The sequence below is a fragment of the Gammaproteobacteria bacterium genome (genome assembly GCA_016200485.1).
GTDB lineage: Bacteria > Pseudomonadota > Gammaproteobacteria > Tenderiales > Tenderiaceae > JACQEP01.
In genome coordinates this window covers 1-57671 of record JACQEP010000001.1, presented here as the reverse complement: position 1 = coordinate 57671, position 57671 = coordinate 1, and the positions used below count along the sequence as shown (strand labels likewise).

Below are 57671 nucleotides of genomic sequence, written 5' to 3'. Positions count from 1 at the left end.
GCGTGTGACTTCACCTTCGATGCTGCGGAAACTGTTGATGATTTTGCCAACTTCGCCTTGCACGCCAGTGATCATGGTGCTGACTTTTTCAGTGGCTTCATGGGTACGGATTGCAAGCTGCCGTACTTCGTCCGATACGACAGCAAATCCTCGACCATGCTCGCCGGCGCGGGCAGCTTCAATCGCGGCATTTAAAGCCAAGAGGTTGGTTTGTGAAGATATGCCTTCGATAACATCAATAATTTTCCCGATCTCTTTTGAGTGCTCGCTCAGCGCTGTAACCTGTGTTGCGGCCTGACTGACGGTATCAGCAATGCTGTGTACCGAGTTGACGGTGTCGTGGATAATGGCGGTGCCTTGATTGGCCAGGTCTTGAGTTGTTTTGGCATTGTGTTCAGTGACTTTTATCTGGTCTGCGACTTCGTTGATGCTGGCGGACATTTGTTCGATTGCAGTGGCGATTTCTGAGACGCGGGCTGCCTGATTGGTGGCGCTTGCGGACGTACGTTTGGTGATCTCGGTTTCGGCCCGCGCTGCGGCATGGGACTCGGTTGCGGCTTCGCCAATTCGGTTGAGCATACGTTCCAGATCTTTCGCCAGTTGTGCCAGGCAGTTCTGGAACATGCTCAATTCGTCGTTGCCCGTGGAGTAAGTTACATTGCCGAACTGGCCAGCGGAAAGTTCACGCGCCTGCGCGCTAAGCGCACAGACCTGGGTGCGAAGATAGTCAAGAAAGCCACACAGCAGGTAAATAATCGATGTAACTGACAGAATGATGAAGGTACCAAGATCAGTTGGCGACGGTGAAGCCAATATTCCAAGTGTCATCAAACCCAGTACTGTGATAATTGTGATGACGTAAATGCCGGTCAACGTCACGAAGTGGCGGCAACCAAGTGTCGCCATGAGCGTTGCAACTGGTTTGAGCCAAGGTTGTTGATCCTGGTGCTGCATGAATCTTGTCCTATCCCTGTGTTGTTCGTCGAACGTAGTCCGTTTTATTCAGTTTGCAACTGCTGATGATGCATCGACTTCGTTCGTGCGAGTATGAGGCACGAACGGTAATTTCTATATGTTGCGATATGTAAATTAGTGATTTCATGCTACTAAATAGGGTTTCGGAAGAACCGTTTAAAACTTTAATTCTTTGATGGATGTTTAGGATGTTGAAAAGCGGTCGATAAAAATTTGGGAAGGGGATAGAAATTGATATTTTATATCTAACTTTAAATATTCGAATTAGGAGCGTTTAATTGACCAAACCAAAGCGAGGCTGGTTTTGCGCCTGTGCATCCTGGTTGGGGATGGACGTAATTCCAAAACGTTCCATGAAGGAAATCCTGATCCCGGTGCTGGGAGCCTTTCTGGCGCAAGTGGCGGTGTTCATGGTCAGCGCTTCGGTATTGTCGGGGCAGGATGTACCAATTTTGGTAGCCTCAATGGGAGCAGCGGGGGTGCTATTGTTCGCTGCGCCTCATAGCCCTCTGGTTCAGCCCTACCCGGTATTTATGGGGCACCTGGTCTCTGTGACAGTTGGTGTGACCTGTGCCCAGTACATTCCCAATCACATGCTGGCGGGCGCTGTGGCGGTGGCGGGCGCGATTTTATTGATGTTGCTGACCCGCAGTTTGCATCCACCTGGTGGTGCGGCAGCAATTTCGGCAGTGATTGGTGGGAACAGCATTCATTCGCTAGGTTACTGGTTTGTGCTGGCGCCAGTGATGTTGAATGTGCTGATACTGCTCATATCCGCTGTTGTAATCAACAGGCTTTTGGGACAGGAATATCCGTGGCGGCGTGATGTTGAAAATAATACGGATGTAAAACAGTCAAACCTTGCGGACGATATCGACCAAGAAGCGGGTTAGGTTCAGCTTGCGCTGATCGTGAACGGATCGGCGTAGATATCCTGCATCGAGGCGCCTGCCAGAAAAGCCTCCATTTGCGTGTTTTTGACCATCTCCGGATGGCCGCACAAAAATATTCGCCAACCTTTTAATGACCCTAGTTGCGCAAGCGCAAGCTCATTGGCGCGGCCATGGGCATAGCCGTGTTGTTCGCTGCCAGAGAGGCAGGGGGTGTAGTGAACTTGGGGATAGTCGCGCGCTAATTGGCGTAATGCTTCACCCAGATAGAGTTTGTCCCGGCTGTGTGAACCATGAAACAAATGGATGTCACCTTGGTGATTGTGCGCCAAGGCATCGCGCAAAATGCCCCATAATGGCGCCAACCCAGATCCCGTACCAATCAGCAGCAGCGGTTGTTCGGGATTGCCTTCGAGATAAAAACAATTGCCGTGGGCGCCATCGATCTCAACCTCGGTATTCACAGTGACCTCATCGTGAATCCAGCCACTCATCTTGCCGTTATCAAGGCGCTCAATGTGTAGTTCGAGAAAGGGCTCGCTAGGGATGCTGGCGATAGAATAACTGCGAATCAATCCATCAGGCCGATGCAGATTCAAGAACTGACCCGCGCGATAATCGAACGATTTTTCGGGCTGCAAGCGCAGGCGCATAATGCTTGGGCTGAGCAGGGTCTTGTCAGTGATGCGTGCCTGCATCTTGTTGCGCGCGCTGTCGTCGAGGAGGGCGATCGTCAAATCAGTTTTCGGCTTGCAGCTACAGGCAAGAAAATAGCCCTGTTGTTTTTGCGTGGGGCTAAGTCCTTCCTGACATTCCGCCGGGGGTGTGCCGGCAATGGCACGCATCAGACAGGTCTGGCATATCCCTTTCTGGCACGAGGATGGAATGGTAACCCCATGCCGGGTCAGACCCTGGAGTATCGACTCATTTTCCGCGAGGAGATATTCGTGATCTCCGAGTCTGACTTTCGGCATGGGATTGGGGGGCTACATTAACGGCCTAGGACATCTTTACGAGTGCTTTCAACCAGTTTGGCGGCTTGGGCGATAAGATTATCGGGTACCTTGAGTTCTTTCAGGGTGGCGCCAAGATTCTCCAGCACGGCGTCGAAGTCTTTGTCGCTCAGGCCCTTCTTGACCAGATGGGCATGACCCTCACGCATATCTTTGCCGGAATATTTGTTGGGACCGCCCAGGGCCATGGTCAGAAAGGCTTTTTGCTTGGACGCCTGTTTGGCCATGTCGGTGTCTTTGAACCAGTGATTGATACGTTTGTCGGCCAGCACCTTGCGATAGAAGATGTCGACAGCGGCGTTAACGGCGGCGTCGCCGCCCAGTTGATCGTACAAGCTACTCATGCATAGTCTCCTTTTTGGTTTAGTGGAGCGGCCGATAAGCAAGGTCGGCCGCAAAACGATGTGATTGCCTGAAGCTATCGTCTGTTTACGGGATCAGCTTAACATGTATTAAGAATACATGTTAATTGGCTTTTTTAGGAATGTCAAACCTTGGCGGGTTGGGATGGAATTGATCGGGAAAATTCAAGCAAAAACAGGTAAAATTAGACCCCATTTAAATTTAGTAATCACTTAATCTCAAGCATGTCTAAATATCTTGAACAGGCGCAGCGGCGTCGTACCTTTGCCATCATCTCCCACCCCGATGCGGGTAAGACCACTTTGACCGAAAAGCTGTTGTTATTTGGGGGGGCCATTCAGCTTGCCGGAACCGTCAAGGGCCGTAAGGCAGCGCGGCATGCAACCTCGGACTGGATGGAGCTGGAAAAGCAACGCGGAATCTCCGTCACCACTTCGGTGATGCAGTTCCCGCATAACGGCAAGATCATCAACTTGCTCGACACGCCAGGGCATGAAGATTTCTCCGAGGATACCTACCGCACCCTGACGGCAGTGGACTCGGCGCTGATGGTGATCGACAGCGCCAAGGGTGTTGAAGAACGCACGATTAAATTGATGGAAGTTTGCCGGCTGCGCGATACGCCGATCATCACCTTCATCAACAAGCTGGATCGCGAAGGCCGCGAACCGATTGAATTGCTGGATGAGGTTGAGCGCATCCTCAAGATTCGTTGTGCGCCGATCACCTGGCCGATCGGCATGGGCAAGGGCTTCAAGGGCGTATTTCATCTGTACGACGACAGTATTCATCTGTTCAGCGCCACGCATGGTGGCAAGATTCAACAGGGTGAGGTGATTGAGGGTTTGGATAATCCACGTCTGGATGAGCTGTGGGGCAGATTTGCCGCTGAGGTGCGTGACGAGATCGAGCTGGTGCGCGGTGCCAGCAATGAATTTGATTTTGACGCCTATCGCCGTGGTGAAGTAACGCCGGTATTTTTTGGTTCCGCGATCAACAACTTCGGCATTAAAGAATTACTGGATGCCTTCGCCGAATGGGCGCCGCCGCCGCAGCCACGGCAGGCGGAATCGCGCATGGTGTTGCCGGACGAAGAGAAATTCAGCGGCTTCGTGTTCAAGATTCAGGCAAATATGGACCCGCAACATCGCGATCGTGTCGCCTTTTTGCGCGTATGTTCCGGCAGTTATCACAAGGGGATGAAAATGCGCCATGTACGTATCGGGCGTGATGTGCAGATTTCCAATGCCATCACCTTCATGGCTTCGGAGCGCGAGCATGTCGAAGAGGCCTATCCCGGTGACATCATCGGGTTACACAATCACGGTACGATTCAGATCGGCGATGCCTTCAGCGAAGGCGAAGAGTTGAAGTTTACCGGTATCCCCAATTTCGCGCCGGAACTGTTTCGTCGTGCCCAGTTGCGCGATCCAATGAAAATGAAGGCCCTGCAAAAAGGCTTGCAGCAATTGTGCGAAGAAGGCGCAACCCAATTGTTTAAACCGCTCAATCGTAACGATCTGATTTTGGGTGCGGTGGGGGTGTTGCAGTTTGATGTGGTTGCGCATCGGTTGAAAGATGAATACAAGGTTGAATGTGTATTCGAACCGGTGCAAGTGGCTACCGCCCGTTGGGTGGTCTGCGATGATCCGAAGAAGTTGGCGGAATTCAAGCTGAAGGCGGCAGATAATCTGGCGCTGGATGGGGCCGATCTGTTGGTCTACATTGCACCGACGAAAGTTAATCTTGGGCTGACGATGGAACGCTGGCCGGAGATCAAATTTCTCGCTACGCGGGAACATTAATTCTAGGGGCGATTCATGAATCGCCTCTACGGAGATTTTTTATCAAGGTATTGTAACTTGGCGGAATAAATAGTTTCGCCCAAGTCATTGATGACAGAGACCGTCCATTCTCCGGTTTGCTCGGGGAATAAGGTGGTGCCTGACCACGCGCGCCAGCGAGGGGCACCGACATCAAATTTTGTTTCACTCATGATTTTGCCACCATATTCCCAGCGATGGCTGATGGTGCGTCCGGTCATCCCCTTGAGTTCCGAGAAGAAATAGACATAGCGCTGGTCGTTGCGCAATTCGGAAATTTTGTCGATGGGTTCGCGATTGACCACGCTGCTGGTGAAGGTGGCGCGGGAGACTGAACCGCCGATGACGCCTTGCTCAACGACGGGTAGCGAAGTGGTTTCGGCGCGCGCGAGGTGACTGCCGCAAAACAGCGCGGCGATCAGGGTGGCGGTCAGGCCGAGTGTAACGATCCGATCCATGATCTTGATCTTTCTCCCCGATAAAGCGGTAAATCAGTGTAGTCGAGAAGTTGCCGTCGCTTCAAGCCGCAAGTGGATGGTTAACACCCTTTAAAAAAATCCAACGCAGAGGCGCGGAGACGCAGAGGAAATTCTTGTCGGAACCGCCGAGTTTGTCGATGTAGCAGCGACTACAGGAACAGGTATCTTATTCCATATTTAATTTTTCTTCTCTGCGCCTTTGCGTCTCCGCGTTAGATCTTTCAAACTTAAAGCGCCTGAATCCGCGCTTGTTGCTCCTGTAACTGCGTCAGCGAGGCGCGCATTTCGGCGATTTTTTGCCGCTCTTTATCAACAACCTCAACCGGGGCCTTGCCGACAAAGCTCTCGTTGCTGAGTTTGGCTTCGGTGCGTTCCAAATCTTTTTGCAGTTTCTCGATCTGTTTTGCCAGTCGTGCCAGCTCGGCGTCTTTGTCGATCAGCCCTGCCATTGGGATCAAGATTTTCATTTCGCCGACCAGGGCGATCGCGCTTTCCGGTGGTGTGGTGTCAGGTGTCAGCCAGGTGATGCTTTCGAGCCGCGCCAGGTTGTTAAGATAGGCGCGGCTGTGTTCCAGGCGTGCCGCGTCTTCGGTAGAACCGTTGTGCAATAGCACGGGCAGCAGTTTGCCGGGGGCGATGTTCATTTCGCCGCGAATGGTGCGGACGCCGAGAATAAAATCCATCACCCAGCGCATTTCGGATTCGATGTTGGCATCTGTTGTGAATTCATCGGTGCGTGGGTAGGGTTGTAGCATAATGGTGTCGCCCTGCCTGGCGGCGAGTGGTGCCACGCGTTGCCAGATCTCTTCGGTGATGAAGGGCATCAACGGATGGGCGAGACGCAGGATCGCTTCGAGTGCGTGTACCAAGGTGTGGCGCGTGCCGCGTTTGGCGGCGTCGCTGCTGTTGGGATTGTTGAGTACGACTTTTGAAAGTTCGAGATACCAGTCGCAATATTCATTCCACAGGAATTCGTAAATTGCCTGCGCAGCGTGATCGAAGCGGTAATTATCGATCGATTGCGTGACTTGGGTGGTGGTCTGGTGCAGGCGGCTCAAAATCCAGCGATCGGCAAGGCTGAGTTCGATATCGCCATTTTGCTGGCCACAATCCTGTCCTTCAGTGTTCATCAGCACATAACGCGCCGCATTCCACAACTTGTTGCAGAAGTTGCGATAACCTTCGATGCGGCCAAGATCGAATTTGATATCGCGGCCGGTGGAGGCGAGCGCGGCATAGGTGAAGCGTAGCGCATCGGTGCCATAGGGTGCGATACCTTCCGCAAATTCCTTGCGTGTCGCCTGTTCGATCTTGGGGGCGTCTTCCGGCTTCATCAGGCCAGAGGTGCGTTTTTTGACCAATGATTCGAGATCAATGCCGTCAATCAGATCGATGGGATCGAGCACATTGCCTTTTGATTTCGACATCTTGTGGCCATGTGCATCACGTACCAGGCCGTGGATGTAGACTTCATGGAACGGCACTTCGCCGGTGAATTTCAGGCCCATCATGATCATCCGCGCGACCCAGAAGAAAATGATGTCGAAACCGGTGACCAGGACATTGGTCGGATAGAAAGTTTTCAGCTCCGGTGTTTGTTCCGGCCAGCCGAGCGTGGAGAATGGCCACAACGCCGACGAGAACCAGGTATCGAGCACGTCGGTATCCTGGGTAAGCAATACATCGTCGCCATGTTTGGCGCGCGCCTGGGCACGAGCATCTTCTTCGCTACGGGCGACAAAGACATTGCCATGTTCATCATGCCAGGCCGGGATGCGATGGCCCCACCAGATCTGGCGCGAGATACACCAGTCTTCGATGTTGCGCATCCAATCGAAATAGGTGTTCTTCCAGTTATCAGGCACGAAGCGAATCCTGCCTTCTTCCACCGCTTTGATTGCGGGTTCAGCGAGTGGGCCAGCTTTGACGAACCATTGATCGGTGAGATAGGGCTCGATCACTGCGTGTGAGCGATCGCCACGCGGCACCATTAATTTGTGCGGCGCTATCTTCTCAATCAAACCGAGTGCTTCCAGGTCGGCGGCGACTCTTTTGCGCGCCTCATAACGATCCAGGCCGCGATATTGCACTGGCGGTACGTTGTTGATGCGTGCGTCATCAGTGAAGATGTTGATCATCGGCAATTGATGACGCTGGCCGATGGCGTAATCGTTAAAATCATGTGCCGGAGTAATCTTGACGCAACCACTGCCAAAGGCAGGGTCAACATAATCATCGCCGATCACCGGGATGCGACGACCGGTCAGCGGCAGCGTGATCTCACGGCCGATGAGATGTTTGTAACGTTCGTCTTCCGGATGCACGGCGACAGCGGTGTCGCCGAGCATCGTTTCGGGACGAGTAGTGGCGACGACCAGATGTTCGCTGCCACCGGCCAATGGATAACGCAGGTACCAGATCTGGCCGTCTTCTTCCTGTGAAATCACTTCCAGATCGGAGACGGCAGTGTGTAGCACCGGATCCCAATTCACCAAACGCTGGCCGCGATAAATCAGACCTTCTTCATAGAGGCGGACGAACACTTCATGCACGGCGTGAGAGAGACCGTCATCCATGGTGAAGCGCTCGCGGCTCCAGTCGAGCGAGGCGCCCATGCGCCGTAATTGGCGGGTGATGGTGCCGCCGGATTCGGCCTTCCATTTCCAGACTTGTTCGATGAAGGCGTCGCGGCCCAGATCGTGGCGTGTCTTGCCTTGGGCGTTGAGCTGGCGCTCGACCACCATTTGCGTGGCGATCCCGGCATGGTCGGTGCCCGCCTGCCACAACGTGTTGTCGCCGCGCATGCGGTGATAACGAATCAACGCATCCATGATCGTGTCCTGGAAGGCGTGGCCCATGTGCAAGCTGCCGGTGACATTCGGCGGCGGGATCATGATGCAATACGATTGCCCCTGGCCGCTCGGCTTGAAATGCCCTGCTTTTTCCCAGCGCTGATACCAGGTTTGTTCGATGGCGTGAGGGTTATAGGTCTTATCCAGGCTGTCTGATGTTGGTGCTTGCACTGCTGACACTTCCTTCGCTTTCAAAGGGCGGGATTGTAACGTATTCGGGTTCGGCGTTGGAGTTGCCGGTTCAATTGCCGCTTCAGTGGCGGCCGGCGCGTCGTGCAGATTGGCGCTGCGGATAGCGCGGGCGATCTGTTGCCCCAGTAACGGGTGCGCACTGGTACTCAATTCCGCTTCAATTTGCGCCGCGATTAGGTCCATGCGGCGACTGACCAAGGAATCCACCAGCTTTACCAACGATGGCAGGACGGTGTTCGATTCCGCTGCCGGCGGGGCCGGGCGTGGCGCGGTTTGAGGCGGTGTGGGGACAACTTCACTAAGTACCGGCAGCGGATCGTTGGCCAGGATGTCTGGCAGCCCGGATGAGTGAGGCGGTTCAGTGGGTGTCTTAGCGCTCATGTCATGCCCGGGTTGATGGTGTGATTTTCGAGGCTATACCCTCGGTCACGATAAAAGCGGTAGTGCTCGCGGCCCGCCAGTTTGCATTGTTCTTCCTGATTCACGACCTCGGCGACGCGGGCAAAAGTGCTGAAAAACAGCGGTACTTCCGGCGCCAGATTAATTAATACCTCGCGCTTGTGCGCCTCTTCCGGATTGCGTAAGGCCGGCGTGCTGCCAATCAGTACCGGGGCCTCCGGGTCTGGCGATTCGCCATCAATACCGTGCGGCACAAAACTGTTTTGGGCATAGGTCCAGAGTAGTTCATCCAGCGCCTTGGCATGCGCGGCATCCGCCGTTTGGATATAGACGCTATGGCCGAGGCGATAGGCCTTTTCCGCCAGACGGCAGGCGAAGAGATCCCGTCCCTTTGGGCTGGCGTCAGGCAGGACGTAAAAGTCTATGCGCGTCATGTTTTAAAATTTACCACAGAGACATAGAGGTCACAGAGCTTGTGAAGGACAAATCAGCCAGCCTCAGAATAGCTCTTCTCCGTGCCTCCGTGGTGAGTTGGCACTTATTTCGCCGCACAACGATCAAGCAAAAATTGCGTCAGCAAGGGTACCGGCCGGCCAGTGGCGCCTTTCTTGTCGCCCGAACGCCAGGCGCTGCCCGCGATATCCAGATGCGCCCAATGAAACTTCTTGGTAAAGCGCGACAGGAAGCAGGCCGCGGTGATCGTCCCCGCCTCTTTGCCGCCGATGTTGGCCATGTCGGCGAAGGGGCTGTTGAGCTGTTCCTGATATTCATCCCACAACGGCAGTTCCCAGGCCCGGTCGCCGCAGGTCTTGCCGGCGTCGAGCAAATCATTCACCAGCGGGCTGTGGTTGCCGAGTAGCCCCGAGGCATGCTTGCCGAGGGCGACGACGCAGGCGCCGGTCAGGGTGGCAATATCGATCACGCTTTCCGGCTCGAAACGTTCGGCGTAGGTGAGGGCGTCGCACAGGATCAGTCGCCCTTCAGCATCAGTGTTCAGCACTTCAATGGTCTGACCCGAAAGGCTGGTGACGATGTCGCCTGGTTTATTGGCGTTGCCGTCGGGCAGGTTTTCACAGGTCGGGATTAAGCCAATCACGTTTAATGGCAACTTCAATTCCGCCATCGCCCGGAAGGTGCCGATGACACTGGCCGCGCCGCACATGTCGTATTTCATTTCGTCCATGTTCGCTGCAGGTTTGATGGAGATGCCACCAGAATCGAAGGTGATCCCCTTGCCAACGAGGACGATGGGCTTTTGCTCAGCGTTGTCGCCCTGATAGCGCAAGGTGATGAATTTGGGTTCCTGGCGACTGCCCTTGGCGACCGACCAGAACGAGCCCATGCCGAAGGCCTCGATCTCCTTGCCGTGCATCACCTCACACTGGATGCCGGCGTGGTCTTTGGCCAGTTGTTGCGCCTGTTCTGCCAGATAAGTCGGCGTGCAGATATTAGCTGGCAGGTTGCCGAGATCCTTGGTTAGTTTCACGCCCTGGGCGATGGCATAGCCCTCGGCCACGGCGCGCTCACCATCGGGCAGATCGCGGCGGCTGCCCACGCTCAACACCACTTTGCGTAGTGGGCGGCGTGCCGCGTCTTTTTTCGATTTGAACTGATCAAAGGTGTAGAGCGCATCTTCAAAGGCTTCGACGGCCTGGCGGATGTTCCAGTGGCCATCGCGACCTTTGACGTGGATCTCGGTGAGGCAGCACACAGCCTCCATCGCACCGCTTTCATTCAGGGTGTTGGCCGCCGTGGCGATGATTTTGCGGTATTGGGTATCGTGTAAATCACGTTCTTTGCCACAGCCAACCAGCAATACCCGGTCACAAAGAGTGTTGGGTACATTATGCAGAAACAGAATCTGCCCCAGCTTCCCTTCCAGGTCGCCGCGACGCAGCAAATTGGAGATGAAGCCACCGCTGGCCTCGTCCAGTTTTTCGGCAGCGGGCGATAACCGCCGCGGTTCGAAGACACCTACCACCAAGCAAGCAGTGCGTTGCTTTTCTGGGTGGCCGCTTTTTGCAGTAAACTCCATGACATGTGCTCCCTGGTAACTCCGTTACCCTGATCGAAACGGGTTATTATTAAACATTGCAATCCTGCTTCCTGATGGCCGCTCAAAACTGAAACTTATGTCCTTTAATTTCAGCCAGTATGATAGTGTTAAATTTCAAAAATCGGGTATATTGGACAAGTTTACTCAAATCCCCGCATTTTTCCACTTACTTGTTACATAGTTCTGGGCGACGATGATCATTGAGCGCTATTTGTTCAAAGAACTGTTCGGCACCCTGATTGCGGTGACGACCGTGCTGTTTTTGATCTTTGTCAGCACCTGGTTTGCCCGATTGCTCGGGCAAGTGGCGGCCGGCGATGTCAATGGCAAAGTGTTATTCCTGCTCCTGGCCTTGAAATCGCTTGATGCCCTGGTGATCTTGTTACCCCTGGCGCTCTATTTGGCGGTCTTGTTGGCGCTGGGTCGTCTTTATAAAGATAACGAGATGGCTGCCATGTTCGCCTGTGGCGTGAGTCCCTTGCGCGTCGCCAAGCTGGTGTTCTGGGTTGCCCTCGGGTTTTCTTTGGTAGTCTCGTCACTGTCGTTGTTTCTCGGCCCTTGGGCGAATGCCGAGCGTTTTAGGCTAAGTAAACAGATGGAATCGACATCGGGGTTGGAAATGGTGGTGGGTGGCCAGTTCCGTGAACTCAGCAATAGCAAGCTGGTGTTTTATGCCGAACGGCTGGCGGATGATGGCATTAACATGGAAAATGTGTTTATCCAGCAGAATAATGCTGAGCGGCAGAATGTCATCGTTGCTCCACGGGCGCAACACCTGGTTGATCCAGTGCATGGCGGTAGTTATCTGGTGCTGGAAGACGGATATCGTTACGAAGGTAATCCGGGCAGCGCCGATTTTCGCGTCATCGAGTTCAAGCGCCATGGTGTGCGCGTAAAAGAGTCTGAGATTGTGAGTGACGTCAGTGGTTCTCCTGCGGCGATGAGTACGCTGCAATTGATGCAAGCGGGAGATCTTTGGGCGAAGGCGGAAGTGCAATGGCGCTGGTCGATGCCGGTCTCCACGGTGCTGCTGGCAATGCTGGCGGTGTTTCTCAGTCGTACTAACCCGAGGCAGGGCCGCTTTGCCAAATTCTTCGTCGGGATACTGGTGTATGTGATTTATAACAATACGCTCAGCGTCGCTCGCTCTTGGCTGGAAAAAGGCTCAATCCCACCGCAATACGGATTATGGATTATTCACGCGCTGGTGGCAGCGGTGATCGTTATTGTGTTGATCATGCAGGCTCAAGGGCAATTGGCGGCGGCGCGACTGCGACGTGCTGCAATCCACGAGGCGGGTTAATGCGTATTCTGGATCGTTATATTGCGCTTACTGTGTTGCAGAGTACTGCAGTGGTGACGGTAGTGCTGATGGCATTGTTCGGGTTTATCAGTTTCGTTGGTGAATTTGGCGATATCGGACGCGGCAATTACGGCGCATTGCAGGCAGGGATTTACACGTTGATGTTAATGCCGAACATCGTTTATCAGATGTTTCCGCTAATGGTATTGCTTGGCAGTATTATCGGATTGGGCATTCTCGCAGGCAATAGCGAGCTGATTGTGATTCGTGCTGCGGGTGTCTCGGTATGGCGCATTGTTTGGTCCGCCATGCAGGCTGGGTTATTGTTGACGGTAATCATGATTATTATCGGCGAGTTTGTGGCGCCAGCCAGTGAAATCAAGGCGCAAAGTTTGCGCGCCAACGCGCTTAATGAACAAGTCGGCTTTCATGGCGAGATGGGGTTATGGGCGCGTGATGGTGACGCCGTGGTTCATATCAAGGATGTATTGGCAGCGGAATCCGTTGCGAATGTATCGATCTATGAATTCGATGTGAACCATAAGATGAGCGCAATCACGCAGGCCAAACATGCGGATTTCGAGAATGGAATCTGGGTGCTCAAGGATGTGTCACGCAGCGTATTGAGCGGACAAAGCGTTCAGACTACCCATCCGGAACGGGTTGAATGGCGCTCTATGCTGGCGCCGCAGATGATTAGTGTAGTTGCGATACAACCAGAGTATTTGTCGGTGGTGGGAACCTATCACTATATTGAATATTTACAGAAGAATGGTTTGGATGCGACAAAGTATGTACTTTCCTTGTGGAAAAAAGCGATTTCTCCCCTTGTCATCGCGGTAATGGTTTTTCTGGCGGTGCCGTTTGTATTTGGACCTTTGCGTTCGGTTGGGATTGGTGCCCGGATTTTTTTTGGTGTGTTATTAGGCATCGGGTTTTATCTGGCAGATCAAACCATTGCCCAACTGGGCCTGGTATATAACTTTCCGCTACCGGTGGCGGTATCAGTGGCGCCACTGTTATTCCTGGGCATTGCGGCGTTATTGATGCGCCGGGTGCGCTGATCATGTCACGACAGATTGCCGTGTGGCGGCACGGAGTCATTGCGTTCATTGTAGTAACTCTCTCGAGTTGTGGCGGTGGCGGTGGAGGTAGCAGTAGTGCATCTATCGTGCCGGCACAATATGGTACCTTGCTCGGCAATGATCCGCTATTCGCAGATCAATGGCATTTATACAATCAAGGTCAGTTTTTCAACACAATTCCGGGTGAAGATATCAATGTGCTGCCGGTGTGGAATGCAGGTTCCGGGGGGCAGGGCGTGACAGTAGCGGTGGTCGATGATGGTCTTGAGATTAAGCATCCTGATCTCTCTGCCAATGTTTCGCTGACATCAAGCTACGATTTCAAGACGGGTGGTCACGATCCCTCGCCCACGAATCCGTCTCAAGGCCATGGTACCGCAGTCGCAGGATTGATTGGTGCCAGTGCCGGTAACAATATCGGCGGACGCGGCGCCGCGCCGCGCGTCACCTTGGCGGGTTATAACCTGTTATGGACGAACCCTGTATCGACCTCAGATATGGCCAAAGCGATGACGTTGAATGCCAATAGCGTCTCGGTGTCGAGCAACAGCTGGGGTGATAACAGCGATGGTAGCGGTGAAGTGATTTCGACACCCGATACACTTTGGCGCGACTCAATTCAAGCCGGTGTTACGACTGGGCGTGGCGGCAAGGGTACGATCTATGTCTGGGCTGCAGGCAATGGTGGTAAGAACAATGTCGATAACAGCAATTACGATAATCAAGCCAATGATCGGCATGTGATCGCAGTGTGTGCGGTCGGTGAGCAAGGCACCAAGACCGATTATTCTGAGAAGGGTGCTAACCTGTTGGTTTGTGCGCCGGGTGGGCAATCAATTGGACTGACGACGACGGATGTCACCGGGGCTTCAGGTTATAACAATACCATTAATCTCGCGAATGGGAATAATGCAGTTGATTATGCAGACCAAAGTTATACGGGGGCTTTTGCCGGAACCTCGGCCGCCACGCCGCTGGTTTCCGGTATTGTGGCATTGATGTTAGAGGCTAATCCTAATCTCGGTTGGCGCGATGTGCCGCTGATTTTGGCACAAAGCGCGCGCAAGAATCATCCAACAGATTCTGATTGGACGGTAACCCACAACAAGGCTGGGCAGCCTCAATATCACATCAACCATAAATATGGTTTTGGTGTCGTGGATGCTGCTGCTGCGGTTAATTTGGCAAAGTCCTGGGTTAATGTCGGGGCGCAGGTGATGGTGATCGGCAGCGCCAGTTCCGGCCTCCAAATTCCCGATAACGACCCCACGGGGATTTTCAGTGAGATTACTATTGGTAGCGATATTGTTGTCGAGCGTGTCGAGATCGAATTTACCGCCGCTAACCATGTGTCCCCCGGTGATCTGAAAATTGTACTGACAGCGCCCAGCGGCGGGCAGAGCGTCCTGGCGGAACAGCATAATTGTCCCTCGCTTACCAACATTTGCACGCAGCGTTACGATCATTGGGTGTTTACCAGTGTGCGCCATATGGGAGAGAGTTCACTTGGAAAATGGCGCCTGACGGTAGCAGATCTCAATGCAACTTATTTTACTGGTGATTTCCAGAATTGGGCCTTGCGTATCTATGGCCGCGCCAATTAACAGGAGCAACAGATGAAACGATTGCTATGGAGTTGCCTGATTGCATTATTCGGTTGGGGCTGTCAGGCAGGACTATCCGGCGCCGCGATCTCAACGGCAGCAGGCACGGCGCCGCTGAAATATTATGACGGCGAGCGATGGCGTGAGATTTATGTCAGCAATTCCGAAGTCGCCGAATTCGCCGCGGCCGATGCAGCGCCCAGCGCCGCGCTGCGCGCATTGGCGCCGAAGGCCACGTTGATCGAATCGCGTGGTCAAGTGCGCTATTGGCGGCTTGAGGCAGGGCAGGACGCACCCACACTTACACGTAGCCTTGCTGCCAAATCAACGGCTATCACGTTCTCGCCGGTGTTTTATCGTTCAGCGGTCGGTGGCCCTCGTTTAAGTCTCGGCGGTGGTGTGGTGGTGCGATTTCCATTGGTATGGAAAAAGGCCGAGATCGATGCTTGGGCGCAACGCTGGCAGTTGCGTGTCGTACGCGCCGTACTGCAGGAGAATAATATTTATTTGATCGCTTCAGCGCCGGGGATGGCTGCACTGGAACTGGCTAACAAAATTCAGGAAAGCGGGGAAGTGGAATCTGCGACTCCGCAATGGTGGGTGGAGACGTTTAAGCGCTAATAAACAGCCTCGCCAGAGGCGAGGCTGTTTATGCGGAAAAGCTTGTGAAGTTTATTTGGCAGTGGAAGCAGCGGTATCTGCTGGTTTCGCGGTGTGGCCGTGATGTCTGTTATGTTTTTCAACGCAGGTTTTTAGGTAGGCATCCATTTTGTCAGCAGAGATCTTGTCCTTTTCCGCATGGACTTTACAAGCTTCCTCTGGAGATTTCTTTGCGGCCATACTGGGCATGGCGAAAGCGGACAACAGAGCTGCGGCCGAGGCAATTGCAATAATCTTCTTCATAAATTATCTCCTGGTGCTAGGTTAAAATTAATCGGGGGGTATCCCGATGAACTAACTGTATACGAATTACCTCTCGCCGCGAATCACACGATTGTGGATGAATGTAAAAGAATGTAAGTGCATAAGCTGGCGGCTATGGCCAGTCGACCTATGCCGTGAGCGCGAGCCCCCAGAGCATTAGTCCTATAGTCGCCGATGTGCCGGCGATGACAAACAACCATCGCTTGCGTGTCAGAATAGTGATCGATGCGAGAGCGATGGCGATTTGGGTAAAGGTCATGGCCTCGGCCAGGCGATGATGTGGCTCCATGAGTAATTCGCTCTGTTGATTAGCCTTTTGGGCTTCAAGATCAATGGCTTCAGCCTTGGTCTTGATCTCGGATTTTTCCTTTTCGTATTTCTCCAGTTTGGAGTGATATTGATCAGCCTTGCTCGGGTCAATCTCCATGGCGAGTTCCATCAGGTGGCCTTTGTTGCTCTTGGCCTGATAAAAAGACCATTGGTCCGTTGCCTCCGCCTTCTTCAGCACGGCGTTGTTTTTTAGCAGCATTGCCTCTGTTTGAGTTGCACTACCCTGGTAGCTGATCACCGCACCGCAGACAGAGAGTATCGCGGTGAAAATGGCAACGTATTGAGCCAATCCAACACCTTTGTGTGCTTGGTGTTCAACTTCGTGTTCATGAGCGCTGTGGACATGAAAGTGGTCATTTGACATGGGATGCTCCAGACTATTATTTGAAACTAATTGTTAAACTGACGAACCGAAATGGCGCAACTGGAGATGTGACCATGTTTTATATAACAAGGTTCCTCGATCTATAAAACTCTTGTGTCGTGGCGCAGTGGCCTAAAAATTAGAATGTATTTCGCTGAACGAAATCTGTTGTGAATCGTCTATAAACTGGTTTTGACTAACTAATACCCTCAACCGCCAGCAATCCGGATCTTCCCGGCAGCTCGGCCCAGATTACCTGCCGTTGCGGCAGTGAAGCGAGATTCAAGCTCGCATAGGTATCGCGCAGTGTGCCGATGTTATCGCCCGCAGCCTGCCATTGCTGCAGCAGCCGCTCCATCACCGGTAGTAATTTCATGCCCTCAAGTTCGGCGTGTAGGGTATAGACATGGCCGTTGGGTAGGGGGGTACGGCTGGCGTCGAACACGCGTTGGTGGACGTTGGTTTCGTCGATGTGGTCCAGTCCCAGCAGTTCATCCAGCGTGGGAAGCGTAGTTGGGATTTGTGGGCAGTTAGAACGTTGTTGATTCATGACTGGAAAAAATGCGGCACTGCCGCGCACATCGCTGGCATAACGAAAGCCAAATTGTTGTTCCAGTATTAAGGCGTGAGGATTGATCTGCCAGCCCGCAGCGCCGATCACGTCGGCGCGCCGGCCGAAGACTTGTTCGAAGACATCCATTGCGCGTTGCATTTCACGTTGCGTCCACAGCGCATCTTTTTTGGCGACAAAGTCTTGCCAGCGAATGTGATCATAGCAATGGATGCCGACTTCATGCCCCGCCTGTGCGACGGCGCGCATGATGTGGCCGCAGCGACGGCCGATATGTGGTCCCGGCAGCAGCGTACCGTACATCAGTGTTTTCAAGCCGTAATGACTGGTGACGGAAGTCCGTTTAACCTTTGCTAAAAAGCCGGGCCGGAAAACGCGACGCAATGCGCGGCCGGTATGATCAGGCCCGAGACTGAATAGAAAAGTGGCTTTGACTTGATGCCGTTCAAACAGGCGCAATAAGGCCGGGACGCCTTCCAGCGTCCCGCGATACGTATCAACATCAACTTTGAGTGCGATCTGCACGCTGAAACGGATTACTCGTCGAGCAGGGCTTGGGCGTCAGCGACCTCGTGACGATAAGCTTCGAAAATACCTTGGAGCGCGTCACGCACTGTGACCTGCGGTGCCCAGTCGAGTTCCTGTTTGGTGTTTTCGATCCATGGCACGCGAGTTTGAATGTCTTGATAGCCTTTGCCGTAATATTGCTCGGAAGAGGTTTCCACCAGCTTCACTTTTTTGGCGCCCGCCGTGTATTCGGGAAGGTCGCGCGCGATCTCCAGCATCAATTCTGCCAGTTCACGCACTGAGAGATCGTTGCTTGGGTTACCGATGTTGTAAATCTTACCTGATGCGCAGCCGTCTTTATTCTCAATAATTTTCATCAGCGCTGAAATGCCATCACTGATGTTGGTAAAGCTGCGGCGCTGGCGGCCGCCATCCACCAGTTTGATTGTTTCACCGCGCGCAATATGGCCGAGAAATTGCGTCACTACGCGCGAGCTGCCTTCCTTCGGTGTGTGCAGACTGTCGAGGCCGGAACCGATCCAATTGAAGGGTCGAAACAGCGTGTAATCCAGACCTTGTTGTTGACCGTAGGCGGCGATGACGCGATCCATTAATTGCTTGGCGCAGGAATAAATCCAGCGTGGTTTAGTCAGCGGTCCCAGTACCAGATTTGATTCGTAGGGGTGAAACTGCGCGTCGCTGGACATGCCATAGACCTCGGAGGTCGACGGAAAAATCACGCGCTTTTTGTATTTGACGCAGTGGCGGACGATCGGCAGGTTGGCTTCGAAATCGAGCTCGAACACTGCCAGCGGATTTTGGACATAAGTGGCAGGCGTTGCGATGGCCACCAAAGGTAACACCACATCACACTTTCTGACATGATATTCGATCCACTCGTGGTTGATGGTGATGTCACCCTCGAAAAAGTTGAAACGCTCATGATCGATCACACTTTGTAGACGGTTGGACTGCATGTCCATGCCGTAGACATTCCAGTTCGTCGTCTTCAAGATGCGTTGTGACAGGTGATGACCAATGAAACCGTTAACGCCCAAAATCAAAACATTCATATTTTTCGTCTCAGTTAAAAATGCGTGGTTAACAAATGGCTAATTCAACCGTGCCAAAGTGGCGGCGAAAACTTTCAATATCGAGCTGCTGGCCGTCAATCGCGACTGTGGTCAGACATAATCGCTTGCCGTCACAACAATCGGCCCAACAGCGGCCGTCTTGCCAGTAGAGGCGTGTTTTCGTTTCTCTGGCAGCTTCGTCCCGGTAATAACTGCCGAGCAGTTGGAGTCTGTTCCCGCCGATATCGGTAAATGCCCCGGGGTAGGGCGGTGCCACCGCCCGTATCAGATTGTGAATCTCCCATGCACTGGCTGTCCAGTCTACCCCGCCATCTTCGGGGCGACGACCGCCGAAGTAGCTGCCTGCGGCCAGATTCAACGGTGTTTCCCGTATCGTTCCGGATAATAACCCCGGCAGACAGCGCAACAATAACTTTTCCGTCGCCCAGGTGACCTTCTGAAATACCTCGTGGGCGGTATCGTTGGCGAGGATCGCCACCGGTTCCTGATCCACCAGCGCGCCGGCATCCGGTTTGATTTCCATGCGGTGCAGGCTGGCGCCAGTCTCGCGTTCACCTTTGATCACCGCCCAATTCACCGGCACGCGGCCGCGGTATTTGGGCAATAACGAGCCGTGCAGGTTATATGCCCCTTTGGCCGGCAAGTCGAGTAACACTGTGCCGAGCATGTGGCGGTAATAAAATGAGAACAACCAGTCGGGCTGGCAGGCGCGCACCTGGTCGATCACCGCGGCGCTATTCGGGTCGTCCGGCGTGATGATGGGAATGTTATTCAGACGCGCCAGTTCGGCGACGCTATCAAACCAGATATTTTCGTTCGGATTGTCGGTGTGGGTCACGACCAACATTACCTCAACACCTTGCGCCAGCAGCGCGGCCAAACCGCGCACGCCCACGTTGTGATAGGCAAAGACAACGGCCCGCGGCGCACGGTCGATCATGAATCTTGACCGGATTGTGGTTGAGGCTGTGGTTCCAGAATGGTACCGATGAGAAAACGTGGCCGTTGCCGCACTTGCACATAAATCCGGCCGACATATTCACCCAGCAGGCCAACACCGAGCAGCAGAATGCCAATTAAGAAGAAGGCGATGGCGAACAAGGTAAATACACCCTCGACTTCCGGTCCGAGGATCAGGCGGCGTAGTGTCAAGTAAATCACGAACACGAAGGAGACGATGGAGATGCCGATGCCAATCAGCGAGAAGACCTGCAATGGTAGCAGTGAGAAACTGGTCATCAAATCAAAATTCAAATGGATCAGCTTGAACAGTGAGTATTTGGATTCGCCGGCCGCGCGTTCCTCATGTTCCACCACGATTTCGGTCGGCTTGCCCGCAAACATGTAGGCCAACGCGGGAATGAAGGTTTGCGATTCGTTGGAAGCAAGCACGGCTTGTACCACATCGCGGTGATAGCCGCGGAACATGCAGCCTTGATCTGAGATGTGTATGCTGGTGATTTTCTCGCGCAGCCAATTCATTGCCTTTGAGGCATAGTGACGCCAGCGGCTGTCGCGACGCATGCGGCGAATGGTGCCGATGTAATCGTAGCCTTTGTCGAGTTCGGCGAGTAACTTTGCGGTTTCTTCCGGTGGATTCTGCAAGTCTGCATCGAGGGTGATAATGTATTTTCCTGCTGCATGTTCGAAACCGGCCGTGATCGCCGCGTGCTGTCCGGCGTTGGCACGAAGAAAAATCACCTTTGTCACATCCGGTCGCACCTGGTGTTGAGCGCGCAGCATGCCTGGCGTGCGATCGCGGCTGCCGTCGTCAATAAACACGATCTCATAACTGCGCTTTAGCGCATCCAGCGCCGGATAAAGGCGCGCGAACAAGGTCGACAGCACTTCCTGCTCGTTATAGATAGGGATGACGATGGACAGTTCGGGAGAATTCATTAATCGGGTACCAGAGGTTGAGTGTTAGCCGCCGATGATTCGCAGCAGCGCAGCGCAGACATGGTCGACATCGCTTTCGCTCATCGCCGGGAACAGTGGCAGAGTCAAAGTCTGGGCGTCGATCTGTTCTGCTACCGGGAAATTTCCCTCGCCATAGCCGAGGCGGCGATAAAGCGAAAACAAATGCATTGCCGGGTAATGAATGCCGGTATTGATGCCTTGTTGTTGCAATTCGGTTTGCACTTGTTTACGCGTAATGCCTAGCGCAGTGTAGTCGATGCAGACACAGAACATATGCCAGCTATGACCTTCGCCATCCGCGGGTAACACGAGTGTGTCTGATTCACGCAGCCGCTCAAAGTAGTGCGCCACCAATTGTTTTCGCCGGGCATTGAAACCGTCGAGCTTAGCCAATTGTACTAAACCCAGCGCGGCGCCGACATCAGGCAGGTTCATCTTGCCGCCCCATTCAGGCACATCCATCGTACCTTCGGCATCGCGTTCAATGCCATGAAAACGAATGCGTTCGATGCGCTTGATGAACGCCGGATCGGCGCTGGCAAGCGCGCCACCTTCGATGGTGGTCATGTTTTTGTTGGGATGAAAACTGAAACAAACTGGATTGCCCATGGCGCCGATTTTTTTGCCACGGTAATCCGTGCCGATGGCATGCGCGGCATCTTCGATCACGACTAACTTGTGTTGTTTGGCTAATGCATACAGCGGACCCATGTCGACTGCCAGGCCGGCGAAGTGCACCGGGATCACGGCACGGGTTTTGGAGGTGATGGCAGCTGCGACTTTTTCCGCGTCCAGATTGCGGCTGCGCAGATCGACATCGACAAACACCGGTGTGGCGCCAACGCGTACCACGACATTGGCGGTTGCAACAAAACTGATCGCCGGTACGATCACCTCATCACCGGGACCAATATCCACGGCCAGCAGTGACGCCTCTAACGCGCTGGTACCTGAATTGAAGAGGCGTACTTGCACGCCGCCACCAACATAATCGGCCAGCGCTTTTTCCAGCGCGAGCACTTTCGGGCCAGAGGCAAGCCAGCCCGATTGAAATACGTCGGTGACCGCTTTTATTTCATCAGCTTCAATGGTGGGGCGCGTAAACGGTAACACTGTCATGACCTCGCAAGAATGAACACGCCAAGAATGATGACCCCAATGCCAATCAGACGGCCGGGTCCCAAAGCTTCACCAAACAATTGCCAGGCGGCGACGGCGTTTACCACATAGCCGATGGACAGCATCGGATAGGCGATGCTGACATCCACTCGGGATAACGCCAGAATCCACACCACAACACTGATGCCGTAACAAAACAAACCGACCCACAGCCAAGGCTCGCTCATTAAACGCGCGGTGGTCGGTAGCGCATTGTTCAAACTCAACTCGATCGCGCCGATGTCGGTGACACTCGCTTTTAACGCCAACTGCGCCACGGCGTTAAGCAATACGCCGACGATGATCAAAGCAAATGCGGTCATGGTCATTGTTTTACCACCACTATTCGTTGTGGATCGCGGAAAATTTCCCGCATCGAAAGCCCTTGTGAACGATATCGATCAAGAATATTTTGATCGATAATCGCCACTGCCTGATTCTCTTTCTGCCACTGTTTTACAAACTCTTCGCTGGACGCGATCCAGCGCTCTGGCTCTTGATCTATTCCCATTTCCAGCTCACCTTTGAATGCGACAAGCCTGATCGGTTGCTGCAAGTAAAAGGGCAGCGATTGCGGATAATAGATTTCAACCGAGTAAACCGTTGTCCCTGCCGCTACATTCGCCTGAATGGCATCGGCCATGGCGCGACTTGAACGAATCCCTGCCAGCGACTGAAAGCCCCAAAAGATCATCTGAAATGACAACAATGCCAACACCGCCACCAGCGCAATTCGCTTCGGCTGCAGTTTGGCGCCGAAAGCGAAGATTGCAGTAATCCCCAGCGTAGCCGCCGCTGCGAACAGCCAGGGGCGATAATTCAAATGCATCTGCACCAAGGCTGGCGTATCGGCGAACTGCGTGATCCGGGCAGCAAGTACCAAGAGCAGGACAGCAAGGGCCAGTATCAGTCCAGCATCGATTTTGCTAATGCCTTCCAACGCTAACCGCCTCCCGGCCAAGATCGCGATCACCGGCACCATGGGCAGTATATAGGAAGGTAACTTGGAATGGCCCACCGAGAAGAACGCGAAAGTGACGATGGCAAAGACCCACAACCAACGTTCGGTGTCGAAACCGGTGTTGGGTTGCGGCCACCAGGCGAACTGGGGCCGGAATACACTCTTCAAAACGATCGCAAGCCAGGGCAGGGTGCCACCGATGAAAATGGGGATGAAGTACCAGACCGGCTCATCCCGGTGGTGAACCGTAGTGGTGTAGCGTTCGAAGTGTTCATGGATGAAAAAAAAGTGAGCGAACTCGGGATTCGCCAGGCTGACGGCGATAAACCAGGGCGCAGTGATTGCCAGAAACAACAAAAGGCCCTTGCCCAGGTGGAGATGTTTCCAGAGCGCCCAATCGCGTTGCCATAGGCTATAGATAACAATGGCCGCCGCCGGTAGTACCAGTCCGATCAGTCCCTTGCTCAGGGTCGCCAGTGCCAGTCCTGCCCAGCCTACCAACATCCACCGGCGCACATGGGCTGGATCTTCTCGATGGTGCTGGGCCAGCGCCAAACTACCAATGCCGAGCGCCAGGAATACCGATACGCTCATGTCAAGTGTCAGGTGATGTCCCATCCCGACATACAGCAAACTACTGAGGGTGATTAATGCCGCGTAGAAGCCAGCCGTTTTGCCATAGAGGCGTCGGCCAACATAACCTGCCCACAACGCGCCGAGGAAGCCGAGTACCGCAGGCCACAACCGTGCGGTTGCATTGCTGAAACCGAAAAGCTCGAAGCCGATCGCAGTGCCCCAGTACTGAAGCGCCGGTTTTTCGAAGTATTTGAACCCGTTCAGCCGTGGGGTGACCCAATCGCCGGAGGCCACCATTTCGCGCGGGATTTCGGCATACCTGCCCTCGTCGGGCTCGACCAAATCGCGATAGCCAAGTAACGCAAACCAAATGACAGCGGCAACGATCACCGTAAGTCGTACAAAGCTCGCTGTCAAAGTGCTCGCATCCTTTCGTCGTTGATTTACGCCTGTCTCACGGCCGAACAAGCCTGGCGCGATGGAATTCACGGTTATCGTAATCGTAATGGGGGCAATTATAATCACTTGGCACCCGAAACAGGTAGGAAATAGAGTTGCCGCGCCTATCGGCGAGTAACAACCACGCGAATACTGCTTGCCACGTGATTTGGTCCCCTTTAGTCTTCATTTTTGCCATATGGCACCGGGTGTTGGCCCCCTTGGTGGAAGGTTATGTGCCTGTAAGTCAATAAAAAATAAACGAAAATTAACAAAATTTAGAGAATCCCTATATAATACGAGCGAGTGAGTAACGGAGTAGTAGGTTTGGACCGGCAATGTTAGATTGGTTACGGCAGGCCGCACGCGGTTTGGGACGGCAAATGGATTCAGGGAAGCAGCAGATGCAGTCAGGGACGGGCGCTGATCCGCGCGTTATCGCACGTGCGGAGCATAATATTTCGCGCGCCAATATCAGCGAGCCAGCACTCAAGGTTTTATACCGGCTGCGGAATGCCGGTTATGAAGGCTATCTGGTCGGCGGCAGTGTGCGCGATATGTTGCTTGGTCGTGAACCCAAAGATTTTGATATCGCCACCAATGCCCATCCAGAACAAGTTCAAGCGCTATTTCGCAATTGTCGTCTGATCGGACGGCGTTTTCGCCTGGCCCACGTGTTGTTCGGGCGTGAAGTCATCGAGGTCGCCACCTTTCGTGGCCGTGGCATTGATGATGCGCAGGACGGCGGTTTGGAAGTCGAAGAAGACGGCCGTATTCTGCGCGATAACGTCTATGGCACCCTGGAAGAAGATGCCTGGCGCCGCGATTTCACTGTCAACGCACTGTATTACAACATCGAGAATTTTTCGGTCGTTGATTACACCGGTGGCATGAATGATTTGGAAGCCGGTGTATTGCGCATGATCGGGGACCCCTTGCAGCGTTATCGTGAAGACGCGGTGCGTATGTTGCGTGCCGTGCGGTTTGCCGCCAAAATCGGTTTTCGCATCGACGCCGATTCTGAGAAGGCGATTTATGAGCTGGGACATTTACTGAGTAATATTCCCTCTGCCCGTCTGTTCGATGAAGTGCTCAAACTTTTCCTGGGCGGTTGTGCGGTGCAAACATTCGAGTTGTTGCGCCATTATCACTTGTTCGAACACCTCTTCCCGCAGACCGAAGTCAGCCTGGCGCAGGAAGAACAAAATTTCCCTTTGACGTTAGTATTGCGGGCGCTTGCCAATACCGATAGCCGTATCGCGGAAGGCAAACCAGTCACCCCCGCATTTTTGTATGCCGCATTATTGTGGGAACCAGTGCGCATGGAAATGCAGCGGCGCATGGAATCGGGTGAAGATGAATTGCCGGCCTTAACCTCCGCTGCGTATTTTGTGATCGAACAACAACTGGCTGCGACTGCGCTACCGCGCCGCTTTAGCACGCCAATGGTAGAGATCTGGCAGTTACAGCCACGCCTGATCAATCGTAGCGGGCGCCGCGCCTATCGTTTACTGGAACATCCACGTTTTCGCGCGGCTTATGATTTCCTGTTGTTGCGCGTGGATGCAGGTGAGGCGGAACAATCACTGGCGGATTGGTGGACTGAATTTCAGGTTGCGGATGAATCACGGCGTCAGATGATGATTGATGAATGTTCATCGGGCGGACCTCGTGCCCGGCGCGGTGGCCGGCGTCGTAGTGGTCGCAAGAACACTGCCAAGAAACATGCCAGTGAATAAAGAAGTCGTGGCCTACATTGGCCTCGGCAGCAATCTTGACAATCCCGAGCGTCATTTGAGTCAAGCCTGTGTTGATCTGGCCAATATTCCGGCAACACAACTGCAGCAAGTTTCCAGTTTGTATCGCAGCGTGCCGCTGGGACCGCCACAGCCAGATTATATCAATGCGGTAGCGGCATTGATCACGCGCCTGAGTCCGCAGGACTTGCTCGCGAATTTGCAGGCAATAGAACAACGCCATGGTCGAGTGCGCGAGCAACATTGGGGCCCACGAACCCTGGATCTTGATTTGTTGCTGTATGGTGATCAGGTGATCACGACCCCGGACCTGACCGTGCCCCACACCGGGCTGCTGGAACGAAATTTTGTCCTGATCCCGCTATTTGAAATTGCACCCAAGCTCCAGTTGCCGGACAATCAAAGTCTGGAGACCCTGGCGGTGGCCTGTCCCCGCGAAGGTCTGGAGCGGTTGGTAATTGAGGAATGAGTGAAGGTGGATAGACCGGGCTATATCGTAGTGGAAGGGCCGATCGGCGTCGGCAAGACCAGTCTGGCGCAGCGGCTGGCGGCCTCGTTCAATACTGAGCTGATGTTGGAAGAACCGGAAGACAATCCATTCCTTGAACGTTTCTACAAAGATCCGCGTCACGCCGCCTTGCCGGCGCAGTTATTTTTTCTGTTTCAGCGCGTGAATCAATTACGCGAACTGCAACAGGGCGATTTGTTTCAACCGGTACGGGTCGCCGATTTTCTGATCGAAAAAGATCGGCTCTTTGCGCAAATCACGCTCAACGATGATGAATTCGCGCTCTATGAGCAGGCATACCAATTATTGGCGGTACAGGCGCCACCACCGGATCTGGTGATTTATCTGCAAGCCCCGGTGCCGGTGCTGTTGGATCGTATTAGCCGCCGCAATCGTCATTATGAGGCACATATCGACAGCACCTATTTGCAACGTCTGGTCGATGCCTATGCCCGTTTCTTTTATCACTATGCCGCGTCGCCATTGTTGATCGTCAACGCCGCTGAGATCGATCTCGTCAATAACGAAATGGACTACAATGCGTTGTTAGAACAAGTGGCCAAGACGCGTAGCGGCCGTCATTACTTCAATCCTTTGCCTTTTGACGACAGATAACGGGAAATAATCATGTCTAAACAGCAGGCGCCAGTAACGTTAACCCGTTTGCGGCAGATGAAGGCCGCAGCTGAGAAGTTCGCTTGCCTGACCGCCTATGATGCCAGTTTCAGCCGCATCCTCGACGAGTGTGGTGTCGATGTGATTCTGGTCGGCGATTCGCTGGGGATGGTGATTCAGGGACAGGACACCACTGTGCCGGTGACCATGGACGACATGATCTATCACAGTCGCGCCGTGGCGCGTGGTTGCCATCATGCGTTGCTGATGGTGGATATGCCATTCATGGCCAGCGCTACTGTCGAACAAGCGTTCATCAATGCCGCGCGCTTGATGCAAGAGGGCGGCGCCCAGATTATCAAGCTCGAAGGCAGCGGTATGCAGCTGGAATTGGTGCGTGAATTGGCACTGCGTGGTATTCCAGTGTGCGCGCATCTTGGTTTGCAGCCACAGGTAGTCCACAAACTTGGCGGCTACAAAGTGCAAGGCCGCGAGGCTGCCGCTGCTCAGGCAATGCTCGAGAGTGCCATTGCGTTGGAGCAGGTGGGGGCGGATATGCTGCTGCTGGAATGCGTGCCCGCCGCGCTGGCGACAAAGATTACACAAGCGGTATCGGTACCGGTGATCGGTATTGGTGCCGGTGTCAATTGCGATGGTCAAGTGCTGGTGCTTTACGATGTGCTCGGCATTTCACCCAAGACGCCGCGTTTTGCCCAAAACTTTCTCGAAGCAGGCACTATCCGCGGCGCCGTCACTGCGTTTGTGGATGCCGTGCATGCGGGTAAGTTTCCGGATAGCGCGCATACGTTTGAATAAGTTTAGCGTCGTGGCTTGCCGCGTGCCGGCTTAGCGGCGGCGTCCGTGCTGTATTGTTTTACATTGGCCGTCGTGTTTTCCAACAGGCGGCTGCTTTCCTTGAGAATGAATTCAAGAAACGTCCTGGCGGCGAGCGACAGCTTTTTGCCTTTGAGATGCACGGCATGCCAGTGATAGCGGAGGGGGAATCCTTCGACGTCCAGAATCGACACATGGTGCCCCGCCAGTTCCAGACGCAGGCTGTAGAGCGACAGCACCGATATCCCCAAGCCCGCCATGACGCCCTGCTTGATTGCCTCGCTGCTGCCGAGTTCCATGTAGGGATTGATCTCCAGCTGTTGCTTTACGAATAAGCGCTCTACGGCCTGCCGCGTGCCCGATCCGGATTCGCGCACCAGCAGCCGTTCCTCCGCGATGCGTTGCAGGGGAATGCGTTTGCTGCGTGCGAGCGGATGCTGGGGGCTGGCGACCACCACCAACGTGTTTTCCAGGAACGGGTGCGTCTCGGCATTCAGATCGTCGGGGATGTGGCCCATGATGACCATGTCATCCTTGTTTTCCGTCAGACGCTGGATGACTTTTTCCCGGTTGGTTACCGACAGATGGGGTTCAACTCGTGGGTACGCCTGCAGGAAGGCCCCCAGTAGATGTGGCATGAAATATTTTGCGGTAGTGACTACCGAGATTCTGAGCGGACCTCCGATGACACCTTGCAGATTCAGCACCTCATCCTTCATGGTCTCGAGTCGCCCCAGCACATCCTGGACCGCCTGATACATCGCCTGCCCTGCTTCGGTGAGATAAATCCGCTTGCCGATCTGCTCGAACAACGGAAGACCTACGCTGTCTTCGAGTCGTTTGATCTGGATCGACACCGCTGGCTGAGTGAGAAACAGTTCCTCGGCCGCGCGCGTGAAGTTGCGCAGGCGCGCAACCGATTCGAAGAGTCGCAATTGTTGTAGGGTGAGGTGCATGCCAACCATTTACTCTAGTAAATCATGACAATAAAAACTATTAAGTGTTTTTTATCGTAGATCCTCCCTATAGTCAATCCGGCTAGAGCACACCGTCTCGCATTAAAACAATTCATTAGGAGGTTTTATGGGCAAGTCTGAAGCCATTACTAACGCCAAGGAGCGTTACAAGTCCGGCGTTATTCCGTATAAGAAAATGGGCTATTGGGAGCCGTCATACGTCCCCAAGGAGACCGACGTGATCGCGCTGTTTCGCATTACGCCCCAGGAAGGCGTGGATGCGGAGGAAGCTGCGGCTGCGGTCGCTGGCGAATCCTCCACCGCCACCTGGACTGTGGTGTGGACCGATCGCCTGACTGCCTGCGAACTTTATCGCGCCAAGGCCTATCGTGTGGACCCGGTGCCTAACACGGGTCCAGGGACGAAGTCTGAACAGCAGTATTTCGCCTATATCGCCTACGACCTCGACTTGTTCGAGCCGGGTTCCATCGCCAACCTCACCGCGTCCATCATCGGCAACGTGTTCGGCTTCAAAGCGGTGAAGGCGTTACGCCTGGAAGACATGCGCATTCCCGTCGCGTATCTCAAGACCTTCCAGGGTCCGGCGACCGGCATCGTGGTCGAGCGCGAACGTCTGGACAAATTCGGCCGTCCGCTGCTCGGCGCAACGACCAAGCCCAAATTGGGATTGTCCGGCCGCAATTACGGGCGTGTGGTATACGAGGCATTGAAGGGTGGTCTCGACTTCGTGAAAGACGACGAGAACATCAACTCGCAACCTTTCATGCACTGGCGCGACCGTTTTCTCTATTGCATGGAGGCGGTGAACAAGGCGTCCGCCGCTACGGGTGAAGTGAAAGGCCACTACCTCAACGTCACCGCCGGCACCATGGAGGAGATGTACGAACGCGCCGAATTCGCCAAGTCGTTGGGTTCGGCCATCATCATGATTGATCTCGTCATCGGCTACACCGCGATTCAATCCATGGCCAAGTGGGCGCGCAAGAACGACATGATCCTGCATTTGCATCGTGCTGGTAACTCGACTTATTCGCGCCAGAAGAATCACGGCATGAACTTCCGCGTGATTTGCAAATGGATGCGCATGGCCGGCGTCGACCACATCCACGCCGGTACGGTGGTGGGCAAGCTCGAGGGCGATCCGCTCATGATCAAGGGCTTTTACGACACACTGCGCGAGACTCACACGCCAATGAGCCTGGAGAATGGTCTGTTCTTCGAACAGGATTGGGCTTCGCTCAATAAAGTGATGCCCGTTGCCTCAGGCGGTATCCATGCCGGCCAGATGCATCAGTTGCTGACGTATTTGGGTGAGGACGTTGTACTGCAATTCGGCGGCGGTACCATCGGCCATCCCATGGGCATCCAGGCCGGGGCGGTTGCGAACCGCGTGGCACTCGAAGCCATGGTGCTGGCGCGCAACGAAGGCCGCGATATTTGGAACGAAGGTCCGCAGATTCTGGATGCGGCCGCGAAGTGGTGTTCGCCGCTTAAGGCCGCGTTGGAAACGTGGAAGGACATCACATTTAACTATGAGTCCACTGACACCGCGGATTTCGTACCGACGGCCACGGCCAGCGTCTAAACAAGGAATACAGGAGAAATTACCATGATGACCAATCACGGCAATCGCATTACGCAGGGGCAGTTTTCGTTTCTGCCCGATCTGACCGATGCGCAGATCACCGCGCAGATCAAATACGCGCTCAAAAACGGATGGGCTGTAAACGTCGAGTACACCGACGATCCGCATCCACGCAACACCTATTGGGAAATGTTCGGCATGCCCATGTTCGATCTCAAGGATCCAGCGGGGATCCTCATGGAGATCAACAACTGCCGCAAGACCTTTTCCAATCATTACGTCCGGGTCACGGCATTCGATTCCACACGCGGCTGGGAAACGCCCCGCATGTCGTTTCTTGTCAACCGCCCCAAGAACGAGCCAGGTTTCGGGCTAGTGCGGCATGAGACAGAGGGACGCAATATCCGCTACACCGTGCATAGCTATGCCACGGATAAACCGGAAGGAGAACGGTATTGATTTGAAGTAGGCGACTAAAACGGTGGTGGGCCTTAAGGTCCACCACTTGTCGTTAAAACAGGAAACCATTGCATGAGTAATAGCCAGTCTTCGCAAATCGACATTGGGGACGAGACACAAGTGGATCTGGAGGCCGAATTCAAGGCCTCCAATATTCAGGAGATACTGGATAAACTCGACCAGGAACTGATCGGTCTCAAGCCCGTTAAAACTCGCATCCGCGAGATTGCAGCGCTGCTGTTGGTCGATCGTCTGCGCAAGCAGTTTTCGTTAAGCGCCGAGACGCCAACTTTGCACATGTGTTTCACCGGCAATCCAGGTACTGGCAAGACTACGGTAGCGATGCGCATGGGTGAGATATTAAAGCGGCTTAGCTACGTGCGCGAAGGTCATCTCGTCACGGTGACGCGCGACGATCTTGTCGGTCAGTACATTGGTCATACTGCGCCGAAAACGAAAGAAGTCATCAAGAAAGCGATGGGCGGCGTGCTGTTCATCGATGAAGCCTATTATCTGTACAAACCCGAAAACGAGCGCGACTACGGACAAGAGTCCATCGAGATCCTGTTGCAGGTCATGGAAAACAATCGCGACGATCTGGTGGTGATCCTGGCTGGCTACAAGGACAAGATGGATAAGTTTTTCCAAAGCAATCCTGGTATGCGTTCGCGCATCGCCCATCACGTCGATTTTCCAGACTATACGGCGCAGGAACTGTTGCAAATCGCCAAGCTCATGCTGGTCCGCCAGAACTATCGCTTCACCCCAAACGGCGAGCAAGCGTTTTCTGAATACCTCAAGCTGCGGATGACCCAGCCACACTTCGCCAACGCCCGCTCGGTGCGCAACGCCCTGGACCGTGCGCGCCTGCGTCAGGCCAACCGGCTATTTGCCAATCCTAAAAAGAAACTTACCAAGACCGATTTGATCTCAATCGAGGCAGAGGACGTATTGGCCAGCCGAGTATTCAGCGAAGGGCGAAGCGATGGCGATGGGTAGAAGTGAAACGGAGGCGGCGATCTTGCCCAGTCGAACAACACCACTGGCACTGCGCACCATGCGCAAGACTATCGAGGCATCGGTTTACGACCATATGCGACTGGGATTGAAACGGCTAGGTACACCATTGCGAGTGGCGGTACCGGGACATCGCGGTCTCGAGGTGATATTGGATGATCGGATCTGGTTGTGTGTGGACGCCACTGCCGAGGATCAACCGGTAATGGCGTGGCAGGATTTCGCCAGCCAGGGCCGAAGCGATTTGCAGACGCCGGTATCTTGTACGTTAGAGCTCTATCATCGCTTTGCCGGTCTGGTGATGGGTTCAGTTTTGGATTCATTGAACGAGGCCCTGAACGAGCGACTCAAGAACAAGTCGCAATGAACAACGTGCCGCAGTGAGGCATGCGGCAGCCACCAGCGTCACAGGAGCGAAACATGGCGTTAGTGAATATGCGCGAGCTGCTATACCACGCTTACAGCAACCATTATGCGGTGGGCGCCTTTGATATTGTTAGCCTCGATTTTCTGCAAGGCGTTTTGCGCGGCGCAGAACAGTGCCGCGCCCCGGTGATTCTGAATTTCGTCGTCCCTCAATTCAAATATTATGATTTTGAACTGCTGATCGCCGCTGCCGTCGCTGGTGCGCGGCGCAGTTCCGTGCCCGTTGCGCTGCACCTGGATCACGCCCCTGATCTGGAATGCGTCGTCCGCGGCATTCGTCACGGCTGCAATAGCGTGATGATCGATGGTTCGCAACTCTCCTTCGAGCAAAATGTCGAATTGACGCGTGCTGTGGTGCAAACCGCGCATGCTTGCGGGATTCCGGTGGAAGGCGAATTGGGTGTTTTGGCCGGCTATGCTGGTGATGACTCCGCTGAAGAAACGCAGGGCATTTACACCTCACCGGATGAAGCGCGCCTTTATGTGCGCCAGACAAAAGTGGATTTTATGGCGGTCTCGATCGGCACTGCGCACGGTATCCGTCAGGGACAATTTCGTTTCGAGTTGGATCTGGAGCGCCTGGCGCACATCAATAGATTAGTCGGTGTTCCGCTGGTTATTCACGGCGGCAGTGGCTTAACGGATGCGCAGTGTGCCTGCCTGATTGATCGAGGCGCGGCGCGGATTAATTACTACAGTGCGTTGTCGCGGCTTGCGGCGCGGCGCATGCGAAGTAACTGCCTGGAAAACACCACGGCAGGCGCGGCCGCCTTGAATGAGGGCGTGACTGAGGTGGTTAGCAGGGAAGCGGAGCGCTGCTTGAACGTGTGGGGCGCAGCTCGGCGCGCCGATACCGTGTTCGCCGAGGTGTCATCCTGGAACGAAGTGGAGCATCTCATCATCTACAACGCGCATGATGGAGACGAACAGCAGATCGAAGCGATGATGGCCGAAGGCCGGCGTGTGCTCGCTACCATCCCCGGCGTACGCCGCGTCTTTACCGGCCGCGCGCAAAGGGAAGAGGCGAAGTACCGCTACTGCTGGCTGGTGCGCTTCGCGCATCCCAAGGTCGTGGAAAGCTATCGTGATCATCCCGATCACGTAGCCTTCGCCGACGTGCAGTTTCGTCCGCTGTCGGGCGGTCGCATTAGTATCGATTATCAGGCCGTGGAATCGGCGGGTGAAGGGTTCTCGTGTAAAGGGCTTTGACTGCTTTATATTTGTAGATATACCCCCTCCCACTTTGACTCCTATGCCGCAATTTCAAACGTATCCTCATTTCTCTGATTCCAATGACAAGGCCACCTTTTCGTTTCTTCCAATTTTATACCACCAATTTATCATTGTTATAGTCCCAATTAGAATTTGGGAGCGTCAAGGGGGTTGGTATGAGTCGTGAAGTAGGTGGAGATCTGTAATACCATTACCGGTCTTGGTAGGTGACGGTTGAAAGGGGCCTTGACGACACACGAGTTGTTTGTTGTGCTTGTTTCAGGTCTTGGTAGGTGACGGTTGAAAGGGGCCTTGACGGCATGAACATCGGGCACACGATTGCGGATATCCGCTCGCAGGTGGCGACATGGAAGGGGAATGGGCAGAAGATCGCCTTCGTCCCGACGATGGGGAATCTCCATGCCGGTCATTTGGCGCTGGTGACGGCGGCGAAGCAGCGGGCTGACCGGGTGGTGGTGAGCATTTTCGTTAATCCACTGCAATTTGGGCCGAATGAAGATTTCGCCAAATACCCGCGAACGCTGGAGGCTGACACCAACGCTCTGCGCGGCGTGGGGGCTGATTTGCTGTTCTTGCCCGAGGTTGGCGAGATCTATCCCCAAGGTCAGCAGGCGGCGACCAAGGTGGAAGTGTCTGAGGTTTCCGAAGGGCTTTGCGGCGCCTTCCGCCCGGGCCATTTTGCCGGTGTCGCCACCGTTGTCACCAAGCTGTTCAATATCGTGCAGCCGGATTTGGCCCTGTTCGGCAAGAAGGATTACCAGCAGCTCCAGGTTATACGCCGGATGGTGGCCGATCTCTGTTTTCCGATTGAAATCATTGGGCTGGATACAGTGCGTGAGCCCAATGGCCTGGCCATGAGCTCGCGTAATGGCTATCTCTCGTCTGCCGAGCGGGAGCAGGCCGTCGTCCTTTATCGTAGCCTGAAACAGGCCGTGGACCGCCTGCGGGCGGGTGATCAGGACTATGCCCGGATCGAAGCAACAGGGATGGCCGAACTTCAGGCTCATGGTTTCCGGCCGGACTATTTCAGTATCCGCCGCGCCGATAACCTCGCCACTGTTGAGGTTGGGAAGCCATTGGTGGTCCTCGTTGCCGCTTGGCTGGGTGGAACCCGCCTCATCGATAATGTTGAGGTATAAATGCGCTGAAGCCGCGCTGGCGGCGTTGCAAACGGGCTCAAAATGTTCATTTACTGCGTGTAGCCCCCGCTTTTTCGCCTGCTTGCGCCTACTTTTGGTGCCATCATCGGCTTGATCGCATTTATAGAACTAACCTACAATTGATCAGCTGCCGATAAATCTGGATAATGGCGAACCTTGCGCCAGACGCAGGGTCAAAATATTTAGGTATGTCGGTCGAGGAGGAGCTTTAGACACAATGCAACACGTCATGTTGAGAACCAAGATCCACAGGGCCCGGGTCACCCACTCCGAGCTGCAATACGAGGGTTCTTGCGCCATTGATGGTGATTTGTTGGATGCTGCGGGTATCCGTGAGTACGAGCAGATCCACATCTATAACATCAATAACGGCGAACGCTTTGTCACCTATGCTATTCGCGCCGAAGCCGGTACCGGCATCATTTCCATCAATGGCGCTGCCGCACATAAGGCCAGCCCCGATGATCTGGTCATCATCTGCGCCTATTCCACGCTCGATGAAAAAGAACTGGCCAATTTCAAGCCGAATTTGATTTACGTCGATCGCGATAACCGCATTACCAGTCGCAGTGACAAGATTCCGCTGCAGAAAGCGTCTTAAAATAAGCTCGTATTATCTTCAGATTATGTCCGCCACCTGGCGGGCATTTTTCTTTTTGAAAATCGTCCAGTAATGGGCCAGCAAGTCTCGATGTGAACGATAGTGGTGCATTTTCGCGCTCGATGAAGAACAATTTTCTTGTCATATCAATGTAATAAGTAGTTGGCAAACTTTCTGCATTACTTTGGGGTATTAGATTGCAGAAAGGGAGTTTGCATGAGTACTGCCAGTTATATCAGCGTTATCGAACGTTATCACGAGTATCGCAATGCCATTCACGAATTGATGGCTTCGATGCTCAACAGTTTGGGTGAAGAGCGTATTCTCGAAGATAAGGCAGCGCAGTGCCGTGCAATGGAGCGGCTGAGCGGGGCTTATCCTTTTGTAGAGATATTGTTCGTGCTGAATTCACAGGGAATACAGACCAGCGACAATATTACGGTGAGCAGCAAGCATCCCAAGGCCTATAGCGGTCAAGGTCGTGATCGAAGTCAGCGGCCTTATTTTCGTTTGGCGCGCGCTTCTTCCAGTGTAGTGGTGACCGAGCCGTTTCTGTCGTCTACTAATCGCAAGTTGTGTGTCGCCGCCGCTGTGCGCTGGCCGAATCCTGAGGATAACGGCGATGATTATTTGGTGCTGGAAGTGGATGTGGCCGGGGTGATTGAGTTCCTGATGGGGGATGGTGCGCGGAGCAGATTTCAGCCATTGTTCAAGGGAATTTACAGTGCGATTGTAATCGGGCTTTTTTTCGTGGTGGGTGTGCTGTTATTTTCCGCCTGGACAGAGATTTGTGAGCTATTCCGCGGTGAAGCCGAAGGCGGTGACCATCGCTTGAAGCCATTCGGCGTGATTATTTTTCTGACCTTGGCGCTGGCGGTATTCGATTTGGGAAAGACGACACTGGAAGAAGAAGTGTTAATGCACAAAGATGTTTTCCGCCACAGCTCGACGCGGCGCACTATTACGCGATTTATCGCGGCTATACTTGTGGCGGTGTCAATCGAGTCATTGTTGTTAATGTTTAAGGCAGCATTGGGGAATATAACAACTTTGGTGCCCGCAGTGTGGATGATGGTCGCGGCAGTCGGATTACTGATCGGTCTGGGTATTTATGTGTATCTTGGTGCGCGAGCTGAGGCGCTGTTATTGTCTATCCAGAGGCCGGGATTGGTGAATAATTCAAAGTCGGTGGTGGGTGATTAAAGGGTTATCGGGCGCAAAGTGTTCCGACACCCCATGAAATCATGGATGTCGGAGCTGAATAGATTGTTAACCTGTGTTTCGTACCCCGGCGGCAATGGCGTTGATGGTGCGCAGCAGCGGATCGAGCCAGACAGCGCGTTCTTCTTCCGGCAGATTGGTGTCGCGGTAGCGTTTGAGTAGGGTAATCTGGATGTGGTTGAGCGGGTCCAGATAAGGGTTACGCCGATTCAGTGACCAGAGCAGGGTCGGGTTATCCTCGAGCAGCGCGTTGGCCTGGGCGACGCGGAGGAAGTTTTTGACCGTGTGGTCGTATTCGTTACGTATCCGGGGGAAGATGCTGTTTGTGGTCTCGGGGTCGAGGCAGAGTTCGGCATATTCGGCGGCAATGCCCATGTCGGCCTTGAACACGGCCATCTGGGTATTGCTAAGCAGGGCGCGGAAATATGGCCAGTCCTGATACATCGCTTGCAAGGTGGAGATTCGCTCCGGCGAGTTGTTGCACCAGCGTTCGAGGGCGGTACCAATACCATACCAGGCAGGCAGGGTGTGGCGTGATTGCGCCCAGCCGAAGACCCAGGCGATGGCGCGCACGGAACTCTTCGAACGATCACCTTTGGTGCGATGCGAAGGACGCGATCCGATATTGAGCAGGCCGATTTCGCTGAGTGGTGTGGCTTCGTAGAAATAATCGAGAAATTTCGGTGTGTGGTCGGTGAGATCGCGATACGCCTGTTCACCATCACGTACCAGCGTGCGCATGATTTCGAGGTATTCCTCCGGTTCCTGCTTGTGCGGTGTGACCAGGGAGCGGCTGGCCTTCATCAGGCCGGTGGCGCCCATGCTGAGTTCGTAGGTGGCGGTTTCCTGGTTGCTGTATTTATACGACAAGACTTCACCCTGTTCGGTGAATTTGATTTCGCCGAAGACGGTACCTGCCGGTTGCGAGAGAATGGCATCATGCGTGGGGCCGCCGCCGCGGCCGATAGAACCACCGCGGCCATGAAACAGGCGGCATTTGATGTCATGTCGCTTGGCAATCGTGGTGATCTTGATTTGTGCTTCGTACAGACTCCAGCTGGAGGCAAGAATGCCGCCGTCCTTGCAGGAGTCGGAGTAGCCGAGCATGACTTCTTGGAGATTACCAGAGTGCTCGATTAACTGGCGGTAGGTGGCATTGCCGAGCAATTGCTCCATCACCGATTCGATGTGGCTTAAATCTTCAATCGTTTCAAACAATGGCGCGATACGAATATCGCAGCGTTGTTCGGCCGGATTGGCGAGATTGGCCAGGCGTGCCAGGAACATGACTTCCATCACGTGGCTGGCGGCATGTGTCATCGAGATGACGTAGCTGCCGAAGGCGCGCGGGCTGATTTCGCGTTGCATGCGGCGCATGACATCAAACACTTCCAGCGTTTGGCGTGTCGCGGGTGTCAGACGTTCACGATCAATGGTCGGTATGCGTTTGTTGACGATCAGCTCAGAGAGTGTGTTGAGCCGTTGCGCTTCGTCGAGATTATTGTAAGTGGTGTTGTCAAATCCTTGTTCGAGCAATTCGGCGACCGCGCTGGTGTGGCGGCCAGATTCTTGCCGCACATCGAGATGCATCAGAAAGAAACCAAAGGTTTCTACTAATCGGATTAAGTCTTTAAGTTTGCCATTGGCGATATTGCCATCACCATGGCTGATTAACGAGTCGCGGATTAAGTAAAGATCTTGCAGTAATTCATGTTCGTTTTCATAAGGATGCCAAGTGCTTTCATGTACCGGTTCACCCAGCATTTTACGCACGGCAGTGAGATTTCGTTCGAGACGATAACGCATCAGGAACAGTTTTCGGCGATAGGGCTCATTACTAAAGCGCTGCGGATCACCGGGGAACGCCAAGCTAAACAGCGGTTCATCCTTTTCCAGTGATTCGGCAAAGGCTCGGGACGGATGGCAAAGCGAACTTGATAGCGTCAGGATGCGTGTTAATTCTGTTAATCGATTGAGATATTCGCTGAGCGCGGCGCGGGCCTGGAGTTGGATAGCAAACACGGTCGTAGCAGGAGTGACATTGGGGTTGCCGTCACGGTCACCGCCGATCCAGGAGCCGAAGCGTAGGAAGCTCGGTACCTCGAAGTTATGATTTTCCTCGGCATAGACGCGATTTAATGCGCGTTCGAGAAAGCGATACACGGTGGGCACTGCTTCGAACAAGCAATCCTGAAAATAACCGATTCCGCCGCGAATTTCGTCTTCGACCTTGGGGCGCTGAACACGCACCTCGTCGGTCTTCCACAGAATTTGAATTTCACTTTCAAGCTGGCGCACAAAGTCTTCACGTTCCATTTTGCTCAGGCGATCATCGATGGCGCGTTCACTGATAATGAAAATGCGGCGCATCGATTCTTTTACCATTCGCCGCTTGGCTTCGGTGGGGTGCGCAGTAATGACCGGGTAATAAGCCATATGATCGAGAATGGTCTGAACCTGTTCGGGGCTTAAATTATCCTGTTTGAATTCGCGCAACGTGGCATCGAAAGAGCCGACCCAAAGCGGCTTTTTCGCGCTGGCGCGGAGCATGGCGCGGCGTTGTTCATGCTGCGAGGCTTCTTCGGCGATGTTGACCAGACTGAAATAAATGCTGAAGGCACGGACCACTTGCGTGAGGGTGGCGGGATCGAGGTTGTCGATCAGGCGTGCCAGGCGTTTACGTTTTTGTGGCGTCGGCTCTTCACGTAGGTCGATATAGCCCTTGCGCAGGGCTTCGACGGAGGCATAGACACGGCCGCCGGCCTGGGCGCGCAGAATGTTGCCCAGCGTGTTGCCAAACAATTTGACGCGGGCACGCAGCTTGGTATCGGTCATGAGGCTCACATGTGATCGCGGTTGTGGGTGTCGCCGGGAAGAGTCCGGCCCAACAAAAGGCCAGGATTATACACCCATTAAGTAGCGACGGGGTTAACCCGCGTGGACGGCGCGGTCGCGATGGCTCAGCGCCTCGGCATAGAGGTCCAGATAGTGCTTGGCGCTCTGGTGCCAGCTGAAATCCTGCTTCATGCCATTGGTGATCAGGCTCTGCCAGCGCTGGGGCTGATGACGGTAACAATCGACGGCACGATCAATGGCTATGCGTAGCGCTTCCGGGGTGGCGTGGTCGAAGGTAAAACCGGTGGCGGCGCCCGCAGCGAAGTTTTCCTCGCTGGCATCGATCACGGTGTCTGCCAGCCCGCCAGTGTGGCGCACAATCGGTACCGTGCCATAACGCAGGCTATAAATCTGATTCAATCCACAAGGTTCAAAGCGTGAGGGCATGAGGAACATGTCGGCGCCGGCCTCGACCAGATGCGCCAGTGCCTCGTTGAAGCCGATGAAGACCCCGATTTGCGAGGGATAGGGTTTGGCAAAATCCTGTAGCGCTTTTTGCATTATTTTGTCGCCGCTGCCGACAATGGCGATCTGGGCGCCGAGCTCGATGAGCCGTGGCAGATTGGCCATGATCAGATCCACGCCTTTTTGTTCGACCAGGCGCCCAACCGTGGCCAGTAGCGGTACCTTGGGATCTTGTCGCAGCCCAAATTGTTTTTGCAGGTGTTGTTTGTTGGTGGCCTTGCCATTGAGGTGGCGGGCATCGAAATGCGCGGTCAGACGGGGATCAGTGGCTGGATCCCATTCCTTGTAATCGGCGCCATTGAGGATGCCGCGTAGCCGGTCGCCGCGATGATTGATCAGCCCTTCCATGCCGTGACCGAAGGCCGGGGTGCGGATCTCCTCAGCGTAAGTCGGGCTCACGGTATTGATCATGTCAGCAAAGGCCAGTCCGCCTTTGATGAAGGAGAGGCCATCATAAAATTCCAGGGCGTCAATTCCCCATAGTTGATGCGGGAGTGACAGCAGGGCGAAGGTGTCCTTATGAAAATGGCCGTGATAGGCCAAATTATGGATGGTAAACACCGTTGCCGGACGACGCGGATAAAGCGAGAGCATGGCCGGGATCAGTCCACTTTGCCAGTCGTTGCAGTGAACGATGTCGGGTATCCAGTCCTGCCCCGCTTTGTTGAGAGCAACGCTGACTACTGTCTGGGCAAAGGTGGCGAAGCGTTCGGCATTATCGCCCCAGTCATGACCATCCGGGTCGAGATAGGGGCCGCCGGGGCGGTCGAAATGGGCGGGTGAATCTACTAGATAGAGTTGGACATTGGTGCCGGGAAGTTTGCCGGTCAGCAACCGCACCGTTTCCGGGACGCCTTCCAGTTTCAAACTCGCAAAACACAGTTTTTCTGCCTTTTGCATTGCCGCGCGATAGCCCGGCATGATGATGCGTACATCGTGATGCTGTGCCTTGAGGGCGGGTGGTAAACTACCCGCGACATCGCCCAGGCCGCCGGTTTTGATTAACGGATGCGCCTCGCTGGCGACAAATAAAATATTGTAAATTTTTTTCATAATTATGAGGTAGTGTATCCGTTTATTCTTAAGTTTTCCGCTAATTAGACGACCATATAGATAGAATCAAGACTCAGCTAGCAAGATATTGAAAAAGATCCGGCCAAGTTTGTCTATTCTTTTCTAAGTAGGGTTTGTTGGGGTTGACCAGGTAAGGTCGAAATGTTTTTTTGAGAGGATAATCCAATGCGGATGGCAATGATCGGTTTGGGCAAGATGGGTGGCAACATGACACGCCGCTTGCGCCGAGGGGGAGTTGAGGTGGTCGGTTTTAACCGCTCGCAAGACATCGTTAAAACTCTGGTCAAAGAAGAAGGCATGATTGCAGCCAGCTCGCTGGCGGACGCGGTGACAAAATTGAAAGCACCGCGTGTTGTATGGTTGATGCTGCCCGCAGGGGCGCCGACCGAGCAGGCCATTGAAGAATTGATCACGTTGCTGGAGCAAGGTGATGTTGTCATCGACGGTGGTAATTCCAATTATCACGACAGCCAACGCCGTGGCGCGCTGCTGGAGCAGCATGGTATCGGTTTTGTCGATGCCGGAACGTCTGGCGGTGTCTGGGGTTTGGAGAACGGTTACTGTTTGATGGTGGGTGGCACACCGAGTGCAGTGCGCACCATCGAACCAGCGATCAAGGTGTTGGCGCCGGGCAAGGATTACGGCTGGGCGCATGTCGGGCCTGCAGGCGCGGGTCACTTCACCAAAATGATTCACAACGGCATTGAATACGGCATGATGCAGGCGATGGCCGAAGGTTTTGCCTTGATGCGCGGCAAGAAAGAATTCAATCTCGATCTGGCACAGATTTCGGAATTGTGGCGTCACGGTTCGGTGGTGCGCAGCTGGTTGCTGGATTTGACGGCCGATGCCCTGAAGCAGGATCAGAATCTCAAGGATGTCGTACCCTATGTTGCCGATTCCGGTGAAGGCCGCTGGACGGTGATTGAATCCATCGACCAAGGCGTCGCGGCACCGGTATTGAGTCTGGCGCTGCAAATGCGTTTTGCCAGTCAGGATCAGGAAGGTTATGAATACCGTCTGTTGTCGATGATGCGCAATGCCTTTGGCGGTCATGCCGTGAAGAGGGGCGGTGAATGAAGGCTGAGCCTTGCACCATCGTCATTTTTGGCGCGACCGGTAATCTCTCCAGCATCAAATTAATGCCGGCGCTGTTCCGGCTGGAAGCCGAGGGCCGCTTGCCGGGCGAGACTACGATTCTTGCCATTGCGCGGCGGCCATGGAGTCGCGAGCAATGGATTGAAGCCGTGGCGGAGATGTTGAATCAAAAATATCCGCAAGGGTTTGATCGCGCAGTCTTCGAGCGTTTTGCGCAGCGGCTGTATTATCATCAGGGCGATCTCAACGATGACGGCATGTATGAAGGTCTGCGCCGCCGTTTTGTGGAAGAGCAGCATTTTTCGCGCAATGCCATGTTCTATATGTCAATCCGTCCTGCGGAATTCAGTCCGGTGATCGAGCATCTGGGTAAAGTCGAGCTCTTGCAACAACGCGAGGGCTGGCGCCGCGTTATTATCGAAAAACCGTTTGGTTACGACCTGCTCAGCGCGCAAACCTTGCAAAAGGGACTGAGCCGTTTCCTGGATGAATCGCAGATTTATCGCATCGATCATTACCTGGGTAAGGCCACGGTGCGTAATCTGTTGGTGTTTCGGTTTTCCAATTTATTGTTGGAACCGCTCTGGCATCGCAATTACATCGACCACGTGCAGATAACACATTCCGAAACCTTGGGTATCGGCAATCGTGCCGATTATTACGATGGTGCCGGCGCGCTGCGTGACATGATCCAAAGCCATCTCATGCAGTTGCTGGCCCTGGTAGCGATGGAGCCGCCGGCGGGCATGGATGCCGAATCGTTGCGTGATGAAAAGGTAAAGGTGCTGAAATCAGTACGCCCGATTCCGCAAAACGCAGTGCATGCTCATGCCTTCCGCGGCCAATATTCTCACGGTAATGTCGATGGCAAGCCGGTGCCGGGTTATCTTGAAGAAGAGGGTGTGGCACCGAACAGCACCACCGAGACTTATGCTGCGCTCAAACTCTACATTGATAACTGGCGCTGGAAAGGTGTGCCTTTTTACGTGCGTACCGGCAAGCGTCTGGCGGAGTCCAAATCAGCAATTGTCATTCGTTTTAAACATCCACCGCAGCAATTGTTCCGCGATACGCCGGTTGAGCAATTCAAGTCCAACTGGATCATGCTCGGTATTCAGCCTAACGATTGCCTGAAGATGGAGATCAATGTCAAGGAATACGGTACCGCGATGAAGACACGCCTCATCAGTCTGGATGCGAGTTATCATGACAAGAGCGCCAAAATCGCCGATGCTTATGAAGACTTGTTGCTGGACGTGATGAAGGGCGACCATTCGCTGTTTTTGCGCTACGATGAAGTGGAGTGGGCTTGGCGCGTGGTGGACCCGATCCTCAAGGTCTGGTCGATGGAACGGGACTTCATCAATACCTATACCGCCGGCACCTGGGGGCCGCGAGGCACCTACCGGCTGTTCGATCGCGAGGATCAGTTCTGGCGGCACTCGCTGGATGTCGATGGCAATGACGTGAGCTCTGAGGCTTACTAGAATATAAATAAATGTAGGGTGGGTTAGCCGAAGGCGTAACCCACCAAGTGTGCCGTTAGGCACTCATAAAAAATGTTTTGTGTTGCTGCGCAATGCTTGGTGGGTTACGCAAAAAACGCTAACCCACCCTACATTTAGCCCTTTACGCGGGCAATGTAGGGGCAGATAATAAAACCATAATTACAACCCGAGGGTTACATGGGGATCAGTAAGACAGTGGCATGGCAAGCCCTGCAGTCGCATTATCAGGACATGCAGAATGTTCATATGCGCGACATGTTTGCCGCGGATTCCGGCCGGTTTAACAAGTTTTCCCTTCAGTTCGAAGATGTTCTTCTCGACTATTCCAAAAATTGCATCGATCAACGAACGCTGAAGCTGCTTTGCGATCTGGCGCGTCAGGCCGATGTCGAGGGTTGGCGTGATCGCATGTATAGCGGTGACAAGATCAATTGCACCGAAGATCGCGCCGTACTCCATATCGCACTGCGCAATCGCAGTAACAGGCCGATTGACGTCGATGGTGAAAATGTCATGCCTGCCGTCAATGCCGTGCTCGATAAAATGAAGCATTTTTGTGAGGCCGTGCGTAACGGCCAGTGGCGCGGTTTTAGCGGCCAGCGGATTACCGATGTCGTCAATATTGGAATTGGTGGCTCGGATCTGGGGCCAGCAATGGTCACCGAAGCGCTCACACCCTATGGCCGCAGCGATCTGCGCGTGCACTTTGTCTCCAATATCGACAGTACCCATTTGCTCGAAACACTCAAAAAGCTCGACCCGCACAGTACCTTGTTCATTGTCGCCTCCAAGACCTTCACTACCCAGGAAACCATCATCAATGCCCGCTCGGCCAAGGACTGGTTACTTGAAGCGAGTGGCGATGAACACAGCGTGGCCAAACATTTTGTCGCACTTTCCACCAACACCGCAGAAGTGACGCGCTTCGGCATCGATCCGAAGAATATGTTCGAGTTCTGGGATTGGGTTGGTGGCCGGTACTCGTTATGGAGCGCGATTGGGCTTTCGATTGCGGTTTATATTGGTTTTGAGCAATTCGAGGAGTTGCTGGCCGGTGCGCATGCTATGGATGAGCATTTCCGCAACGCGCCACTCGAAAAAAACATGCCAATAATCCTGGCGCTGCTTGGTATCTGGTACAACAATTTCTTTGGCGCGCAAACACACGCCATCATGCCCTATGACCAATACCTGCGTCGCTTTCCCGCCTATTTTCAACAAGGCGATATGGAAAGCAACGGCAAACATGTGACCCGTGATGGCGCGCCGGTCGATTGCAATACCGGGCCGGTGATCTGGGGACAACCCGGCACCAACGGTCAACATGCGTTTTATCAACTGATACATCAAGGGACAAAATTAATCCCCTGCGATTTTCTCGCCGCCGTCGAATCGCACAACCCGCTCGGCGAACATCATCAAATTCTGCTCGCCAATTTCTTCGCCCAGCCCGAAGCATTGATGAAAGGCAAGACCGAGGCTGAAGCCCGTGCCGAGCTGGTCGCCGCCGGAATGAGTGGTGCGGCATTGGAAAAATTGCTGCCGCATAAAGTATTCGATGGTGACCGACCCTCGAATTCAATTCTCTATCAAAAACTCACGCCGCGAACACTGGGCAGCTTGATTGCGATGTATGAACACAAGATATTCGTCCAAGGTATCATCTGGAATATCAATTCCTTCGACCAGTGGGGCGTGGAGTTGGGTAAACAGCTTGCCAAGGCTATACAGCCTGAGTTACGGGATGGGAAGTCGGTCACCAGCCATGACGCGTCTACCAATGGCTTGATTAATTACTATAAGAAACTGAGGGGATAATGTTAAGGTGGATTAGCCGGGGCGTGGCATATCTACTCTGCACCTAAGGAACCTCTGATTAATCCGCAGACGCTGCTTCAGCGGATTAATCAGAGGTTCCCTAACCTAAACCCTGGCGCCATCATCGCAGCCCCGTCCTTCCTGAGGGGATTAATAACCTTCTGTATTTTAAATAAATTTATACATTCGCGACGTGGGTCGAAAGTGCAATTTCCTTGACCTCGGCGGCCAAAAACACGATCATATCGCCTTTTTCCAGGCGGCTAGGGCCATAGGCCCTTTAAATATAAATAGATACCACTGATATTTTTACAGTTTTGGGGTCTAACGTTTGGGATTGCGTTTTCATCGCTCGCCCTGTCTATTAGCCTGGCAAATTGAATTTTTTAAGAGGTTGGAGCCAATGTCTCAGCAAACACAGTTACCCGATATCGACGCCGTGGAAACCCAGGAGTGGATTGAAGCGCTGGAATCGGTGATTGAAAACGAGGGCGTCGAGCGGGCTCACTTTTTGCTCGAGCAGTTGATCGACAAGGCGCGCCGTTCGGGTGCGAACCTGCCGTATTCGCCAAACACAGCCTATGTGAACACGATTCCGCCGCACCTTGAAGCGCAGATTCCCGGCGATCAGGCGCTGGAAGACCGGATTCGCAGCTACATCCGCTGGAACGCGATGGCGATGGTGGTGAAGGCGAATCGCAAGAGTACGGAGTTGGGTGGTCATATCGCGACCTTCGCTTCGGCAGCAACCTTGTACGATGTGGGTTACAGCCATTTTTGGCATGGCCCAAACGATGTCACTCGCGGTGATTTGATTTATTTCCAGGGCCATGCCGCGCCGGGTATGTATGCGCGTGCCTATATTGAGGGGCGTTTGACGGAGGAGCAGTTGGATCGTTTTCGTCAGGAAGTGGATGGCAATGGTTTGTCATCCTATCCGCATCCGCATTTGATGTCGGAGTTCTGGCAGTTCCCAACGGTTTCCATGGGCCTGGGGCCGATCATGTCGATTTATCAGGCGCGATTCATGAAGTATCTGCAAGATCGCGGCCTGTCGGATACCACGGGTCGCAAGGTGTGGGGGTTCCTGGGCGATGGTGAAACCGATGAGCCGGAGAGCCTGGGGGCGATTTCACTCGCGGGCCGTGAAAAACTTGATAATCTGATTTGGGTGGTGAATTGCAATCTGCAACGTCTGGATGGCCCGGTGCGTGGTAATGGCAAGATTGTGCAGGATCTGGAAGCCAGTTTCCGTGGCGCGGGCTGGAATGTTATTAAAGTGCTGTGGGGTAGCTATTGGGATCCGCTGCTGGCGACGGATACGCATGGTTTGTTACACCAGCGCATGATGGAAGTCGTCGATGGCGATTTGCAGAATTACAAATCCAAAGATGGCGCCTATGTGCGCGAGCATTTCTTTGGTAAATATCCTGAATTGAAGGCGATGGTGGCCAAGATGTCCGATGAGGATATCTGGCGCTTGAACCGTGGCGGTCATGACCCGCACAAGGTATACGCTGCTTATCATGCCGCAGTGAATCATACGGGGCAGCCGACGGTTATTCTGGCGCAAACCGTTAAAGGTTACGGCATTGGCGCCGCAGGTGAGGCGCAGAATCGTACACACTCACAGAAGAAACTTGATGCCGATGAAATGCTGGCCTTTCGCAACCGCTTCAATATTCCATTGAGCGATGAAGATGCAGCAGTAGGCAGGTATTACAAGCCATCTGAAGACAGCCCGGAAATGAAACACATGCGCGAGTGCCGTGCGGCGCTTGGAGGTTACCTGCCGACACGTATCGATAAAGTGACGCCGCTGGAGATTCCGCCGTTATCGGTATTTGATCCGCTGCTGCAAGGCAGCGGTGATCGTGATATGTCGACCACAATGGCCTATGTGCGGATGCTGACTATTCTCTGTCGTGACAAGAACATCGGTAAACATATCGTGCCGATCGTGCCTGACGAGGCGCGCACCTTCGGTATGGAGGGCATGTTCCGCCAGTTGGGGATTTATTCGTCGGTCGGTCAGCTCTATACGCCGCAGGATAAAGACGAAATCATGTTCTATAAGGAAGACAAGAGTGGCCAGATCCTGGAAGAGGGGATCAATGAGGCGGGCTCGATGTCATCCTGGATTGCGGCGGCGACGTCGTATAGTGCGCATGGTGTCAGCACCATTCCGTTCTACATTTATTACTCGATGTTCGGCTTCCAGCGCATCGGCGATTTGGCGTGGGCCTCGGGCGATATGCAAGCGCGCGGTTTCTTGATCGGTGCCACCGCGGGTCGTACCACACTGGCGGGTGAAGGTCTGCAACATCAAGATGGTCATGGTTTGGTGCTGGCGGGTACAATTCCAAACTGCGTCAGCTACGATCCGACATTCAGTTATGAAATGGCCGTGATTATTCATAACGGTTTGGAGCGCATGATTGCCAAGCAGGAAAATGTGTTCTTCTACATCACGTCAATGAACGAAAACTATGTCCATCCGGCCATGCCGGCAGGTGTGGAAGAGGGTATCATCAAGGGCTTGTATTTGTTCCGCGCCGGTGGTGATAGCAAGCGCAAGGTGCAGTTGATGGGATCAGGTACGATCCTGCGTGAAGTGATTGCGGCCGCAGATATGTTGAAGAATGAATGGGATGTCGATGCCGACATTTGGAGTGCCACCAGCTTTAACGAGCTGGCACGCGAGGCCAGCGATTGTGATCGCACGAACCGTTTGCATCCGACGGCGGCGCCCAAGGTGCCGTATGTGACGCGATGTCTGCAAGACCGTGCTGGTCCGGTAATCGCCGCAACGGATTACATCCGTACCTATTCGGATCAGATTCGTAAATGGGTGCCGTCGCGTTATGAAGTGCTGGGTACCGATGGTTTCGGGCGCAGTGATACCCGAGCCCAGTTGCGCAAACACTTTGAGGTCAACAGTTATCACGTCGTGGTTACCGCGTTGAAGGCATTGGCCGATGAAGGTGTTTTACCAGCCACCAAGGTGGTCGAGGCGATCTCCAAGTACGGCATCAATGCCGAAAAAATCAATCCGCTGCACGCGTAATTGGCAGGAGAGTAAAAGATGCTGACAGAAATTCGTGTGCCGGATATCGGTGACTTCAAGGATGTCGAAGTCATTGAGGTGTTGGTGGCTGTGGGTGACACGGTTAAGCCCGAGCAATCATTGATTACAGTGGAGTCCGATAAGGCGGCAATGGAAATTCCGGCGCCGCAAGCCGGTGTGGTCAAGGAACTGAAACTTAAAGTGGGTGATCGTGTTGCCCAAGGTAGTTTGATCTTGATGCTGGAAGCCAGTGCCGAAGCAGTTGCAGCGCCTGCGAAAACGGCCCCCGCGCCCAGCAAGCCAGCCACAGCTGTGCCAGCGAGAACAGCAGCGCCTGCGCCACAGGCCGCGCTTGCACGTCCGTCACCGACGGCGCAAATCAATGAAGTGAGTTTTGCCAAGGCCTACGCCACGCCTTCGATTCGTAAGTTTGCGCGCGAGCTGGGTGTTGATCTGGGGCGCGTCTCAGGTCGTGGCCGTAAGGGACGCATCACCAAAGAAGACGTTCAGGATTTTGTGAAGCGCGCCTTGGCACAAGGCACAGGTGGCGGTGGTATGACCGTGGCACCGATGCCGGTGATCGATTTCAGCCAGTGGGGTGAGATCGAAACCAGGGCCTTGACCAAGATCAATAAACTCACCGGTCAGTTTTTGCATCGTAACTGGGTTTCAATTCCACATGTTACGCAATTTGACGAAGCGGACATCACCGATCTTGAAGCCTATCGTAAAGAACTGGTCGAACAGCATAAGGATAAGGGCATTAAAGTCACGATGCTCGTTTTCCTGATGAAGGCGGTGGTTGCCGGACTTAAGGAATATCCGCGTTTCAATAGCTCGCTGGATGCGGGCGGCGAGAATCTGATTTTCAAGAAATATTTCAATATCGGCGTCGCAGTCGATACGCCGGATGGTCTGGTGGTGCCAGTGGTGCGCGATGTGGATCGTAAATCGCTGGTCGATCTGGCCACTGAGTTGGGTGAGATCAGTATTAAGGCACGTGATAAAAAACTGCGTCCCGCCGACATGCAGGGTGGATGTTTCACCATTTCCAGTCTGGGCGGTATCGGTGGCACCAAATTCACGCCAATCGTGAATGCGCCTGATGTCGCAATTCTCGGTGTGTCGCGTTCGAAAATGCAGCCGGTATGGAATGGCAAGGAATTCGCACCACGGCTGATGTTGCCATTGTCGTTGTCGTATGACCATCGCGTGATCGATGGCGCCGATGGCGCCCGGTTTACGACATTCCTGAGTCGTGTTTTGGCGGATGCACGAAAGTCTTTGGCATAAATGTAATCAATATAGGGTGGGTTAACCCGTTAGGGCGTAACCCACCAAGCGTGCTCTACATTGATTAAATTTAATTGTAGCCTGGGTGAAGCGCAGCGTAACCCGGGTTATAAATTCAGGAACAATTGAAGGAATAACGCATGAGCAACATCGTCGAGATCAAGATTCCAAACATCGGTGACTTCAAGGGTGTTGAAGTTATCGAGGTATTGGTTAGCCCCGGAGATCAAGTTAAAGCCGAACAGTCGCTGATTACGGTGGAATCCGACAAGGCAGCGATGGAGATTCCCGCGCCGCAGGCAGGCGTGATCAAAGAATTATTATTGAAAGTGGGTGACAAGGTTTCCGAGGGCAGTGCAATTCTGAAGCTGGAAGTCAGCGCAGGTGCAGCAATCGCCCCGACAACAGCTGCCCCAGCACAAAAGCCCGTAGCCGCGCCCACGGCAACAACAGTGGCTGCGCCCAAGGCGACAAGCTACAGCGGTAATGTTGATATCGAAACTGAAATTGCAGTATTGGGTTCCGGGCCGGGCGGTTATACCGCCGCCTTCCGTGCTGCAGATTTGGGCAAGAAAGTGGTGCTCATCGAGCGCTACGAAAGCATTGGCGGTGTCTGTTTGAATGTCGGTTGTATTCCATCCAAGGCCTTGCTGCACACCGCACAAGTCATGAATGAGGCAAAAGAATTTCATGAAATTGGCGTCGCCTTCAACAATCCCGAGATCGATCTTGATAAATTGCGCGCCCACAAGAACAAGGTCGTTGGCCGTTTGACCGGTGGTTTAAAACAGTTGGCCAAGCAGCGCAAGGTAGAGATTGTTCATGGTTACGGAAAGTTCACCTCGCCGAATACGATTGAAGTTGTTGCTGCTGATGGCGGCAAGAAAGTCGTCGGGTTTGAAAACTGTATCATCGCTGCCGGTTCGCGCGTGACCAAGCTACCGTTTATTCCCTGGAGTGATCCGCGAGTCATGGATTCTACTGATGCTTTGGAGATCAACGAGACGCCAAAACGTTTGCTGGTCGTTGGCGGTGGGATCATCGGTCTGGAAATGGCAACGGTTTACGATGCCCTCGGTTCCAAGGTGACAATCGTTGAGTTGTCACCCGGCATTATCCCTGGTGCGGATCGCGACGTGGTGCGGCCGCTGGAGCGCCGAATCAAGAAAAAGTATGAAAACATTTTCCTGAACACCAAGGTCACAGCGATTGCGCCGACGCTGGAAGGCCTGGCCTGCTCCTTTGAAGGCAAAGATGCGCCGGCGCAGGATACCTTTGATCGCGTATTGGTCTCCATCGGTCGTTCACCGAACGGCAAGCTGATCGACGCCGAGAAGGCAGGCGTGGTGGTCGACGAGCGCGGATTTATTAATGTCGACAAGCAAATGCGCACCAACGTGCCACACATCTTTGCCATTGGCGACATCGTCGGCCAGCCGATGCTGGCACACAAGGCGACGCACGAAGGCAAGGTCGCCGCAGAAGTGATCGCCGGCATGAAATCCTATTTCGACGCCCGCACTATCCCCGCCGTGGCCTATACCGATCCTGAAGTGGCATGGATGGGTAAGACCGAGGAACAGTGCAAGGCCGAAGGGATTGCCTACGAGAAAGGTGTGTTTCCCTGGGCCGCCAGTGGTCGTTCGCTTTCCATCGGGCGTGACGAGGGCATGACCAAAGTGCTGTTCGGTGAAGACCATCGCCTGATTGGTGCCGCGATGACCGGCCCTAATGCCGGCGAGTTGATCGCCGAGGCGGTGCTGGCACTGGAGATGGGGGCGGATGCGCATGACATCGGCATGACAATACATCCACATCCGACCTTGTCGGAAACATTTAACTTCGCTGCCGAGGTGGCGGAGGGCACTTGTACCGACATCTACATGCCCAGGAAAAAATGATAATTTTTTTATGATAACGAAAAACCCGGCCTAGCTGGGTTTTTCGTTATCATTTGTTGTTTTTATTGCGATAATTTCTTCTTCAAGGGTGTTTAAAACAATAATTCTTGCTAACGTTCATGATTGCAGCAAAACTCTTGGTTTGTTGGTTTCTGAAGCAGCTATTGAATTCTCCGCGCTGGAATCGTTCTAATTACGGCGTGTCTAATGTCGTTATATTTAGACATTTCTGAGAAGATAATGATACTGTAAAATATGGTTTTGCATCTCATTGGATATATCGGGTATAACACGTGCTGATAAATAAGAAATTATTGTTGAGCGTTATTCTTTGGCTTCCGTTGCAAGTAGTCGCTTTTGTCCCGCTTGAACAGGAACAGGCGCAACAACGAGTTGAACAGATCATGGATCTTTCTGGCATCAATGCCATGATCAGTCAAGCGCCGGTTCTGACTGAAGATCAGGTCAGAAACATCTCCGTTTTTATCGTCGATAAGGACGAGCTGGATGGGTTTGGTGAATTGGCAACGCGAATATTTGAGCCATCTCGGTTGCATAAGGCGATATCCTGGAGTTTGCTCCGTGACTATGATGCTGCAAGGTATCAACAGATTTTAGAAGCGTTGAACTCGCCAATAGCTCGCCAGATGACTCATCTGGAACTGGATGCTTCGGCTCCAGCGGCGCGATCCAAAATATTTGAATATGCACAATCGGTTCGTGAAAATCTTCCGTGGCAGCGTATCGAGTTGATTCGTGATTTGACGGATGCTTCTGGAATGGTGGAGGCGATGGTGGATGTACGATTAGGATGGTATGAGTCCTTAGTGCGGTCACAGAATTCATTATTACCGTATGAATGGCGCATTTCTGAGGAGCGCCTCGCGCAGGTTTTGGAGGAATTAAGACCTCGGGTCGTGCGTGACGCAAGAGAATGGCTGTTGGTGAACAGCCTGTATGCCTACCGTAATGTTGATGATCAAGAATTGCTTCAGTATGTAGAATTGTATGAAGGTGAAGCCATGAGATGGTATAGCAAGCTGGCCAATCGTGCGCTGGTCGATGCTTACAAGGAGGCTGATGCCGAATGGGCAAAAGGGGTTACGGAATTGTTGGGTAAACCGCGAGGGACAACAGGCGGATTAATTAAGTAATATTATTATTGTGGGTAATTTGTTCTAAAAGGGACTGTAAACTTGCCTTAACTGGACGATAATTATCAGGGGCCACTGATAAATCAAGGAATCCCAGGGTAGGGTAAAACAATATGACAATCCCGCAGGGTAAGGACAAGGCCGACGTAGTTGGCCGGTTATTGGATTTAATCAAAAATCGATTTCCTCCGAGTGAAGCTTCCAATCTAATTTTGTTTTCCGAGCAATATTTTGCCCGGGCAGAGCCTGAAGATCTCTCTACATTCACGACCGAAGAGTTGCTCGCTGCATTATTGGGGCATTGGCATCTGGCATTGCAACGCAAACCAGGCGAGCCACAAATCAAAGTGTTTAATCCCACCTTTGAAACCCAGGGTTGGGCGTCGCCGCATACTGTCGTTCAAATCGTTGTCGATGACATGCCGTTTCTGGTGGATTCAACGCGGATGGCGCTTGTCCGTCAGGGATTGTTTATCCATATGACCTTGCACCCCGTGATCCGGGTCCGACGGGATAAGGAGGGGAAGTTACGTGAAGTATTACCGCGAGGGCAAACAGGCAGCGATATGAGTGAGGCGGTAATGCGGTTTGACGTGGACCGAATTGCCGAAAATGAAAAATTGGTCGAGTTGCAACAGGCGCTCCAGGGGGCGCTGGCTGATGTGCGGTGCATTGTAGAAGACTGGCAACCCATGCGGACGCATTTAGAAGAAGTGATCTCAACCCTCAGTCAGCAATCTCTGCCAGTGGCGGGCCAGGAGAAAGAAGAAATATTGGCATTCTTGCGTTGGGTAGCCGAGCATCATTTCACGTTTTTGGGATATCGCGCCTATGATCTGGTATCAGAGCATGGCCAGGATGTGTTGCGGGCGATACCCAACTCGGGCTTGGGGTTGTATCGTGAAACAGGCAGCGACTATGTCTCGCAAAGTTTTTCCCATATCCCGGCACCGTTGCGCTCAATGGTGCGGGAGCCCAATGTACTCGTCATCAACAAGGCGACTGCTTATGCGCCCGTGCATCGGCCAACGCCGATGGATTATCTCGGCATCAAGCGATTTAATGACAAGGGCGAAGTGATTGGTGAGTGGCGTTTCGTTGGATTGTACAGCTCAACAGCCTATAGCGCGCCACCGGAAGAAATCCCCATTTTACGTGCCAAGGTGGCGCGGATCATGGCGCGCGCCGGGTTTGATGCGCAAGGCCATAGCGCCAAGGCATTACGTCATGTGCTGGCGACGTTTCCTCGGGATGAAATGTTCCAGGCAACAGAGCAGGAACTCTATGACATTGCCATGGGCATCCTGCAAGTCGAAGAGCGGCATCGGCTGCGTTTATTCCTGCGCCGGGATCCTTTTGATCGCTTTATCAGTGCCTTTGTCTATGTGCCACGTGATCGCTACAACACCGAATTTCGGATGCGCATGCAGGATATTTTAATGCGAGCGATGAATGGACAAAGTGCGGAATATAGCGTTAATTTTACCGAGACAGTATTGTGGCGCGTGCATTTCATGATTCGGACGCAGCCTGGGAACATCCCGGAGATCAATCCTGCCCAGCTGGAGTCAATGTTGGCCGAGGCAATGCAATCGTGGTCCGACACGCTGCAACTTGCGCTGCGCGAGCATTATGGCGAGGGGCAAGGTCTGGGGTTGATGCGCAAGTATGGCGCATCCTTCCCGATAGCCTATCGCAGTGATTTCGATCCGCGCATTGCAGTGCTGGATATCGAGTATCTGGAGTCAATTACTGATTCATCACCCATGGCAACTCATCTCTATCGCTTTCCAGAAGGGCGAGAGGATATGTTGCGGTTCAAAGTGTATGGGCGAGATAAGCCCATGGCGCTGTCGGATGTGCTACCGATATTGGAACGCATGGGATTACGTGTGCTCGAAGCACGGCCCTATGAGATCGAGATCGCCGGTAATGGGCGATACTGGATACTCGATTTTGATATGACGGTTGGGCTTGGTGTCGATATCGATCTGCTGGAGGTCAAAGAAATATTCCAGGCGGCATTTGTCCGTGTTTGTGCTGGGGAGATCGAAAGCGACGGCTTTAACCGGTTGGTGTTATGCGCAGGTTTGGGATGGCGGCAGGTGGTGATGTTGCGTGCCGTTTGTAAATATCTGCTGCAAACTTCGGTGCCCTTCAGTCAGGCGTACATGGAAAATGCATTGAGTGAGCACCCTGATATTGCCGAAGCGTTGGCCAAGCTGTTTCTGTTCCGCTTTGATCCGCAAAATCCAAGGGCCATGGCGATGGCCACAACTGAAAAGTTGGTGGCAGAGATAGAAAAGGCGCTCGATGCGGTCACCAATCTGGATGAAGATCGCATCTTGCGGCGTTATCTGGCGGTGATTCAGGCGATGCTGCGCACCAATTACTTCCAGAATGAGGGGCAGGTAAAACCCAAGACCTATCTTTCATTCAAACTTGATCCAGCCAAGGTACCGGAGTTGCCGTTACCACGGCCGATGTTTGAAATATTTGTTTATGCGCCCTTTGTTGAGGGTGTGCATCTGCGTGGTGGGCCGGTGGCGCGCGGTGGTATTCGCTGGTCAGACCGGCGTGAGGATTTTCGCACTGAAATTCTCGGTTTGATGAAGGCGCAGATGGTGAAAAATACGGTCATAGTGCCGGTGGGGGCCAAGGGTGGCTTTTTCCCCAAGCGTCTTCCCGCGAGTGAGAATCGCGATGCCGTGATGGCGGAAGTGGTACGTTGTTATCGCACGTTTATCAGTGGCCTGCTTGATATCACCGACAACCTTGTTGAGGGTAAAGTGGTGCCGCCTGCTGATGTGGTGCGTTATGACAGTGATGATACCTATCTGGTCGTGGCTGCTGATAAAGGCACGGCGACATTCTCCGATATCGCCAACGCTGTTTCTGCTGAATATAACTTCTGGATGGGCGATGCCTTTGCCTCGGGCGGTTCTTCAGGCTATGACCACAAGAAAATGGGCATCACAGCGCGTGGCGGCTGGGAGTCTGTCAAACGGAATTTCTATGAGCTGGGTATCGATTGCCAGAATCAGGATTTTACAGTGGTGGGCATTGGTGATATGGCGGGCGATGTTTTTGGTAACGGGTTGTTACGTTCGCGCCATATCAAGTTGGTGGCTGCGTTTAATCATATGCATATTTTTATCGATCCGAATCCTGATCCTGAGCGTTCATTCCAGGAGCGTGAGCGTATGTTTAATCTGCCGCGCTCGACCTGGAATGACTATGACAAGGGACTGATTTCGGCGGGCGGTGGCGTTTATTTGCGCAGCGCAAAATCGATTCAGCTCAGTACCGAGACGCAAAAAGTATTGGGTATTGAAGTGGCGCAACTCACGCCAGTGGAGTTGATCCAGGCGATTTTACGTGCGCCGGTGGATTTGTTATGGAATGGCGGCATCGGTACCTACGTCAAAGCCAGTAGTGAGACACACGCCGCTGTCGGCGATCGTGTCAACGATAGTCTGCGCATTGATGGCGGTGAACTGCGTTGCAAAGTGGTTGGTGAGGGAGGAAATCTTGGGTTTACCCAGTTGGGTCGTGTGGAGTATGCGCGTAAGGGTGGTTTGATCAATACCGACTTTATCGATAACTCCGGTGGTGTCGACTGCTCCGACAATGAAGTCAACATCAAGATCCTGCTCAATCAAATGGTGCGCGATGGTGACATGACGCTTAAACAGCGCAATGAATTGCTGCTGAAAATGACCAGCGATGTCGGCGATCATGTATTGAAACACAATTACTTGCAAAGTCTGGCGCTGAGTTTAGCTTCGCATCAGGCCTCGTGGTTGCCCGCAGAGCACGGGCGTTTGATCCGTGCCCTGGTGAGTGAAGGGCGGCTTAATCGCAAGCTGGAATTTTTGCCCGGTGATGACGAACTGGTCGAGCGTGAGAAGGCGGGAGAGGGGTTAACCCGCCCTGAAATTGCGATTTTGCTGGCCTATAGTAAAATCAAATTATTTGAAGATTTGTGCGCCTCGGATATCGCCGAGGATCCTTATTTTACCAGGGAATTGATCGATTATTTCCCGACGGCCATGCATCAAGGCTTTACGGAGCGAATGCAGCGTCATCCACTGCGTCGTGAAATTATCGCGACCCAAGTCACTAACGCCATTGTCAATCGCATGGGCAGCACCTTTATGCTGCGAATGCAGGATGAGACCGGTGAGAGCGCAGCCGCCGTGGCGCGTGCGTGTACCGCTACGTGGGGAATCTTTAACGCCGAAGAGTTGTGGGCGGCTGTTGCAGCGCTGGATGGCAAGGTGCCCGCCAAACTCCAGAGTTCATTATTGCTTGAAATCCGGCGTTTGCATGATCGCGCCACCGTCTGGTTGTTACGCAATCGCCGTGCGCCGCTGGATATTGCCACCACCATTAACCAATTCCGTTCGGGTGTCGAAACGCTCACAGCGAAATTGCCTGCCTTTATCGAGGGCGATAACCTGTCGCAATTTGAAACGCTGGTGACTCAATATCGCGAGGCGGGTATTAGTGAAGATCAGACACGACATTTCGCGGCAGTAGATGCTGTTTATCCATGTCTGGATCTGATCGAGATTGCCAGCGAGCAAGGCGGGGATCTCAGCGATATTGCCAGTACCTATTTCAAGCTGGGCTATACACTGGAACTCTTCTGGCTGCGGGATCGGATTCAGGATTTGCCGCGCGGTAACTATTGGCAACGTAAAGCGCGAATGGCCTTGCGTTATGATCTCTACATCGAGCTGCGGACAATCACCAAACAAATCATCCAGCATGGCCGTCAGTTGCCAGGTGCGGAGGCGCGGGTGGCCCACTGGATGGAAGCCGCCAACGTTGCGATCAGCCATTTCCGCACCCTGCTGGCAGAGATCCGCAGCAGCGGCTCGGCCAACGATCTGGCCGTGCTCTCCGTGGTCATGCGCGAGATTCGCACCCTGGCGCACTGGGGGCCCGGCAAGGAGGATTGCTAGGGAGTAAGTCCGTGTATAGGGGCGGGTTTCAAACCCGCCCCTTGTATGATCGATTTTAATGAAAATGTTGTTGAGGAGGTTAAGTAAGATTACACGCTTCACCGGGAAGGCCGTCCGCTCCTGAGGACTGGTTTTTAACCAGAGCCTGTGCTGTAGAT

45 protein-coding genes (1 of these 45 running past the window's edge) are annotated in these 57671 nt (G+C 53.6%); 26 read left to right on the top strand and 19 right to left on the bottom strand.

Annotation, left to right across the window (positions count from 1 at the left end; genetic code table 11):
- Window positions 1-954, bottom strand: the 5' portion of a protein-coding gene (locus tag HY272_00225; protein MBI3771119.1) for a methyl-accepting chemotaxis protein. Its footprint begins 276 nt before the window's first position; 954 of the gene's 1230 nt are visible here — the first part of the coding sequence; it begins with the start codon at window positions 952-954; the stop codon falls past the left edge of the window.
- A 299-nt stretch (window positions 955-1253) separates the two neighbouring features.
- Here HY272_00225 and HY272_00220 point away from each other — a divergent pair, with 299 nt between their 5' ends.
- Window positions 1254-1868 carry an HPP family protein gene (locus HY272_00220; protein ID MBI3771118.1) on the top strand — a complete coding sequence of 205 codons (615 nt, stop codon included), beginning with the start codon at window positions 1254-1256 and terminating at the stop codon, window positions 1866-1868.
- Between the two features lie 2 nt (window positions 1869-1870).
- On the opposite strand, the gene HY272_00215 is transcribed toward HY272_00220, so the two are convergent.
- Window positions 1871-2839 (bottom strand): 2Fe-2S iron-sulfur cluster binding domain-containing protein, encoded by a 969-nt coding sequence (locus tag HY272_00215; protein MBI3771117.1) that lies wholly within the window; start codon window positions 2837-2839, stop codon window positions 1871-1873.
- A 17-nt stretch (window positions 2840-2856) separates the two neighbouring features.
- Window positions 2857-3222, bottom strand: a complete 366-nt coding sequence (locus HY272_00210; GenBank protein MBI3771116.1) for a group 1 truncated hemoglobin — start codon at window positions 3220-3222, stop codon at window positions 2857-2859.
- A 243-nt stretch (window positions 3223-3465) separates the two neighbouring features.
- Here HY272_00210 and HY272_00205 point away from each other — a divergent pair, with 243 nt between their 5' ends.
- Window positions 3466-5046 (top strand): peptide chain release factor 3, encoded by a 1581-nt coding sequence (locus HY272_00205; protein MBI3771115.1) that lies wholly within the window; start codon window positions 3466-3468, stop codon window positions 5044-5046.
- A gap of 26 nt (window positions 5047-5072) precedes the next feature.
- Here HY272_00205 and HY272_00200 read toward each other — a convergent pair whose 3' ends face one another.
- The 4 genes from HY272_00200 to pepA all read right to left on the bottom strand — a co-directional run bounded on the left by HY272_00200 (window position 5073) and on the right by pepA (window position 11021).
- Window positions 5073-5522 carry a DUF2914 domain-containing protein gene (locus HY272_00200; GenBank protein ID MBI3771114.1) on the bottom strand — a complete coding sequence of 150 codons (450 nt, stop codon included), beginning with the start codon at window positions 5520-5522 and terminating at the stop codon, window positions 5073-5075.
- Window positions 5523-5770: 248 nt separating this feature from the next.
- Window positions 5771-8542, bottom strand: a complete 2772-nt coding sequence (locus HY272_00195) for a valine--tRNA ligase (protein ID MBI3771113.1) — start codon at window positions 8540-8542, stop codon at window positions 5771-5773.
- A gap of 422 nt (window positions 8543-8964) precedes the next feature.
- Window positions 8965-9420 (bottom strand): DNA polymerase III subunit chi, encoded by a 456-nt coding sequence (locus tag HY272_00190; GenBank protein MBI3771112.1) that lies wholly within the window; start codon window positions 9418-9420, stop codon window positions 8965-8967.
- Between the two features lie 104 nt (window positions 9421-9524).
- The gene (gene pepA, locus HY272_00185) at window positions 9525-11021 is read right to left on the bottom strand and encodes a leucyl aminopeptidase (GenBank protein ID MBI3771111.1); all 1497 of its coding nucleotides are present in this window, start codon (window positions 11019-11021) and stop codon (window positions 9525-9527) included.
- A 214-nt stretch (window positions 11022-11235) separates the two neighbouring features.
- Between pepA and lptF the strand changes: the two genes are divergently transcribed.
- The 4 genes from lptF to HY272_00165 are packed head-to-tail and all read left to right on the top strand — an operon-like array spanning window position 11236 to window position 15655.
- Window positions 11236-12345: an LPS export ABC transporter permease LptF gene (gene lptF / locus HY272_00180; GenBank protein MBI3771110.1), complete on the top strand. Its 1110-nt coding sequence runs from the start codon at window positions 11236-11238 to the stop codon at window positions 12343-12345.
- Complete coding sequence (gene lptG / locus HY272_00175; protein MBI3771109.1) at window positions 12345-13409, top strand: LPS export ABC transporter permease LptG; 1065 nt, start codon at window positions 12345-12347, stop codon at window positions 13407-13409. The genes lptF and lptG overlap by 1 nt, the downstream gene beginning before the upstream one ends.
- Window positions 13410-13411: 2 nt before the next feature.
- The gene (locus HY272_00170; GenBank protein MBI3771108.1) at window positions 13412-15034 is read left to right on the top strand and encodes a S8 family serine peptidase; all 1623 of its coding nucleotides are present in this window, start codon (window positions 13412-13414) and stop codon (window positions 15032-15034) included.
- Window positions 15035-15046: 12 nt separating this feature from the next.
- Window positions 15047-15655, top strand: a complete 609-nt coding sequence (locus tag HY272_00165) for a hypothetical protein (protein MBI3771107.1) — start codon at window positions 15047-15049, stop codon at window positions 15653-15655.
- Between the two features lie 51 nt (window positions 15656-15706).
- Here HY272_00165 and HY272_00160 read toward each other — a convergent pair whose 3' ends face one another.
- The 9 genes from HY272_00160 to HY272_00120 form a co-directional block, all read right to left on the bottom strand.
- Complete coding sequence (locus HY272_00160) at window positions 15707-15937, bottom strand: hypothetical protein (protein MBI3771106.1); 231 nt, start codon at window positions 15935-15937, stop codon at window positions 15707-15709.
- A gap of 148 nt (window positions 15938-16085) precedes the next feature.
- Complete coding sequence (locus tag HY272_00155; GenBank protein MBI3771105.1) at window positions 16086-16652, bottom strand: DUF4337 domain-containing protein; 567 nt, start codon at window positions 16650-16652, stop codon at window positions 16086-16088.
- A 196-nt stretch (window positions 16653-16848) separates the two neighbouring features.
- Entirely contained in the window at window positions 16849-17748 is a 900-nt protein-coding gene (locus HY272_00150) for a 4-deoxy-4-formamido-L-arabinose-phosphoundecaprenol deformylase (GenBank protein ID MBI3771104.1), read from the bottom strand.
- Window positions 17749-17759: 11 nt separating this feature from the next.
- On the bottom strand, window positions 17760-18803 hold the full coding sequence (locus tag HY272_00145; GenBank protein MBI3771103.1) for a bifunctional UDP-4-keto-pentose/UDP-xylose synthase: 1044 nt from the start codon (window positions 18801-18803) through the stop codon (window positions 17760-17762).
- 28 nt (window positions 18804-18831) lie between these two features.
- Window positions 18832-19764, bottom strand: a complete 933-nt coding sequence (locus HY272_00140) for a formyltransferase (protein MBI3771102.1) — start codon at window positions 19762-19764, stop codon at window positions 18832-18834.
- Window positions 19761-20723, bottom strand: coding sequence for a glycosyltransferase (locus HY272_00135; GenBank protein MBI3771101.1), 963 nt, complete (start codon window positions 20721-20723; stop codon window positions 19761-19763). Before HY272_00135 ends, HY272_00140 begins: the two co-directional genes overlap by 4 nt.
- Window positions 20724-20747: 24 nt before the next feature.
- On the bottom strand, window positions 20748-21863 hold the full coding sequence (locus HY272_00130) for a DegT/DnrJ/EryC1/StrS family aminotransferase (GenBank protein ID MBI3771100.1): 1116 nt from the start codon (window positions 21861-21863) through the stop codon (window positions 20748-20750).
- On the bottom strand, window positions 21860-22231 hold the full coding sequence (locus tag HY272_00125) for a 4-amino-4-deoxy-L-arabinose transferase (protein MBI3771099.1): 372 nt from the start codon (window positions 22229-22231) through the stop codon (window positions 21860-21862). Before HY272_00125 ends, HY272_00130 begins: the two co-directional genes overlap by 4 nt.
- Window positions 22228-23856, bottom strand: a complete 1629-nt coding sequence (locus tag HY272_00120) for a glycosyltransferase family 39 protein (GenBank protein MBI3771098.1) — start codon at window positions 23854-23856, stop codon at window positions 22228-22230. Before HY272_00120 ends, HY272_00125 begins: the two co-directional genes overlap by 4 nt.
- Window positions 23857-24260: 404 nt before the next feature.
- Between HY272_00120 and pcnB the strand changes: the two genes are divergently transcribed.
- The 4 genes from pcnB to panB are packed head-to-tail and all read left to right on the top strand — an operon-like array spanning window position 24261 to window position 27573.
- Window positions 24261-25616: a polynucleotide adenylyltransferase PcnB gene (gene pcnB / locus HY272_00115; GenBank protein MBI3771097.1), complete on the top strand. Its 1356-nt coding sequence runs from the start codon at window positions 24261-24263 to the stop codon at window positions 25614-25616.
- The gene (gene folK, locus HY272_00110) at window positions 25603-26103 is read left to right on the top strand and encodes a 2-amino-4-hydroxy-6-hydroxymethyldihydropteridine diphosphokinase (protein ID MBI3771096.1); all 501 of its coding nucleotides are present in this window, start codon (window positions 25603-25605) and stop codon (window positions 26101-26103) included. The genes pcnB and folK overlap by 14 nt, the downstream gene beginning before the upstream one ends.
- Window positions 26104-26757 carry a deoxynucleoside kinase gene (locus HY272_00105; GenBank protein ID MBI3771095.1) on the top strand — a complete coding sequence of 218 codons (654 nt, stop codon included), beginning with the start codon at window positions 26104-26106 and terminating at the stop codon, window positions 26755-26757.
- Between the two features lie 12 nt (window positions 26758-26769).
- On the top strand, window positions 26770-27573 hold the full coding sequence (gene panB, locus HY272_00100) for a 3-methyl-2-oxobutanoate hydroxymethyltransferase (protein ID MBI3771094.1): 804 nt from the start codon (window positions 26770-26772) through the stop codon (window positions 27571-27573).
- A gap of 2 nt (window positions 27574-27575) precedes the next feature.
- Here the strand turns inward: panB and HY272_00095 are convergent, their stop codons facing one another.
- Window positions 27576-28547 (bottom strand): LysR family transcriptional regulator, encoded by a 972-nt coding sequence (locus HY272_00095; GenBank protein MBI3771093.1) that lies wholly within the window; start codon window positions 28545-28547, stop codon window positions 27576-27578.
- A 127-nt stretch (window positions 28548-28674) separates the two neighbouring features.
- On the opposite strand from HY272_00095, the gene HY272_00090 reads away from it, so the two are divergent.
- The 8 genes from HY272_00090 (at window position 28675) to HY272_00055 (ending at window position 36252) form a co-directional block, all read left to right on the top strand.
- Window positions 28675-30153, top strand: coding sequence for a ribulose-bisphosphate carboxylase large subunit (locus tag HY272_00090; GenBank protein ID MBI3771092.1), 1479 nt, complete (start codon window positions 28675-28677; stop codon window positions 30151-30153).
- A 24-nt stretch (window positions 30154-30177) separates the two neighbouring features.
- Entirely contained in the window at window positions 30178-30612 is a 435-nt protein-coding gene (locus tag HY272_00085) for a ribulose bisphosphate carboxylase small subunit (protein MBI3771091.1), read from the top strand.
- Window positions 30613-30684: 72 nt separating this feature from the next.
- The gene (cbbX, locus tag HY272_00080; GenBank protein MBI3771090.1) at window positions 30685-31611 is read left to right on the top strand and encodes a CbbX protein; all 927 of its coding nucleotides are present in this window, start codon (window positions 30685-30687) and stop codon (window positions 31609-31611) included.
- Between the two features lie 58 nt (window positions 31612-31669).
- Entirely contained in the window at window positions 31670-31996 is a 327-nt protein-coding gene (locus HY272_00075; protein ID MBI3771089.1) for a hypothetical protein, read from the top strand.
- 53 nt (window positions 31997-32049) lie between these two features.
- Entirely contained in the window at window positions 32050-33264 is a 1215-nt protein-coding gene (locus tag HY272_00070) for a class II fructose-bisphosphate aldolase (protein MBI3771088.1), read from the top strand.
- A gap of 323 nt (window positions 33265-33587) precedes the next feature.
- Window positions 33588-34427 carry a pantoate--beta-alanine ligase gene (locus tag HY272_00065; protein ID MBI3771087.1) on the top strand — a complete coding sequence of 280 codons (840 nt, stop codon included), beginning with the start codon at window positions 33588-33590 and terminating at the stop codon, window positions 34425-34427.
- A gap of 238 nt (window positions 34428-34665) precedes the next feature.
- Window positions 34666-35049: an aspartate 1-decarboxylase gene (locus tag HY272_00060; GenBank protein MBI3771086.1), complete on the top strand. Its 384-nt coding sequence runs from the start codon at window positions 34666-34668 to the stop codon at window positions 35047-35049.
- Window positions 35050-35265: 216 nt separating this feature from the next.
- The gene (locus HY272_00055; protein ID MBI3771085.1) at window positions 35266-36252 is read left to right on the top strand and encodes a general glycosylation pathway protein; all 987 of its coding nucleotides are present in this window, start codon (window positions 35266-35268) and stop codon (window positions 36250-36252) included.
- A gap of 66 nt (window positions 36253-36318) precedes the next feature.
- Here the strand turns inward: HY272_00055 and ppc are convergent, their stop codons facing one another.
- Both ppc and glgA read right to left on the bottom strand, forming a co-directional pair.
- On the bottom strand, window positions 36319-39105 hold the full coding sequence (ppc, locus tag HY272_00050; GenBank protein ID MBI3771084.1) for a phosphoenolpyruvate carboxylase: 2787 nt from the start codon (window positions 39103-39105) through the stop codon (window positions 36319-36321).
- A gap of 93 nt (window positions 39106-39198) precedes the next feature.
- Window positions 39199-40683 (bottom strand): glycogen synthase GlgA, encoded by a 1485-nt coding sequence (gene glgA / locus HY272_00045; protein ID MBI3771083.1) that lies wholly within the window; start codon window positions 40681-40683, stop codon window positions 39199-39201.
- Between the two features lie 186 nt (window positions 40684-40869).
- Here glgA and gnd point away from each other — a divergent pair, with 186 nt between their 5' ends.
- The 8 genes from gnd (at window position 40870) to HY272_00005 (ending at window position 57513) form a co-directional block, all read left to right on the top strand.
- Window positions 40870-41784 (top strand): decarboxylating 6-phosphogluconate dehydrogenase, encoded by a 915-nt coding sequence (gene gnd, locus HY272_00040; GenBank protein MBI3771082.1) that lies wholly within the window; start codon window positions 40870-40872, stop codon window positions 41782-41784.
- Window positions 41781-43289 carry a glucose-6-phosphate dehydrogenase gene (locus HY272_00035; protein ID MBI3771081.1) on the top strand — a complete coding sequence of 503 codons (1509 nt, stop codon included), beginning with the start codon at window positions 41781-41783 and terminating at the stop codon, window positions 43287-43289. The genes gnd and HY272_00035 overlap by 4 nt, the downstream gene beginning before the upstream one ends.
- A gap of 198 nt (window positions 43290-43487) precedes the next feature.
- Window positions 43488-45128 (top strand): glucose-6-phosphate isomerase, encoded by a 1641-nt coding sequence (gene pgi, locus HY272_00030; protein MBI3771080.1) that lies wholly within the window; start codon window positions 43488-43490, stop codon window positions 45126-45128.
- A gap of 403 nt (window positions 45129-45531) precedes the next feature.
- On the top strand, window positions 45532-48195 hold the full coding sequence (gene aceE / locus HY272_00025; protein MBI3771079.1) for a pyruvate dehydrogenase (acetyl-transferring), homodimeric type: 2664 nt from the start codon (window positions 45532-45534) through the stop codon (window positions 48193-48195).
- Between the two features lie 18 nt (window positions 48196-48213).
- Window positions 48214-49488 carry a dihydrolipoyllysine-residue acetyltransferase gene (gene aceF, locus HY272_00020; GenBank protein ID MBI3771078.1) on the top strand — a complete coding sequence of 425 codons (1275 nt, stop codon included), beginning with the start codon at window positions 48214-48216 and terminating at the stop codon, window positions 49486-49488.
- Between the two features lie 140 nt (window positions 49489-49628).
- On the top strand, window positions 49629-51389 hold the full coding sequence (lpdA, locus tag HY272_00015) for a dihydrolipoyl dehydrogenase (protein MBI3771077.1): 1761 nt from the start codon (window positions 49629-49631) through the stop codon (window positions 51387-51389).
- A gap of 293 nt (window positions 51390-51682) precedes the next feature.
- Window positions 51683-52543: a hypothetical protein gene (locus HY272_00010; protein MBI3771076.1), complete on the top strand. Its 861-nt coding sequence runs from the start codon at window positions 51683-51685 to the stop codon at window positions 52541-52543.
- 113 nt (window positions 52544-52656) lie between these two features.
- Window positions 52657-57513, top strand: coding sequence for an NAD-glutamate dehydrogenase (locus HY272_00005; GenBank protein MBI3771075.1), 4857 nt, complete (start codon window positions 52657-52659; stop codon window positions 57511-57513).
- The last annotated feature ends 158 nt before the right edge of the window (window positions 57514-57671 follow it).

Bases quoted from the DNA above. Each gene is read 5' to 3' on its own strand.
- HY272_00215 (MBI3771117.1), bottom strand. From the start codon at position 2,839: ATGCCGAAAGTCAGACTCGGAGATCACGAATATCTCCTCGCGGAAAAT.
- HY272_00210 (MBI3771116.1), bottom strand. From the start codon at position 3,222: ATGAGTAGCTTGTACGATCAACTGGGCGGCGACGCCGCCGTTAACGCC.
- HY272_00205 (MBI3771115.1), top strand. From the start codon at position 3,466: ATGTCTAAATATCTTGAACAGGCGCAGCGGCGTCGTACCTTTGCCATC.
- HY272_00200 (MBI3771114.1), bottom strand. From the start codon at position 5,522: ATGGATCGGATCGTTACACTCGGCCTGACCGCCACCCTGATCGCCGCG.
- HY272_00190 (MBI3771112.1), bottom strand. From the start codon at position 9,420: ATGACGCGCATAGACTTTTACGTCCTGCCTGACGCCAGCCCAAAGGGA.
- pepA (MBI3771111.1), bottom strand. From the start codon at position 11,021: ATGGAGTTTACTGCAAAAAGCGGCCACCCAGAAAAGCAACGCACTGCT.
- lptF (MBI3771110.1), top strand. From the start codon at position 11,236: ATGATCATTGAGCGCTATTTGTTCAAAGAACTGTTCGGCACCCTGATT.
- lptG (MBI3771109.1), top strand. From the start codon at position 12,345: ATGCGTATTCTGGATCGTTATATTGCGCTTACTGTGTTGCAGAGTACT.
- HY272_00170 (MBI3771108.1), top strand. From the start codon at position 13,412: ATGTCACGACAGATTGCCGTGTGGCGGCACGGAGTCATTGCGTTCATT.
- HY272_00165 (MBI3771107.1), top strand. From the start codon at position 15,047: ATGAAACGATTGCTATGGAGTTGCCTGATTGCATTATTCGGTTGGGGC.
- HY272_00160 (MBI3771106.1), bottom strand. From the start codon at position 15,937: ATGAAGAAGATTATTGCAATTGCCTCGGCCGCAGCTCTGTTGTCCGCT.
- HY272_00155 (MBI3771105.1), bottom strand. From the start codon at position 16,652: ATGTCAAATGACCACTTTCATGTCCACAGCGCTCATGAACACGAAGTT.
- HY272_00145 (MBI3771103.1), bottom strand. From the start codon at position 18,803: ATGAATGTTTTGATTTTGGGCGTTAACGGTTTCATTGGTCATCACCTG.
- HY272_00140 (MBI3771102.1), bottom strand. From the start codon at position 19,764: ATGATCGACCGTGCGCCGCGGGCCGTTGTCTTTGCCTATCACAACGTG.
- HY272_00135 (MBI3771101.1), bottom strand. From the start codon at position 20,723: ATGAATTCTCCCGAACTGTCCATCGTCATCCCTATCTATAACGAGCAG.
- HY272_00130 (MBI3771100.1), bottom strand. From the start codon at position 21,863: ATGACAGTGTTACCGTTTACGCGCCCCACCATTGAAGCTGATGAAATA.
- HY272_00125 (MBI3771099.1), bottom strand. From the start codon at position 22,231: ATGACCATGACCGCATTTGCTTTGATCATCGTCGGCGTATTGCTTAAC.
- pcnB (MBI3771097.1), top strand. From the start codon at position 24,261: ATGGATTCAGGGAAGCAGCAGATGCAGTCAGGGACGGGCGCTGATCCG.
- folK (MBI3771096.1), top strand. From the start codon at position 25,603: ATGCCAGTGAATAAAGAAGTCGTGGCCTACATTGGCCTCGGCAGCAAT.
- panB (MBI3771094.1), top strand. From the start codon at position 26,770: ATGTCTAAACAGCAGGCGCCAGTAACGTTAACCCGTTTGCGGCAGATG.
- HY272_00095 (MBI3771093.1), bottom strand. From the start codon at position 28,547: ATGCACCTCACCCTACAACAATTGCGACTCTTCGAATCGGTTGCGCGC.
- HY272_00090 (MBI3771092.1), top strand. From the start codon at position 28,675: ATGGGCAAGTCTGAAGCCATTACTAACGCCAAGGAGCGTTACAAGTCC.
- HY272_00085 (MBI3771091.1), top strand. From the start codon at position 30,178: ATGATGACCAATCACGGCAATCGCATTACGCAGGGGCAGTTTTCGTTT.
- cbbX (MBI3771090.1), top strand. From the start codon at position 30,685: ATGAGTAATAGCCAGTCTTCGCAAATCGACATTGGGGACGAGACACAA.
- HY272_00075 (MBI3771089.1), top strand. From the start codon at position 31,670: ATGCGCAAGACTATCGAGGCATCGGTTTACGACCATATGCGACTGGGA.
- HY272_00070 (MBI3771088.1), top strand. From the start codon at position 32,050: ATGGCGTTAGTGAATATGCGCGAGCTGCTATACCACGCTTACAGCAAC.
- HY272_00065 (MBI3771087.1), top strand. From the start codon at position 33,588: ATGAACATCGGGCACACGATTGCGGATATCCGCTCGCAGGTGGCGACA.
- HY272_00060 (MBI3771086.1), top strand. From the start codon at position 34,666: ATGCAACACGTCATGTTGAGAACCAAGATCCACAGGGCCCGGGTCACC.
- HY272_00055 (MBI3771085.1), top strand. From the start codon at position 35,266: ATGAGTACTGCCAGTTATATCAGCGTTATCGAACGTTATCACGAGTAT.
- ppc (MBI3771084.1), bottom strand. From the start codon at position 39,105: ATGACCGATACCAAGCTGCGTGCCCGCGTCAAATTGTTTGGCAACACG.
- glgA (MBI3771083.1), bottom strand. From the start codon at position 40,683: ATGAAAAAAATTTACAATATTTTATTTGTCGCCAGCGAGGCGCATCCG.
- gnd (MBI3771082.1), top strand. From the start codon at position 40,870: ATGCGGATGGCAATGATCGGTTTGGGCAAGATGGGTGGCAACATGACA.
- HY272_00035 (MBI3771081.1), top strand. From the start codon at position 41,781: ATGAAGGCTGAGCCTTGCACCATCGTCATTTTTGGCGCGACCGGTAAT.
- pgi (MBI3771080.1), top strand. From the start codon at position 43,488: ATGGGGATCAGTAAGACAGTGGCATGGCAAGCCCTGCAGTCGCATTAT.
- aceE (MBI3771079.1), top strand. From the start codon at position 45,532: ATGTCTCAGCAAACACAGTTACCCGATATCGACGCCGTGGAAACCCAG.
- aceF (MBI3771078.1), top strand. From the start codon at position 48,214: ATGCTGACAGAAATTCGTGTGCCGGATATCGGTGACTTCAAGGATGTC.
- lpdA (MBI3771077.1), top strand. From the start codon at position 49,629: ATGAGCAACATCGTCGAGATCAAGATTCCAAACATCGGTGACTTCAAG.
- HY272_00005 (MBI3771075.1), top strand. From the start codon at position 52,657: ATGACAATCCCGCAGGGTAAGGACAAGGCCGACGTAGTTGGCCGGTTA.